The sequence below is a fragment of the Acinetobacter apis genome, from assembly GCF_900197575.1.
Classification (GTDB): Bacteria; Pseudomonadota; Gammaproteobacteria; order Pseudomonadales; family Moraxellaceae; genus Acinetobacter; species Acinetobacter apis.
Genome location: NZ_FZLN01000006.1, coordinates 1 through 45,576 on the forward strand (window position 1 = coordinate 1; position 45,576 = coordinate 45,576).

Here is a 45,576-nt window from a genome sequence, read left to right on the forward strand (position 1 = left end):
CCTTCCCGAACTCAGAAGTGAAACCTCTTTGCGCTGATGGTAGTGTGGGATTACCCATGTGAGAGTAAGTCATCGCCAGCATCTTATTCCTAAAAGCCCCCTCAATCGAGGGGGCTTTTTTTATATGCGTTATTTTATAATGAAAAAAGAGGTCAAATAGACCTCTTTAATTACAATGATCAGTTAACGAATGTTCCACTCTTTCACAAAACCAATGGTTAATTTTGCTGCGTTACGCTGTGCAACACCTGAACCAAAAAAAGCAGCCACATTTGGGTCGTGATCAGCACCGGCTAAATCAGATAAACTACGGAAGGCAATGAATGGAATATCGTTGGCATATGCCACTTGTGCGACCGCTGCTGTTTCCATATCTACATAATCACCTTGCATGGTTGTGTGCAGATAGTCACGGTATTTTGCATTGGCTAAGAATGAACCACTTGAAATACCACGCTGTCCCATGACAATTTTAGGTTGATAACAGTTATTTTTATCGCTACAAATCGCTTCTAATGGAATATTTGAGTGAATTGTATTGGCGATGTTCCACATGTTGGCATCAACAGCAAAACTACTTTTCATTTCGCCATAGGCTACAGGAATATTTTGATCACCAATTTTTGTAGTTAATGCGACATTCTGATAATTTGCAGCATTAATGACATTGGTTTGACGGAAGAACTGTTGTTGATAAGGTGGAATCGACTGATCCAATGCCAAACCTAAACAAGACACATCACCCGCTGAGCCACAAGCTGAAGGGAGGTCTGTGGTATTGGCAAAATAAATTTCATTTGGCGCCATCCAACCTTTTGCAATTACCACATCACCAACATGATAATTCGGGTTTAAGCTGCCTGCAATACCACTAAAAACTAAACCTTTAACTTGGAAATGGTCTGATAAAAGCTGAGTAGTCATGGCTGCATTTGTCATACTAATACCGCTTAAGGTAATGACCACTGCTTTATTTTCTAACTGACCTGTGGTGAATTTTTTACCGCGAATCAAATAGTCTTTTTTATCGGTCATGGATGCAAGTAGCAAGTCTGCTTCTTGTCCAAATGCAGCAATAATACCAAGTCTAGGTGTTGAATCTGTCAGGTATTGTGGGGAAGTAGTTACAGGAACAAATGTTTTTTTTGTGGTGTTCATTGATGAACAAGCCGCAAGGCTTGCCACAATGCCGACAGTACCAAGAACAGTCAGTAATTTTTTAAGCTGCATGGAGATTCTCTACACATAGTGATTTAAGCTTGGATATCATAATATAAAATCATTAGGTGTAGAGTTTAAATCTAAATTACGATGATTTTAACTTGTATTTAACATCGCGAAAGGCGGTTCTTACACCTTCTTCAAGCGTTGGGTGGTAAAAAGGCTGACTCAAAATATCACTGATAGTTGGTTTTTGATTTAAAATCCATGCTAAAAGGTGTGCGAGATGCTCACCATCTGTCACAAAAATTTCTGCACCCAAAAATACTTGGCTGGCTTTATCCACATAAACCTCAATACCTCCTACATTTTTTCCAAGCACAGTTGCACGGCCTTGGCTTTCATAAGATGCAAAACCCACTTCAAAATCAATGTTATTGTCTTTAAGCTGTTGGTATGACTGACCAACAAGGGCTATTTCTGGCGATGAAAACACAATGGATAAAGGTGCTAAATCTTTACCCTGTTTGACTTCAGGGTAACTAAATACATTTTTTACAGCAATTTTACCTTCATTTGATGCTTCATGTTGAACAGGCGTTGTGGTGTGCGCATCACCAACAATGAATATAGGGCGGTCAGCCAATTGTTTGGTATATTCATTAATAGGTAAGCTTTTAATGTCATCATAAGATGGATCAATTTGATCGAGTGCTAAACCATCAAGCAAAGATACTCGACCTGTGGCATTTAATACGTAATCTACAGCAATACTCTTTTTTTCATCACCCTGATTAAAATGAACTTGAACTTGATTGTCTTTCAGTTCAAATGATTCAGGAGTGGTTTCAAATAATACATTAAGCTGAGGCTGTAATGCTGTGTTAATCAATTCTTGAATTTTTGGACTTGTGGCATTGGCAATATTTTTACCGCGTGAAAATACAGTTGTCTCTACACCCAATTGATTTAAAGCCAAAGCAAGCTCAGTTGAAATTGCACCACTACCAATGACAGCAATAGAGGACGGTAGTTGTTCTAATTCAAAAATTGTGTCTGTAGTTAATAAACGATCACCAATCGCTTGCTGCCATTCATCATTTGGACGTGGTGTGGTGCCTACTGCAATAATAAATGCCTTTGCTTGATATTGTTGCCCGTTTACTTCGACAGTATTGTGATTGATAAAACGCGCTTTACCATTTATTTTGTGTTCTGCTTTCCAACCATCAACAGTTTTTTGCATACCACTGGTGAAACGATCACGATATTCTCTGACTCGTGGTAAAACGCCTGATAAATCAGCTTGCAGCTCAGCTTGAATACCGACTTTTGATAAGTTCTTGGCATCATGATATTGGTTTGCACTTGCAATCAACACCTTGCTTGGCATACAGCCCACACGCGCACAGGTGGTGTCCCAAGGACCATCATTAATAATCAGTAAGTTATCTGTTTGTCGTTTTGCAGCAGTATACGCGCTGATGCCTGCAGTACCTGCACCAATAATTATTAGATCGTAGCTCATAGTTGTTATTCATTGTTTGAGAGATGATCAATTCAATATAAACAAGTTTGCTAGGCATAACTTAATCGGTTGCATTTTTTTACACAGATCGAATGTTTCTATACAAGGGTGTCACGTCGTGTCTGAATTCAGCATGAGATTTGAGGAATGCTCTACATGAAATATTCAACAGACATGTCATGTAGAGATGTTTTGAAATGTTAGTCGTCTAATAAATCCATCTGTTTTGCAAGTTGGTACAGGTTATTTGAACGATTTCCTGTTCTACAAAACATTAAAATAGGTTTAGGCAACTCATTATAATGATTGGCAAAATTACGTACATCAAGTTCAGTAATTTGTCCTGCTACAATAGGTTGATAAACATAATCTAACCCTGCATTACGTGCAGCAACTTCTAAATCCGCACTAGTGGGTTGGCTGTCCCCAGCTTCTAAATCAGGACGGTTATTGATTACAGATTTAAAGCCTTTTTCAACCACTTGCACAACTTGTTCAGGTGTGATTTGTCCTGCAAAACCAACATCTTCACTCATAACGGACTCCATTTTAAAAAATTAAATAACAGCTAATGTTTTATCATAAATTATATGAAAAATAGATTTAATGATTGTATCAGCTTTCTTTTTTTTATGGCGATTCATATTGAAAATCAGTTTGATAAAGCGGGAAAGGTTTTTGTTGTTGAAATGAATCAGTTATAGTAGAGAAAAATTTACTTTGATTTAAATATGATAATTGTTTGTGCTTCATGTCTAGCAAAAAACCGTGTACCTGCTGAAAAACTGTCAGAGAAACCGACTTGTGGTCAGTGTCAAACTGCATTAGTGCCAGACCATGCTATTGAGTTAAACGAGCAAAATTTCAGTACATTCATTCAAAATACTGATTTACCTGTGATGATTGACTTGTGGGCTGAGTGGTGCGGACCATGTCGTGCAATGGCGCCACACTTTCAACATGCTGCTGCACAGTTTGATCATGTTATTTTTGCCAAAATTGATACTGAAAAAAATCCACGTTTAAGCCAAGCGTTTAATATTCGAAGCATTCCTACGTTAGTATTAATGAATAAAACAACGGAAGTGTCACGGATTAGTGGCTCGTTAAAAAGCCAAGATATTCAAGCTTGGGTTACGCAACAATTAAAATAATAAGGAGTCATTTTATGTCTAAAACACCCGAAGGTATTTTATCGCTACAAACCATTGCAATGCCTGCAGACACCAATTGGAGTGGTAATGTGTTTGGTGGTTGGATTGTGTCACAAATGGATTTAGCGGGGGCAATTCACGCTGAACGTTTAAGCCAAGGGCGCTGCGCTACCATTGCAATTAATGAAATGTCTTTTCTTGTGCCTGTGAAAGTAGGTGATGTCATCAGTTGCTATACTAAAATTTTAAAAGTGGGTAACACTTCGATTCAAATTCAGATTGAAGTTTGGGACAGTCATGACAGTTCACGCGAAGCAAGACGGGTAACTGCAGGAATTTTTACATTTGTTGCAATTGATGGTGATGGACATAAAAGAATCATCGCCAAATAAATAAAAAAGCCCATCAATTGGGCTTTTTTATGAAGATAATTAATCTTTAAAATTATTAAATTGCAACGGAATACCAAATTGCTGATCACGTAAAAAAGTCATTACTTGTTGTAATGTATCTCTTTTTTTATCAGTTACACGGATTTTATCGCCTTGAATCGATGATTGTGCTTTGATACCGCTTTCTTTAATCGCTTTGTTGATTTTTTTGGCAGTATCACTGTCTAAACCATCTTTCAGCTTAATGATTTGTACAAAATGCTTACCTGATGGTGCTGCTTTTTGCGGATCTAATGCTTGGATATCAATTTTTCTTTTGAAAAAATGTCCTTCGAGCATGGCATAAACTTGTTCACATTGAAAATCACTTTCTGTTGAGAGCTTAATTTCTTTGGCTTTTTCGTTCAACTCAATGGTGACATCTTGCCCACGAAAATCAAAACGAGTTGCGATTTCTTTTTGCGTGTTTTGTACCGCATGGTTTACTTCAAAAGTTTCTAATTCAGATACAATATCAAAAGATGGCATATCTTATACCTTTACAAATGGATGACATATCTGAGATGCTAAGAGGGTTTTCTTGATTTGCCAAGTGTTGTTTATATAAAAGGAGTAAAGAATGATCCGTAAACAAGAAATTACAACATTTGACTTTCCAAATGAGGCCATTATTTGGGATGTTCGTGATGAAAATGCATATGCAGAAAGTCATTTAAAAGCAGCCGTTAATCAGCCGATAGATACTTTGACTAAAGACAGTTTAGCAAATGTTGCAGCGGATCAGCCTATTTATATTTTATGTGGTGGGGGAAGTAAAGCGCCTCGTGCAGCTGAAATATTAGATCATTTAGACAGTAGTCGAGAATATGTGGTTCTCATGGGTGGCATGCGTGCAGTGAAAGCTGCGGGCATTGAAACCCAATCATAAAAAAAGCGCCTCGAGGCGCTTTTTTATTGATGAGCTGATCGATAATACGGTTTTTTAGGTTTAACTTTCTTTTGAAAACGACGTGGAGATAATTTGTTATATAACGTCACAGGCATTGGCATGAGCTCTCCTAAGATCTCTGCAACCAATAATTCAGCACACAATGGGGCAAATAAAAAGCCCTTAGACCCTAAACCTGAAAAGGTATAAATCTGATCGCGATCGCTGATTGAGCCGACCACAGGCAAATAATCGGCTGTTTGTGCACGCAAGCTCGCCCGACCTTGCCATACGCTTAACTCAGGAAGCTTTGCTGCAAAATGAGGGTAAACTGACTGGATTAAACGCAGATTATGTTGATGGTCATCCATAGTAACTGTTTTATCTGTACAGTTGGGCTGAAATGATGCCCCGATAATTAACTGATCTACACTTAAAGGTGCGATATATCCGCCATAGCTATATGCGATGTCAGGTCTATTGTCTTTTTCGAGCTTAAACCAACTGACCTGACCTCGGATGGGTTTTAATGTAGGATGTGTAGGAATGATGTGCTGACTTTGTTCAGCAACACACGAGATGACACGATCCGCATGATAACTTGTTCCTGTCGTACTTTCTAACACCACAGAGTGTTCATGTTCTTTTAAGGAAGCAATTTGAGCTTGATGCAACGTGATTTTTGGATGTTGTAGAATTTGCTCTTTAAGTTGTTCGGGTAGAATGTAACCTGCTTGATTTAATTTACCTGCTTGATAGTCAGACTGAAACATGCCGTGCGTTTGATCGGACACTGTAGTGAGTGTCTGCTTAGGATATTCTTGTTGCCGTACTATAAATTCACCTGTGTGTTTTAAATCACTTTGTTGCACTGAAATCGGGGTAAATGCGTTAAATTGAGAGTAATGCGCTAGAGCATACTGCCAACTGAGCACCATTAAATGTTTATGGGCTTGTGATATTGGACACAGCTTAGGATTGAGTAATGCAAGTGGGTTGCCTGATGCACCCGACAATGGTGTATGTTGTTCAAAAATTTGGATATGGCATCCACGCTGTGCAAATGCCCAAGCTGCAGTTAAGCCTGCAATACCTGCACCAACAATAGCAATATTTAATGGTTGATGTGGATGGGTGGTGCTGACATGCTCAGGAAAGTAAATACCTTTTAGCATTTGACGTTTATGACCAAAACCTTTTGGTCGTGTAATACTGACGCCATAGTCGGTTAAACCACGTTTTAAAATACCTGCAACACTAAATGATGCAAATGTTGTTCCTGTACCTGACAACCGCACCACGTGCTTTAAAATATGTTCTTGCCATAATTCAGGATTACACGACGGTGCAAAACCATCTAAAAACCATGCATTGATAGCCCGTGTTTTATGAATCAATGGAAAGATATCTTCTGCATCGCCTAACCATAAATCTAGACTAAAACGTTCATTTGGGAAATGTAATCGATGGCAACCTGGTGTTAACTGAGGATATTGCTCAAGTAAGCTGTCTGCTAAAGGTTTGAGTTCAGGCCATGCTGCTAAAGCACGGGTTAAATCGTGCTTGGTGAGAGGGTATTTTTCAACACTCATGGCATGTAAATGGCTCTGATTGTCTGGTCGAACACGTTGCCATAGTTGCCAAAGGGCCAAAATATTTAGCCCTGTACCAAAACCTGTTTCAGCTACAGTAAAATAGTCATGGGATGTGAGTTGGCTTAATCGTGTGTCTAAGTCATTTCCTGCTAAAAAGACATGACGTGTTTCTAATAACCCATTGTCTTTAGAAAAATAAACATCACCGAATTGAGTTGATACTGGAATATCAATGCCATCAATATGCTGCCATGTCAGTTCTGCTGTTTCGATACGACCAAACACTAAAGAATCCTTGCAATTACCACTGGCGACGACGTTTGGTATAAATATAGCCTGCCAATAAAAAACCAATTAAGACACCAATGCCAAGTGTTGCTGCACCATACATAAAGAGTTGTGCTGTACGTTCACTTTGCAAAACTTGTACTTGTACACCAAGATTGTCGGTTTTGAGCTGTAAAGCTTGGTTTTCAGCCAATGCAGCTAAGTTGGCTTTTTCAAGTTGCTGCATACGTGACTCTTGATTTTTCACCAAAGCTTTAATTTTTGCATCTTCTTCTGCTTTTTTTTGGGCCAATTGAGCAGGAGAGTTAGGCTCAACGAGTGATGGATTGGCATTCACCACAGGTTTTGCAGGTGCAGTACCTACAGTTTGAGGTATTGGTGTTACTGCACCTGTTGTGGTAACCGGATTGGGCTCTGCCCAAGCAAGAGAAGAGGTCAACAATACAAGACTGCTAAAACTTGCCACAAAAACACGCATATTATGACCCTGTAGGGAAAACTTGGATAAATGGTTTAACATCAATGTCTTTATATACACCTGCTTCCAAGTAAGGCTCTTGTTTTAGCCATTCATCTAAGGCTTCACGGCTTGGAAAATCAACAACTAAGGTGCTGCCATAAAAACCTGCACTTAAGTCGTCTGCATTTTTAGGCATTGGGCCTGCTAAAATTAATCCACCATCTTCTTGTAGCTGTTCTAAGCGTTTGAGATGTGCTGGTCGTGCAGCAAATCGTTTTTCTAGTACATTGTCATGATCTGTGCATGTCACAATAAATAAAGCCATGAGATATCCTTATTGTTCAGGGTTTTTGAAATGTTTTCTTAAAATAATAAATTGAATAATGATAAAAGAGAACATCACAATCATATCGCCAAATGAGGTAAATTCACCCCAATATTTGCCTTGCATAAATAAAAATGCAAAGAAAATATGCAAAGATGACATCACAATAAACATTGCAGCCCATGCATAGTTTAAATTGCGCCATCCTTTCGTTGTTAATTCTAAAAATGGACCAAATAAACGTTGAATCAGTGGGATACCTTGTTTATTAAAGAGTGGAGAAAGTAAAAAAGCGCCTGCAAATAAAATGTTTAATAGCACAGCTTTTAAGCGGATATAGAAGTCATCACTAAGCATGAGCGTAATACCGCCAAAAATGACGGTCATAAATAGAATCAGCCACTGCTGTTTTTCTAGACGGAACTTTTGAAAGACAAAAAGGGCAGTATAAACCACAACCATTGAGATAATCAGTGCTGCTGTTGCCACCAAAATATTGTTATTATCCACCCCACCTGTTGAACCAATCAATTCTAAAATTGGATGATGTGTATTTTTAGGATCAACAGTTTTATAAAAATAGAAAAAAATGATGAGGGGAATAAAGTCCAAAAGTGCTTTCATGTTAAAGTGTTTAATCCTATCTCGCGAGTCGTATAGTATAATATGCAGAGTATCGATTTACATACACATAGCAATATTTCTGATGGTGAGTTAACCCCTGAAGCCTTAGTGCAAAAAGCATTTGCAACTGGGCTGCATACTTTAGCATTAACTGACCATGATTCAATGGATGGCGTTCAGCGGGCCCAAATTGCGGCTGCTGAATGTGGTATACGCATCATTCCTGGGGTAGAAATATCCAGCCAATGGTCAAGACCATCGACCAATAAAGTGTATGGTGTGCATATTGTGGCATTAAATATGGCTGAGCCAGCATCACTAGATCACGTATTAAATCAGCAAAAACATGTTCGGGCCATTCGCGCACAACAGATTTGTGAAAAACTCGAAAAAATATTGAAGCATGACTTTTATCCTGAGATCTTAGCAATGGCAGATGGACATGCAGATCGGATTACCCGAAGTCATATTGCTCAAGCACTTTTAGCAAACCGTGTTGTGAATCGACTGCAACAAGCATTTGATCGCTTTTTGAAAGAAGGCAAGCCTGCATTTGTTGCATTTAATTGGCTCAGTTTAGAAGAAACAATCTGTGCAATTCAAGAGGCGAAAGGTATTTCAGTTTTAGCACATCCGACCAAATATAACTTATCTGCAACCAATGTACGTTATATGGTGGAGCGATTTGCACAGCATGGTGGTCATGCAATTGAACTCCCACCCATGTCTGAACCAGCATCGACACGGCAAATGATTGATCGTTTAGCCGAGCAGTTTAGTTTAAAAGTTTCTATTGGAAGTGATTTTCATGGTTCCCATATGCCTTGGCTAAAGCTTGGACATACGCCTCAGCCAAAGCCACATCAGTTGGGTGTGTGGGAAGCATTTAGTTGATTATAAAAGATTATGATTTTTAACTTCGATGGGCGGTGGTAATGGCTGTCCCAAAGAAGTTAATAATTCACGTTCAATTAATCGCACGATAGAGTCAAGAGGTAAGTCATTATTTTGTACACCAAAAGGTTCTTCTAATTCCGCACCAAGTTTATCTAAACCTAAAAACAAATATGCCAATAAACATACCAATAAAGGCGTAAATAAACCAAGTACAGAGCCAAGGCAAAAAGGCAATAGAAAACAAAAACAATACACAGCACGGTTAAGCAGCACCAAATATGCATAAGGCAATGGGGTACTTGCAATACGATCACAACCTGATTGGACTGCGCCTAGCTCAATAATATGCGTATTGACTTGGGTATAAAAAATATCGCTAATTTCACCCGCTCGGTAAGACGCAAGTAATTCTTCTTGCATTAAGCCCAAAATGTATTGTGGTGCATTAACGTGTTGGTCTAAATACAAGAGTGTTTCTTGATCGAGCTGTAAGGTTTCGATGAATTGTTCAAGGTCAGCAGTTTGTTGACGTAAACGATCACGCAATACATTGGCAAAGGCAATGGTATGATGAATTAAACATTCTCGCCGTGCAGCAGGCAATACTTTGCTGTTACGGTCTAAATGCCTTGAGCTTGCAATGAGCGAGCCCCACAGCTTACGACCTTCCCACCATCTGTCATAGCTTGCATTGTTTCTGAACACTAAAAAAATTGAAATAATGACGCCAAAAATAGTAAAGCCACCGCTAGTTGGAATTTGCGGGACGTGAATGATCTGCAAAAAAGATAAAACCTCAACCACAAGTGAGATGATAAATAACATCATCATTTGCGGGACGACTTGAGGCAATACGGTTCCTTTCCATGCAAACAAGATTTTGAAAATGTTATTTTTATCGCGAATGATCATATTAAAATACGGGTGTTAACCTCATGGTAATGTAAATATTAATGTGTAATTAAACCATGTTCTAAGAAAGAGAATGAACTGGTTGGCGATATTATACAATGATCAATTAAATTAATTTCAAGTAAATGACAAGTCTGCTGAATTTTCTTGGTGAGCTGAAGGTCAGATTGAGATGGCTTGGCAACAGCAAATGGATGCGTATGGCAAATAATAATTTGTGATGCATGAGATTCAATGATGTAGCGAGTAAAGGTATTCATGGAAAAATGGCATTGATTCAGCGATCCAAAAAACAGCTTTTTAAAGTGTAATTGATTTAAATCCGCATCTAAACACAATACAGCAAAGACTTCTTGTTTCTCTCCTTGTAGCTGATAACGTAAAAATTTGATGACGTTTTCTGCACAATCAAAAGACTGTTTACCCGATGAATAATCATTCTCGACATAACGCCGTCCCAATTCTTTCACTGCCATGAGCTGTGCATACTTGGTGCTCCCAATGCCATGAAAAGCCGTGAGGTCAGCCATTGAACAATCAAAAATTGGATTTAAGCCGCCAAAATGCTGAATCAATTGTCGTGAAAGCTCAACTGCTGAGTGTTGTTTTGAGCCAGATCGTAGAAAAATTGCCAATAATTCAGCATCGGATAAACTTTCTGCACCTTGTTTGAGTAAGCGTTCACGTGGACGCTCTTGTACAGGCCATGATTTGATAGAACAGTGAAGAGGATGCATTCGTAGATACCGTTTGCTGTGCTTTACACTTGGGAGAATCTCTATTTAATGCTATTGTTCACCTCACTGCAAGACAAAGAGTAGTCTGTTTGTGAATTATTTAGAAATAAATTCAAGTAAAAACATTATCTTGGCGGTTACAGGTGGCATTGCTGCCTATAAAAGCGCGATATTGGTTCGCCGTTTGAAAGATTATGGTTTTCATGTGCGTGTGGTCATGACCCAAGGGGCGCAGGCCTTTATTACACCGCTCACATTCCAAGCATTGTCTGGAAATTCTGTACATACCGCATTGTTAGATTCAGATGCAGAAGCAGGCATGGGGCACATTGAGCTCGCACGCTGGGCTGACTTGGTTTTAGTTGCACCTGCCAGCTGTAATACCATTGCAAGATGTGCACATGGTCTAGCAGATGACTTGCTGTCGACATTGTATTTGGCCACTAAAGCACCAGTATGGATTGCACCTGCGATGAATCAGCAAATGTGGGCTGCAAAATCTACACAACGGAATTTATCGATTTTAAAAGCAGACGGTGTACATATTATTACCCCTGATTCAGGTGCACAAGCATGTGGCGATGTTGGATTAGGCCGTATGCCTGAGCCTGAAGTCATTGCAGAACAGGTTCATGCTTATTTTCAGCAAACACAAAATACAACATCGCTTGGCATGTTGGCGGGTAAACGTGTGGCAATTACCGCAGGACCAACACGTGAGGCGATTGATCCTGTGCGTTATATTTCAAATCAAAGCACAGGTAAAATGGGATTTGCTTTGGCAGAGGCCTGTTATGCGGCAGGAGCTGAGGTCACTTTAATTGCAGGGCCAGTATGTTTAAGTACACCATATGGGGTCAAGCGAAAGAATGTGGTGTCAGCAGCAGACATGCTCGCGCAAAGCATGGATGCACTCGAGACAGGCTGTGATATCTTCATTGCAACAGCTGCTGTGGCGGATTACCGTGTCGATGACATTGCAACACAAAAAATTAAAAAAATTGGTGATACTTTAGATTTAGAATTGGTGAAAAACCCAGATATTGTTGCAACAATTGCAGAACAAGCCCAGCGTCCATTTATGGTGGGTTTTGCAGCAGAAACACAGCATCTTGAAGATTATGCCAATGGCAAATTGGTCAATAAAAAGTTAGATATGATTGCTTGTAACGATGTCTCGCGTAAAGACATTGGCTTTGCTTCTGATGATAATGCAATGGTGGTGTTTTTTGCTAAGAAGTATGCCATGCCTGCACGCACTTTAGAGAAAGCACCTAAACTTGAGATTGCGCATGCATTGGTTGAGTCAATTGCACAGGCACTTCAAACACAAGCTTAATATAATGATTAAGCAGCCAAGTTATTGGTTGCTTAATCGTGTTTTATTTAAATAATACAGCCGAGCAAGTAATAAAACACAGGCTATAGATAAACCAATAATTAAGCCAATCCAAATAAATTCTGCACCTTGTCCATTAAAGCGAATCCAATAAATACTCAAAGGTAATGTAATGCCCCAATAAGCAAATAATGTGACCCACATCGGTGACTTGGTATCTTGCATACCACGCAAACAACCTGATGCACTCATTTGTAATCCATCGACCAATTGATACATGACACAAAAGCTAAGTAAATAGATGGTAATGGTGGCAACATGGGCATCATCAGTATATAGCGCGGTTAATTCTGATTTAAAGACAATTAAAAATGCCATAATCAAAAATGCCATACTTGCAGCCGTGATTAAACCTAGAATTTGAATTTGTTTTAATGCTGCCCAGTTTTTTTCGCCATAATATGTTCCTACTCGAATGCTCAGTGCAATGCCTAGGGATAAAGGAATAGTAAACAATTGGCTTGTAATAGAAATCGCAATTTGATGTGCTGCAACCACTGTTTCACCAAGCACACTAATGATGATCGCAGCCATTGAAAATACACTGACTTCAAAAAACAGCGCTAATCCGATGGGCAATCCTAAAAAAAAGACTTTTTGAATAAGTGCTTTAGAAAAGGGTTGCCATTGAGAAAAAATGCCATCTTCTTGATAAATTGATGCTTTAGAAATATAAGTTGCTAAGCACAATAGCATTAACCATTGTAAAACAGCAGTTGCAATTCCGCAGCCAGCACTGCCAAGTGCAGGCAATGGACCGATGCCATGCATAAATAAATAATTTAATGGAACCAACACCACAAGTGATGCCAAACTCAAGAAAGTCACAGGGCGAGGGTAACCCAGTGCTTCAGAATAACAGCGCAATACGGTATATATACATACAGCAGGTAAACCAAACGCAATGCTGTGCAAAAATAGGCTTGCTTTAGGATGAAGCGAAGCAGGTACTTTTAACCAAGGAAGTAAGAGTGGCATCAGTTGCAAAATGACAAAGGCAACCAGACCTAAGATGGCGGCTAAACGCATGGCATGTTGTACCAAAGCTGCCAATTGATGTCGTTGCTTTGCACCTGTGGCTTCTGCAACCAAAGGGGTGGTGGCTAAAATGATTCCTGTGAATAACAACATGACAGGCAGCCAAATTCCAACACCAACCGCGATGGCAGCCAAATCGATTGAAGAAAACCGTCCAGCCATAATGGTATCAATAAAACCTAAGCCTGCTTGCGCAAATTGCGTAATTAAAATCGGGATCATCAGCCCAAATAATCGTTTGAGCTCATTCCATGTTGAAGCAATTTGCATGGGGTATCCTTAATTCATAACATGTCATTATTTTAATGATGAAAGTTTTGAAGTACTGCCAATGTCATAGAATGACTTTTATGATGGCAAAATTAATTCTTCTTGAATCATTATGCGGCGAAATTTAATCTGCCATGCAATCATTTTATATAAAAATAAGTACCAATTTGTGGTTCATTTTAAGTTGGTTGCTGCGTAAATGGTTGCATTATAGACCAACCTGCTGTTCAAATAACATGACATGATTCCTTTGAATAAAAACTTCAAAATGATTGAGGGCATGATAATATTTGCGCTGATGAATTTTATGTCGCATAGAGTACTTTTTTGACTTCATTGATCCCGCAAAATATTCCCCTTTCGTTATATATTCACATGCCATGGTGTGTGAAAAAATGCCCATATTGTGACTTTAATTCACATACTGTGCCAGATGGAGCTTTATCAGATTCTCTTGAGCAGTCTTATTTGGCTGCATTAGTGGCTGATTTTGAAACGCAAGTGGCTTATGCTCAAGGCCGAGAAATTGAAAGTGTTTTTATTGGTGGAGGCACGCCATCATTGATCTCAGCTGCAGGATATGAATGGTTATTTCAGCAACTTAAAGCTCGATTAACCTTTACAGCCTCATGTGAAATTACATTAGAAGCAAATCCAGGCACTTTAGAGCATCAACCTTTTGAAGATTATTTGGCTGTTGGCATCAATCGCTTATCACTTGGTGTGCAGACATTTGATGCGGATCATTTACAGCGTTTAGGTCGAATTCATTCTGCAGCTCATGCAGTCAGTGCCATTGAGAATGCCAAACTTGCGGGTTTTGAACGTTTAAATGTTGACTTGATGCATGGCTTACCTGAACAAACGCTTGACCAAGCATTATTTGATTTAAAGCAAGCTGTTGAAGCCGGTGCAACACATATTTCATGGTATCAACTAACCATTGAGCCCAATACGGTATTCTTCCGTACGCAGCCTACTTTACCGGATGAATCAACTTTATTTGATATTCAATCTAGCGGAGAAGCTTATTTACGTGCACAGGGTTTTATTCAATATGAAGTATCTGCATGGCGTAAAGAAGCACCATCTCAGCATAATGTAAATTATTGGCAGTTTGGTGACTATTTAGCCATTGGGGCAGGGGCGCATGGCAAGGTCACACAAGCAGATGGGGTTTATCGATTTCAAAAAACACGTATGCCAAAAGATTATTTGTCACAAACCCCCGCTGCCATGGTGCAGTTTCAACAAGTTCAAGCTGATGATTTGCCTTTTGAATTTATGATGAATGCATTACGTTTAAATACAGGTGTACCACAATCATTTTATGCTGCACGTACAGGCATCCATTTCGACACCATTGCTACACAAGTGCATCATTTACAGCAAAAAGGCTTGATGTTAGATCAAGCTGATACTTTGGCTTGTACAAGCCATGGGCATCAGTTTTTAAATACCGTGCTTGAGTCTTTTTTATAATTGAGGTTTGATTGATCAAACCTCAAATTAAATATTATTTGGTTAAATAAAATCTTTTAATGCAGGCTTAACGCCATTCCAAATATAAAATGACTCGATGGCTTGTCCAACTAACATTCCAAAGCCATCACTTGTTGGAACAGCTCGCGCTTTTGCCTGATCTAAAAAAGTCGATGGCTTACCATATGCCATTTCATAGGCATATGAAAATTCAAGTGTAGCAGGTAAATTTAGGGCATCACCTGTGAGTGATGCTGAGGTCGCATTGATCACAATGTCAAATGAACCTTGTAATTGATCAAGCGCAATGGCCTCAAGCGATGTTGTGGTGGGTAATGCAGGTGCAACATCTTGAATGAGTTGTTCTGCACGTGCAAGGGTTCGGTTTGCAATGACAATCTGTTTTGCGCCAGCCATCGCAAGAGGATATACCACCCCACGTGTTGCGCCACCTGCACCTAAAATTAAAATTCGACTGTCTTTTAATGGCCATTTTAACGTCAATATAGCATCAACCAAACCTTGTCCATCTGTGTTGTCACCATATAACTTTTGGTTTTCCATCCATAAGGTGTTCACCGCTTTTGCAATGGTTGCACGTGGTGTGAGTACATCACAGCGCTGAAAAGCATGTTCTTTAAATGGTACAGTGACATTTAAGCCTTGACCACCTGTATGAAAAAAATGCTCGATGGTTTGCTCAAAAGCATCAATTTCTGCGAATAGTTTATCGTATGTTATATTTAAGTGGGTGCTCTTGGCAAAAGATGTGTGTAGTTCAGGTGAGCGTGAGTGTTGAATAGGGTTTCCAATTACCGCAAACTTTTTAGGTGTTGATGTCATGATCTTATGGCCTAGAATGAGTCAATTAAATAGTTGAATAAAAAAGAAAATTATTGTGAATTTATAGGCAATCAAATGATTTGTAAATAAATAATGTAAGTGATGTTGTGCAAAAAGTAACATTATATTTTTGTATTTTCTAGCATTCAGCATATAATCAACCTCATGTACATCATGAAGTTTTCATAAAAAAATAGCCCAATAATTAGAACGATCAATAAATATTTGAGTGCTATATGACATAACAATAAGTTGGGACGCCAAAGGAGCATGATCATGTCTATCAATCCCATTGAACTTTTACAACAAAAGGTGACGCCTCAAGTTGTGAATCAACATCAGCTTGAAATTGATGCCGATAAAAAATCTTCTTTATTATCACAATTCTATCCAATTTTACTCTCTGTTTTGCATAAACATCCTAATCGATTAAAATCGACGACTCATGCTGAACCGAATGTAAATAACCTTGAATTATTATTTGTTTCAGAACAAGAAACTGTTAAAAAATTAGTTCAAAGCTTTGCTAAGCATCATAGCTTGCCAGTGCCTACTATTGAGTCACTCTTTAATCAAGCCATTCCACTGAGTGTGCAAGCATTAAAACAAGAAGCCGGTGGTGAAGATAAAGTTGTTCCTTATTTATCTAGTCATATTGACGCCATTGCAAGTAAGTTTCCAGCATGGGCATCAGGCTTATTGCCTATTTTAGGTTTAGACACCTTATTTGCTAAAAACAATACATCGCAACATGTTTATACCCGTAAAAATGATGAACCAGGCATTTTAAGAAAAGTATTGCCTTTGGCTGCCATTGCTGTACTTGCCATTATTGTCTTCTTTCTTTTACGGTCATGTGAAAAAGTTGCGCCAGTGACAACAGATGTACCAAAACCAATGGGTGCTTCAGAGCCGACTTTGGGTACATCAGATGTTGATCAGCATAAAGAACCATCAAGCTTATCTTTGGTGTCAGGCACAGGCAATGAAGTTCAAGCGTGTCATGCCAATGTGGGTAATAATGCTGTACCTGCAGCAATTCAGGCAGTGGTTGCAAAAGTATTTAATCCAAAAGCAAAATGTGAAGTGACGACAGATCAGGTCTATGCAGAAACATTACCAGGCTTTGATAAATTAGAAGCTATTTTAACTGAAATTAAAAATGTACCAAACGCAAGTATTGATTGGAAAGGCGATCAAATTAGCATTAATGCACCAGACAAAAATGTTGTACAAGGTTTGGTTGATAAAATTAAAGCACATGTTCCTGAATTGAAAGTGAATGCAGCAGAGCCATTGAATGTTGAACAATCTGTTTCAAACAGTATCACTGAAAGTAAACAAGCGTTGGCATTATTGGGTGAAGATGCAACACCACAGGCTATTGCACGTGCATTAAATATTCAAATTATCAATTTCCCAACGGCTTCACGTGAAATTCCACCACGTAATAAAGAAATTTTAGATGCAGCAGCAACTTTAATTAAAAATGTCCCTAACGTGAAATTGATTGCAGAAGGGTATACGGATTCGAGTGGTAATGCTGAAGCGAATAAAAAATTATCACAACGCCGTGCACAATCTGTAGTAGATTATTTAGTGACTCAAGGTGTAAATCCTGAGAAATTAGAGGCGGTAGGTTATGGTGCAGAAAACCCAATTGCAGATAATGTGACTGACCAAGGCAAGTTTAGAAATCGTCGCATTGAGTTTAAAGTGATTGACACAAGAAGTGGTCAAACTGCAGTGGTGAACGAAGAGCATGCTCAAACAACAACAGCACATGAAAGCTCTTAAATAAAAAATAGATATTTGAAGAAAAAAATAAAAGCGGTCTAATTAGGCTGCTTTTATGTATGTGAAAACGATGTTTATGGGTTACAAATATCGTTAATTTTTTCGATGACGCAGTAAGCCAAAGTAAAGAACAAAGTGGTGCCAAGTAAAACGCTTGTACTGATCAGTAGACTGTCAGATAGGGCATCTGTATAGGCGAGTGTGGCAGTGATAGAGCTAAGCATCATCATGCATAATGCACTGATCATAATTAACCATTTGTATTGGTTGAGCTTTTTAGGCATGCTCGATATTCTCCATAATATTTTAACGATTGGATCGTTTTTCAGCACTTGCTATTCTATAGCAATCGTATGAAATTAATATGAACTGCGCCTTAAACCAATCAAAATATCATGTATTCAGATACAAAATATGTCACTGTAAAGAGAGATGAAGATTAATCTCCATCTCTTATGCTGCTATTTAAAGGATATTTAACCAATCTTTTGGTTTGAGGTAATAGCTTGTGAGTTTTGACTCGATGGAATCTGCATCCCATGACGGGCGATAGGTCCAACTCACCAAATTAGGTAAGCTCACCAAAATAGATTCGATACGCCCACCTGTTTGTAAACCAAATAACGTTCCACGGTCATAAACCAAATTAAACTCTACATAGCGACCGCGTCGGTATAACTGAAACTCACGTTGCTCATCGCTATACGCTAAATCTTTATTTTTCTTAACCAAAGGCAATAAGGCATTTAAATAGCCATTACCAACAGCTTGCATATAGTCGAAACATTTAGCAAAGCCCCATTGATTTAAGTCATCAAAAAACAAACCGCCAATACCACGCTGTTCATCACGGTGTTTAAGATAGAAGTAATCATCACACCATTTTTTATGTTTGGCATAGACCTCATCTCCAAATGGTAGACATAGATCAAAAGCATTTTGATGCCAAAATTTAATATCTTCATCTTTTGGATAATAAGGGGTGAGGTCAAAACCACCGCCAAACCACCAAATGGGATCTTTTCCTTCAGGTTCTGCAACAAATAATCGGATGTTGGCATGTGATGTTGGGACATGCGGGTTTTTTGGATGAATAACCACAGATACGCCTAAAGCTTGTGCAGTTGCCCCAACCAATTCAGGGTGGCGTGTGGTGGCAGTAACAGGTAAATTATTGATGTGAATATGTGAAAACATCACACCACCTTTTTCAATGACTTGCCCCCCTTGCAAGACACGAGACTTACCACCGCCACCTTCAGCACGTGTCCAGTCATCAGTTATAAATGTTGCTGTGCCACCACCTTCTATTTCTTGTTCTTCGAGTGAACGACAAATACGTTCTTGTAAGCCCAATAAAAATGTACGTACATGTTGAATGTCTAAAGATGATGGATTTTGCATATTAACCCCACAAAACAGAGTAATTTAAATTATATTTATCAAAGCATAAAACCATAAAAAAAGTAAGGGATTTATGGGTAATGTTAGAATTAATATTTTGTGAAGTCTTCTTGTTTGTATAGGTGAGCCATACGGCTAACTTTGGTTTTTAAATATGATTCATTAAATGGGTTTAATCCAACAGTTAATGCAATGCGTTCAACTACATTAATGCCTAAATCTGTTAGTGCATTTACTTTTAACGGGTTATTTGTAATTAATTTCACCTGACTGACCTGTAAATGGTCTAACATGATTTTACACATATCATATTCTCTTGCATCCGCCGGTAGGTTCAGAATTAAATTGGCATCTACCGTGTCATGTCCTTGGTCTTGCAGGGCATAGGCACGAATTTTGTTGGTTAAGCCAATACCTCGACCTTCTTGGCGTAAATATAAAATAATGCCGCGACCTGCATCATTGATAAGTTGCAAAGTAGATTGCAGTTGTGGACCACAGTCACATTTTAACGATGAAAACGCATCGCCTGTAAGACATTCTGAGTGAAGACGGATTAACACAGGCTCATCAGATGGGGTATCAAGCCCTTTTGATAATGCCACATGTTCTTCTTTGGTTTCAGGGTCTTGAAAGACGCTGATATTAAACTCGCCATAAGCTGTGGGTAGTTTAGATGTTGCAACAAATTTTATTGGCACAATACGTACTCTTTTGTAATCGGAAATTGAAAAAGTATATCTGAACAAAAATCTTTTAGTTGATTAAATATACAAAACTTCAGTCAAACATTTCATTTTTGTTTAAAGAAGACGATAATAGTTGAACATTGATATCATTTTTTTAGATAATCTGAATCCATGTTGAAGATAAATAATACCTAAGAATATATCTGTATCAATATTCAGATTGAAAATAAGTGTCGATAAGTTAAAATTATCGGTTTACACATTACCCCAAGCTTTGGATTTACCAGGCTCTAGAAGGCTCTGCTACATTATGTTGTATACAGAAATACCGACTCAACGTCCTGTTACGCCATTGTTAGATGAAATTGACCATCCACAACAACTACGTAAGCTTGATCAATCGCAACTTTTAGCGGTCGCAGACGAATTGCGTCAATACATTTTGTATGCTGCAGGCAAAAGCGGTGGGCATTTCGGTGCTAACTTAGGCGTTGTAGAGCTGACCATTGCTCTACATTATTGTTTTAATACCCCAACAGATCGTTTAATTTGGGATGTCGGTCATCAAGCCTATCCACATAAAGTGTTAACAGGCCGCCGTGATTTAATGCCAACCATTCGTGCTAAGAATGGATTAGCTGCCTTTCCAACACGTGAAGAATCTTTATTTGATACCTTTGGTGTTGGTCACTCATCGACGGCAATTTCTGCAGGTCTTGGTATGGCATTGGCACGCCGTTATAAAAAGCAGCCTTGTGACGTCGTTGCTGTCGTTGGTGATGGTGCAATGACCGCAGGCATGGCATTTGAAGCCATGAACGACGCTGTTGCACATCAAGCAGATATGATGGTGGTTTTAAATGACAATGATATGTCAATCTCATGCAGCACAGGTGGCTTTGCAAAACATTTAGCTGCCATTTGGAATAAAGGCCAATCGGTGATCTTAAACGAAGATGGCCAAGCTGTAATCGAGCCACATCCTGTTTGGGAATATACCTCGCGCTTGCATACGCCTGCGACAGAGGAAGCAGATAATTTATTTAAAGCAATTGGTTTTGAATATTATGGTCCATTTGATGGTCATAATTTAGACCAGCTTATACGTGCTTTTCATGCCATTAAGCAGCGAAAAGGTCCACGTCTTATTCATGTGTATACCAAAAAAGGCAAGGGTTTTTCACCGGCTGAAAGTGATCCAATTAAATACCATGCTATTTCAAAAGTTGTACCCACGGTTACTCGCGGATTACCGCCACTGAAAAAGCCTATTCCAAAATATACTGATATTTTTGGGCAGTGGTTATGTGATGAGGCAGACAAAGATTCACGGTTGCTTGCGATCACCCCAGCCATGTGTGAAGGTTCAGGTATGGTGAGTTTTGCTAAGCAGTATCCTGAACGTTTTTTTGATGTCGCGATTGCTGAACAACATGCAGTAACGTTAGCAGCAGGGATGGCATGTGAAGGCTTAAAACCTGTAGTTGCTATTTATTCGACTTTTTTACAACGCGGTTATGATCAATTGATTCATGATGTGGCATTGCAAAATTTAGATGTGACTTTTGGTATCGATCGTGCAGGTTTGGTGGGTGAGGATGGCCCGACCCATGCAGGTGCATATGATTATGCATTTATGCGTACTGTGCCGAATTTAGTACTGATGGCGCCTAAAGATGAAAATGAATGTCGTCATATGTTACATACAGCATATCATTACCAAGGTCCTGCGGCTGTGCGTTATCCACGTGGTGCAGGTTTAGGCGTTGATGTGGCTGAAGATATGACGTTGCTTGAGATTGGTCGTGCCGAAGTCGTTTTAGATTTAAATACAGATTTATATGATGAGCAAATTACGATTTTGGCGTTTGGCAGTCGTGTTGCACCTGCTGTAGAAGCTGCAGAACGTCTTTCACACCAGTTGAATGTGGCAGTTTGTGTGGTGAATATGCGCTTTATTAAGCCACTTGACCACGAGCTAATTTTAGCAAAAAGTGATCAAACAACACTCTTTGTAACTGTTGAAGAACATGCAGTCATGGCAGGAGCAGGCAGTGCTGTAAATGAGTACTTAGCAGCTGAGGCCATATTAAAACCTGTGGTGAATCTTGGATTGCCTGATCGTTTCTTAGAACATGCAGATCATCGTCAAATGTTACATGATTGCGGTTTAGATGCTGAGGGGATTGCTCATTCAGTGGTTAAAGCATGGTCTAAAGTCATGCAGCATATTTAATCAAGCATAATTTTTTGCGAATATTATCTACCTAAAATGCGCGGTTTTTGCTATAATCGCTGCGCTTTTATGCATTATTCTTTATCAAAATCTTCAATCTGAATATGGTGTTTTCTCATGGAACCTATGGTGGTTATGGCTGCGAGAGCGGCTCAATTAGTTGGTCAAGAGCTTCTGAAAGCGCACAAAAATCGTCATAAGTTAGACCTTGAGGTTGAAGAAAAAGGTATTGATGGTCCTGTTACACGTGTAGATCGTTATCTTGAAGAGTTAACCATTAACACATTATCTAAGAGCTATAAGAACCACAGCTTTTTAGGTGAAGAGTTTGGCTTACAAGAAGGCAAAGGACATGATGCAGATTGGTGCTGGGTGATTGATCCTTTAGATGGCACATTAAACTTTGTGCATGGTTTACCGCATTTTTGTATTTCTATTGCTGTTCAGCATAAAGGTGTCACACAGCATGGTGTGATTTATGATCCAGTCCGTGATGAGCTGTTTTCAGCAAGCCGTGGTCGTGGCGCAATGATGAATCAACGCCGTATTCGTGTAAATGTAAAAGACAGTCTAGCCAATACATTTATCTCTGTGGGTCATGCTTATCGTGCAAAGCGTGATGGCGAAATTATCTCTTACGCAAAACAACATTTTGATGCCATGCTTGCTGTAACCGAAGCTGGTGCACAATTTCGCCGTGGTGGTTCAGCAGCATTAGATTTAGCATATGTAGCCGCTGGTCGCTTTGATGGTTTCTTTGAGCTTGGTTTAAAGCCATGGGATATTGCTGCAGGTGAATTGTTAGTAAAAGAGGCAGGCGGTATTGTGGTCGATGCACGTGGTGGATCAGACTGTATGCAAAATGGCCAAGTGATTGCTTCTTCTATGAAAATGTTAAAACCATTTATGCAAGCTGTTGTTCCGGCTTGGGGCGGCGCAATTAAATAAGCGATATTGATTTAAAATCAGGCAACGCATGGTTGCCTGATCGTATTTTCTGAGCTGCTTAGAAAAAAGATTAAAAAGAAGGGTGACTTTTTCAAAAAACCTGCTACAATTTGTCTCAACGCACTTCATTTCCGTTCATTGCCTGAACATTTCTCTTCTTATTATTGTGTATGCGCGTATAGTCCACAGAGGACACACTCTCGCGCCCCAATCGCTAAAAGCGATTCTTCAGGTCACCACTGTTATCAAGCGTGCGTAATATCCACATCGTCTTATCTCGGATCGCCGCTGAAACTCATTTTTCAGCTTATGTTGCTGTACCGCTGTTGCCGATGTTTATTTTTAATTATTAGATGGAGCACCCCGCGTTGGGTGAAATTCTCTATGAGCAAAACTTTTGCCGATTTCTCTTTACATGAATCCCTCCAACAGGCACTTGAGGCGTTAAATTTTACAAGCCCGACCCCTGTTCAAGAGCAAGCGATTCCAGCTGCTTTAGCAGGTAAAGATCTACTCGTATCAAGCCAAACAGGTTCTGGTAAAACAGCTGCGTTTTTATTACCAACACTGAATCAATTGGCAGAAAGCGATTCATTATCGTCTTTTAAAGACCGCATGCGTGCAGTAACACAGCCGAATATTTTAGTTTTATGTCCTACACGTGAATTGGCACAACAAGTAAGCCAAGATGCAATTGGTTTCGTTCGCCATATGAAAGGCGTTCGTATTGCAGCAGTGATGGGCGGTATGCCTTTTGGTAAGCAAATCCAACAATTAAAAGGTGCGCAAGTTGTTGTTGCTACACCTGGTCGTTTGTTAGATTTAGCGAACCGTCGTCAAATTAAACTTGACCAAGTTGATGCATTAATCGTTGATGAAGCAGACCGTATGCTTGATCTAGGTTTCTCTGAAGACTTAGAAGCAATTAGCGAACTTGCAGGCAACCGTAAGCAAACATTAATGTTCTCTGCGACATTTGCAGGCCGTATTATTAGCCTTGCTGAACGTATGATGAATAAGCCTGAGCGTATTGCAATTGAAACAGGTCATTCAACAAATACTGATGTAACACAAACATTGCATTGGACTGATGGCTTTGAACACAAGAAAAAACTACTTTCTCATTGGTTAAACGATGAAAAATTAGATCAAGCTGTTGTGTTTGCAAGCACTCAAGAAGACACTGATATGTTGGCTGAAGAGCTTGCAGAAGCAGGTCACTCAGTTGTTGCACTTCATGGTGCAATGCCACAAACTGTACGTAACCGTCGTTTACGTAGCATTCGTGAAGGCCGTGCACGTATTTTGGTTGCAACAGATGTTGCAGCGCGTGGTCTAGACGTTCCAACAATTTCTCATGTAATTAACTTCGGTTTACCAATGAAAAACGAAGACTATGTACACCGTGTAGGCCGTACAGGTCGTGCTGGTCGTACAGGTCAAGCGATTACATTGGCAACTTACCGTGAGCGTGGCAAAATCCGTGCGCTTGAAGATTACTTAGAAACCAATTTGAAAGTATCTGAAATTGAAGGTTTAGAGCCATCTCCACCTCCTGCGCGTTCACGTCGTGATAGCAATGGCGGCGGCAAGCGTGATGGACGTCGTGGTAATGGTGGCGGTGGCCGTCGTTTCGAAGGCGAAAGCAAATTCAAACGTGATGGCGATCGTCCACGTCGTGACTTTGGTTCAGATCGTTCAGCACGTGATGGTGGTTCAGATCGTCCTAAGCGTGAGTTTGGTGCATCTGATCGCCCACGTCGTGAGTTTAACTCAGACCGTCCTAACCGTGATTTTGGTTCAGACCGTCCTAAACGCGAGTTCAATTCTGATCGTCCACGTCGTGAATTCGGTTCAGACCGTCCAGCACGTGATGGTGGTTCAGATCGTCCACGTCGCGAGTTTAATTCAGACCGTCCTAACCGTGATTTTGGTTCGGATCGTCCTAAGCGCGAATTTGGTGGTTCAGACCGTCCTAAGCGTGAGTTCAATTCAGACCGTCCTAACCGCGATTTTGGTTCGGATCGTCCTAAGCGCGAATTTGGTGGTTCAGACCGTCCTAAGCGTGAGTTTAACTCAGATCGTCCTAAACGCGAGTTTGGTGGTTCAGATCGTCCACAACGTGACAACAGTCGTTTTAACGATAAGCCACGTTTTAATAACGATGATAACCGTGGTAACCGTTCAGACAAGCCAGTACGTAAAGAACGTAGTTTTGATGATCGTCCACCACGTCGTAAATTCAACGACTAATGGTCAATTATTAATAAAAAAAGCCAGTATTTATACTGGCTTTTTTATGACTAAAGAAAATTTATTCAACAATTTTTAAGCTTGAGCGTTTTTTTGGTGCTTCTTCAGCTTTTGGTGTTGGTTGTTCTTCAGCTTGGTAATTATCATATTCAGTTGGGTCGAAAAATAGACCTTGCCCATTTTCTTTGGCGTAGATGCCAAGCAATGATGCAAACGGCACAAAAATATCTTTAGATACACCACCAAAACGAGCAGAGAAAGTTATAGCATCATTACTCATGTGTAATTGATGCACTGCATGAGGCGCAGCATTTAAAACAATTTGACCATCTTTCACAAATTGTAATGGGACATCGGTATTGGGTTGAGTGGCATCAACCAACAAATAAGGCGTGAGTTGGTTATCACAAATCCATTCATAAATGCCACGAGCAAGATAAGGACGTGTTGGTGAAAATATAGCTTCTTGTTCAGACATATCATGAGACTCTATTGTTTCTTAATGAGTTTACTATACCTATTTTTCTCTTGTAATGTCATTGCTTTGACAAAGCTTGTACGATTAAAAATACGTTGTTGATATAAAAATATTGCTTTGCACTGTGGTTGTGGTAGTTCAATTCCCATGTCATGTAATCGCAGGAGCATAGGTGCAATCATACAATCTAAAATTGAAAAATGATCAGACATAAAAAATGGGAAGTGTTGAAAAAGTGGGGTTAAAGAAACAAGGGTATCTTTTAATTTGATTTGAGCTGCTTTTTTTTGAGCTGCATTCATGCTGTCAGGGTGTAATAAAATTTGATCAGCCAACAAAAACCAATCTTTTTCAAAACGCCAAATATATTGTCGTTGTTCAGCACGTTCTAAAGGACTGTCTGTAAATAGCTTATTTTGTCGGTAGCGGTCATCAATATATTCCGCAATAATTGTGGTATTAAAGAGTTTGATCCCTTGATCAAGTAACACAGGCAACGTGTTATAAGGATTCAAGCTTGCTAAGTCTTCATCTTCATAATCGGTCAGAATGAGCTGATATTTGATTTCTTTTTCAGTCAGCATAAAACGAACCCAATGCGATCTGAAGTCATCAGAGTGACTGAGCAGTGTAATACCTTGGTGTTCAGATAGTTCTAATGCCATGAAGAAGAAATTACCTTAAATAAATGATCTAGCATACTAAAAATCGTTTTTAATTGCACGATGTGCGCCTAAAAATCATGAAGTGGAGGGAGAGAGTACGCGTTGTTGTTATAAATATAAAAAAACCCCGGATAAATCCGAGGTTTTGTCCAATTCGATAAACGAATTAACGCTTAGAGAACTGTGGACGTTTACGTGCTTTACGTAAACCAAGTTTTTTACGTTCAACTTCACGCGCATCACGTGTAACAAAACCAGCTTGACGAAGCGTTGGCTTCAATGTTTCGTCAGATGCAATTAGAGCACGTGTAATACCGTGACGAATCGCGCCAGCTTGACCACCAATACCACCGCCTTTTACAGTGATATATAAGTCAAACTTTTCAGAAACTTCAAGAAGTTCTAATGGTTGACGAACGACCATACGAGCTGTTTCGCGACCGAAATATTGCTCAATTGTACGGTTGTTAATAACGAGTTTACCAGTACCTGCTGATAGGAAAACACGTGCAGTTGCGGTCTTACGGCGACCTGTACCATAATTCGTAGCCATGTGCTGTATCCCTTAGATGTCCAAAACTTGTGGCTGTTGAGCAGTATGTGGATGCTCGCTACCAGCGTACACTTTCATCTTCTTGATCATTGCATAACCAAGAGGACCTTTTGGCAACATGCCTTTTACAGCGCGTTGGAAGATTTCTTCTGGCTTATGAGCAATTAACTTTTCAAAGTTAGTTTCTTTTAAGCCGCCTGGGAATTCAGTGTGGCGATAGTATTTTTTATCAAGTGATTTTTTACCAGTCACTTGAACTTGTTCAGCATTAATAATGACGATGTAATCACCAGTATCAACGTGAGGTGTATACGACGTTTTATGCTTACCGCGTAAACGGCGAGCGATTTCAGTCGCTAAACGACCAAGAGTTTTACCAGAAGCATCAACAACGAACCAATCGTGTTGTACTTCAGCTGGCTTCGCGCTGAGAGTTTTCATCTACTTACATTACCTATTATAGTTGGTTTGAATTAAAAGCATCCAAACAAAAAACAGTTGAAAATTGATCGTCAAGTTAAGCTATCCGTCAAGTCACAACATCATCAATATAAAATTGAGGGCGCATTCTAACCGATTTTGCTTCATATAGAAAGATGTTTCAGCTGCCTTTTATGCAATTTATACAAAAATTCTAAAGCCCAAGTAAGGTGTAATTGCAAGGCTCAGCGTATAATACTAGCGTACTCATCTTCTTTTTCATTAACTACCGAGGTGTATGTGAAACCATTGTATGTGACAAGTGGAGAACCTGCAGGCATTGGCCCTGATATCTGTTTGGCGCTTGGTCAAGCGACTTATCCGTGTCCTTTAGTGGTTTTAGCAGATTATGAATTGCTAGCTGAACGAAAGCGTTTGTTGAATTTAGATATCGAGTTAATTCCATATCAAAATCAAACTAAACCTGCTGCCATTCACCAACTGTATGTAGAGCATGTTGCACTTGCTGAACCGGTGCAGGCTGGGGTATTAAACTCTGCCAATGCAGCCTATGTTTTAGAGCAGTTAAAGCGTTCTGCAACTTATGCATTAGATCAACGCAGTTTAGGCGTTGCCACAGCACCTGTCCAAAAATCGGTGATTAATGATGCAGGCATTGCTTTTAGCGGACACACAGAGTTTTATCAAGCATGTGCAGGGGTTAATCAAGTGGTGATGATGCTTGCAACCCGTGCATTACGTGTTGCCTTAGTCACAACACATTTGCCACTCAGTCAAGTGCCTGCTGCAATTACTCCTGAGCGATTAAAACAGGTGATTGATATTTTACTACATGACTTAAAAGAAAAATTTCAACTTAAACAACCTAGAATTTTAGTATGTGGTTTAAATCCCCATGCTGGAGAAGATGGTTATTTAGGCCGCGAAGAAATTGAAGTGATTAATCCTGTACTTTTACAGTATCAGCAACAGGGCGAGCAGATCAGTTTGGCGATGCCAGCAGATACCTTATTTACAGCTCATCATCTCGAAAATGCAGATGCCGTTTTAGCAATGTATCATGATCAAGGCTTACCTGTGCTAAAATCTCAGGGCTTTGGTGATGCAGTCAACATCACTTTAGGGCTGCCTTTTATCCGTACCTCTGTCGATCACGGTACCGCATTATCTCTTGCAGGAACAGGTCAGGCCAAAGCATCAAGTTTATTTGTTGCTGTAGATTTAGCATTACAGTTGGCGCAGTTAAAATAATTGTTGGAATTTAAATATGTATCAGATTAATGCCCTCAACCCAAAAGATGAAGGGCATCAAGCACGTAAGCGCTTTGGCCAAAACTTTTTGCATGACCAACGTGTGATTGAAAAAATTGTACGTTCAGTGAATCCACGTGCAGGAGAGAATATTGTAGAAATTGGCCCTGGACTTGCCGCACTGACCGCACCTTTAATTAGCGAATGCGATGCCTTAACTGTGGTTGAATTAGACCGTGACTTGGCTGCTGGCCTGCCACGCCGCGTGCCGCATCCTGAGCGTCTAACAATTATTGAGGCTGATGCTTTAAAGTATGATTTTACCCAGTTGTTTCAGGTAGATAAGCCGCTTCGTATTGTTGGTAATTTACCGTATAACATTTCAACCCCGTTGTTATTTCATTTGTTGACCTTTGATGGACAAGTCAAAGATATGCATTTTATGCTGCAAAAAGAAGTGGTTGACCGTATCACAGCACAGCCCAATACCAAAGAATATGGGCGTTTATCGGTCATGATTCAATATTACAGTCAAGTCACCTTTTTATTTGAAGTACCGGCTGGTGCATTTAACCCACCGCCGAAAGTCACGAGTGCTGTATTTCGTCTAGAACCTCATGCCAATAAACCGATTGTGGCACAAGATGAGAAAGCATTGGCGCGATTGGTTGCACATGTATTTACTCAGCGTCGTAAAACCTTAAGAAACAGCTTAAAAGGCATGTTGCCAGAAGGTGGTTTTGAAAGAGCAGGGGTTGACCCTATGGCAAGACCTGAAACATTATCACTAGGTCAATTTGTTGCACTTGCTGACCAAATGGTGGCTTAAATGCAAAACAGTGCGAAGCGTTTTAATTATGTGATTGGTGACTTGCAAGGGTGCTATCGGGCATTTTGTCAGTTGCTTGAACACATTAAATTTGATCCAAGCCAAGATGTAATTTGGTTTACTGGTGACTTGGTTGCTCGTGGAGAAGATTCGTTATCCACGCTTCGTGCTGTGAAAGAGTTAGTAGACAACAAACATGCCTATACCGTTCTTGGAAATCATGATTTGACGTTATTGGCATATGCACGCGGTTTTAAAAAGATCAATAAAAAAGATCAGATTGCAGATATTTTGGCTGCCCAAGATTGCGACATATTATTAGAATGGCTAAGGAAGCAGCCTTTGCTATTAACCTTACCAAACCAATCTATGATGACGCATGCAGGTATACCGCATATTTGGTCCATTGATGCCGCAAAAGCGTATGCAAAAGAAGTTGAACAGCTTTTATCAGCTGACTGGCAAGTGGTTGATGAATTTTTAGCTCAAATGTATGACAGTCGTATAGATACTTGGTCTGAGGACTTGAGCGGTTTAACGCGATTACGTGTGATCGTAAATTACTTCACTCGCATGCGTTTGATTAATATAGACGGCCAGCTTGAATTTGGTTTTAAAGCAGGTTTAGATGCAGAAATGCCTGAACATTTTACACCATGGTTTTCATTGTATCCGTTTACAGCACCCCAGCAATTTTTTGGGCATTGGGCATCATTACAAGGCCAAAGTAAACATCCATCTTTAATTAATGTCGATGGAGGCTGTGTTTGGGGCGCAGACTTGATTGCATACCGTTTAGAAGATCAACACGTATTTAAAGTGAAAAATCCAATACAATAAATAATTTAACGAATAATATATAGCACAATGGGCAGCCAAATTGCTGTAATTACGCCATTCATTGCCATTCCAAAAGCGGCATAACGACCTGCAACTGGGCTACGTTGCCATGCTTGTACAGTACCAATAGCATGAGCAGCTAAACCTAAAGCCAAACCAACTGCACGGTCATCATCAATTTTTCGTAATACTAATGATGATAAGCCTCCGCCAATGAGTCCAGATAAAACCACCACCAAACTTACAGTCGATACTGGTGCATGGATTAAATTGGCAATATTAAGGGCGATTGGGGTGGTGACTGAGCGTGTTGAAAAAGACAATATTGTTGATTCTGACAGTTGAAACAAATAAGCCAATAACATTGGCAAAGTGACTGCAGTAAAGCTGGCAAAAGCCAAAATTGCCGTGAGTGGTTTTAACGCCAAATCATCATAGCGCATGGTGGCTAAAGGTACGGCCAATGCCACAGTAACATAGCCAAGTAAATGTCCAAATAAGTCTTCTGTATTGGCAGCATAAGTGTCATAAGGGAGTTTTAACAGCCAAAGCAATATGAGGACAAACACCATGCTCAAAATAATGACAGGAATTTTTGGAAAGCGTTTATTAACCAATGTTGCAACCCAATAGGCAATGCATGTGATGGTAAAGCTATAGAGAATCATCATGCGACATTCCTTTCCTTTTTATTATAAGTATCGTTTTGAAATTTTAGCGTATACCCAAAGAGGGCCTAGTGTACTGATTAAAAGAATGGTTAAAAAGATTGGAATTTCATGTCCCATATTGGCAAGTGTAAGTAATGCACCTGCACAAATGGGTAAAAATGCAAAGGCACTTTGTTTCATGACCACACTATTGGTACTCATGATTCGTTCTGGCAAAGATTTTTTCACCACACGCCATATAACTAAGCAAATGAGTAATGAAATTAAACCCACTAAATTGCCAAGCTCTGGATGGCCAAGTTGTTTCATTAACCATACAGAGACTTCGCGAAAGACAACAATTAAAGCAATGTTAGAGATCCATGCTGGCCAATCAACCTGACTTATTTTTATCATTGTTTTATCATCAGTGGGTAAATTGAAATTATGGCGAAGGGGCTTCAAACTCCTCTAAACGCCGTTCAAATTGTGTCGCATGCTGCCCTAAAATATCATGTAGGGGCAGGTGAAGCTGTCGAATAATTTGCTCAAGTTGATGTGGTGCAATTAAAACATCTAACAGTAAGTTACCTTCATCATCATAATCTTCATGTTGTACAACATGTAATTGATAAAGCTGCGTTTTAAGTTTGCCATAAGCTGGTTTTAATAACAATTGATATGGCTGTAATTGTCCAACGAGGCTTTCTTGCACAGCACGTTTTAATTCATCTAAGCCTTCGCCTGTATGTGCTGAAACATAAACACGGTCTGGCACATTTTCTTTAGCATAAATAATTTTAGCTGCTTCACCGCTTTGATCAATTTTGTTATAAACGCGAAGTGTTGGAATATCTGCACCAATTTCTTTAAGTACATATTCAACTGCATCTATTTGCTCCATAATCTCTGGGCTGTTGCTGTCAATTACATGTAAAAGCAAAGTGGCTTCTAATGTTTCTTCAAGCGTCGCTTTAAATGATTCAACCAAAGAATGGGGGAGATCACGTACAAAGCCGACCGTATCTGCAAGTACCAATGGTCCAACGCCTTCCCAATCAAGACGTCTTAGAGTTGGGTCAAGTGTGGCGAACAGTTGATCTGCAGCATACACTTCACTGTTGGCAAGTAAGTTAAATAATGTTGACTTGCCCGCATTGGTATAACCAACCAATGACACAGTTGGAATGGCTGCCTTTTGGCGTGATGCACGGCCTTGAATTCGAGTTTGACGAACCTTTTCAAGTTTGTCTTTTAACTGTCCCATACGAATACGCAGTAAGCGTCGGTCAGTTTCTAGTTGTGACTCACCTGGGCCACGTAAACCAATACCACCTTTTTGACGTTCTAAGTGAGTCCAGCCACGGACAAGGCGGGTAGACAGATGCTCAAGCTGAGCCAACTCAACTTGGAGTTTACCTTCATGTGTTCGTGCACGTTGGGCGAAGATGTCTAAAATGAGACCTGTGCGGTCAATCACACGACACTTCATAATTTTTTCTAAATTACGCTCTTGGGCTGGAGATAAAGCATGATCAAAAATGACCAAATCTGCTTCAAGCAATTGTACCGCTTGAGCAATTTCCTCGGCTTTACCTGAACCGATAAAAAGTTTCGGATCAGGCCTCTGGCGTTGCGCGGTTAAATTTTCTAAGATATCTGCACCCGCAGACTTAGCAAGTAATTGGAACTCTTCGACATCGAGGTCTTGTAACATGTTGACATGAACATTAACGAGTATGGCGCGTTCTCCGCCTTGATGCCGATCAAAATATTCCACTATTAAATGTACCTACCTGAAAAAATAAAATGTATGAACTAAAAATTGTAGCACTCAGTCTAGGTAAAATATAGACCTTTAACTTATAAAACGCTTGAGAAGAATTTGCACACCAATAAGAATGATCCTAGGTATAAAATTGAACAACCTACAATAATTTTTAATTGGTACATTGCTTGTTTTGGGATAACTTTTTGTATGCTGTGATTAATAGTATTCATATTTCTTTGCTCTCTTGAAATTTATTTAATAAGTATAGTTTTATCGAGTAAATAAATAAAATTGAAAAAATTAATAGTTTTGTTCGATTGTTTAAATAATTAATAATTGTAGAGAATGCGATATAACGTTATGATCATAATGAATGTTTTTCACTCAAACAATATGATTACGTTGATGCTATGTTACATAAAACAAGTTCTTTGATTAATTCAGGTAAACGCACAGGCTTTCGTGCATTTCATTACACTAAAAAGCTAGTACACTGTGCTGCCGTGATTGGAGAGGGTTTTTTTGTTGTTTATAAAAATCAGCTCTATAAGACCCCAAATGACCCAAAGAATACAGAATATGTGCAATGGTTTTGTCAAAAACTCTGCAAAGTATTTAACATTGACGTACAAGTTCATGGTCATGCTGACCAACAATCGATTGCGCTTTGGGCCAGTAATCATGTGTCATGGCTTGATATTCCTGTATTAGGGTCAGGTGCACGTGTATTTTTTTTAGCAAAAGCTGAAATTGAACAATGGCCTGTCATTGGCACATTGGCAAAAAGTGGTGGTACTTTATTTATTAAACGTGGTTCAGGCGACTCATCTAAAATCCGTGAGCAAATTACGGATTTTTTAAAGCATAATATTCCTGTACTGTTTTTCCCTGAGGCAACCACATCAGATGGCACTCACATTTTAAAAATTCACGGTAAATTATTTGGTTCAGCCATAGAAGCCAACCAACCTGTTCAAGTGGCTTTATTGTGTTATGTGAATCAACAAGGTGAGCTTGATACAGTTGCGCCGTTTGTTGGCAATATCGCGATGTCTGATCATTTATTTCGAGTGCTTGAAATGCCAAAAGTCACAGCTCATGTGATGTTGATGCCAGCTATTTCTGTTGCAGGGCATAGCATGGAATCTTTAACACATGAAGTGCATGAAGTCATGAAAAAAGGCTTGGTTGACTTGCATCAAAAGGTACTAAAACATCCAACTCAATTTGAGTCTATGTAAGTTACATTAACCCTTCAATCGGCAGCAGAGAGATGAGTTTTAAGCCGCCATTTTGCCACCACAATACTTTTGGCTCATGATTATAAATGACGGGGCCAAGAGGGGTTTCTTTGGTCCAAGTAATTTTCTGATAAGGGGTAAGTTTGAGCTGATAACTATATGAGTTGATATTACGGGTAATGGCATGATGGATATTTTGCGCTAAATCCGAGCTATAGAGTAAGACACCAATTTCTGAATTTAACTTGGCTGAACGTGGGTCAAGATTAAATGAACCAATAAATACTTGATCATCTACAGCCATCATTTTGGCATGTAAACTTGAGCGGCTTAAGCTTTTTAAACTGACTTTCGTGCGATAAGATAAGCTTTTGGTATATTTATTGAGTGCTTTATCATCTAAAACAGGCAAAAACTCATACAGTTCAACATTGTTTTTAAGTAGCTGTTGTCGGTATTTTGAATAAAAAGCATGCACTAACCAAACATCATTGGCTTTAAATGAGTTGGTTAATACGCGCACTTTTACGCCATTTTGAGCCATTTTACTTAAAATATTTGTCCCTAAAGTTTCAGGTACAAAATACGCAGACACAATATCAATATTATGTTTTGGTTTATCCAAATATTGACTCAATTGTGCTTGTAAATAGTCATTAGGTTGTGCTGTGCCATGAATTTTTTCTGGCTTGTCATGTACAACTTTGGCTTTGACCCAATCAAGCTTCAAATCGTGGTATAGCCAATCATTGAATTCATTGGCTCGATTAGCAAGGTTTAAATAATTTTGTACTACAATTCGCTGCTGATGTTCTGTGAGCTGCTGTTTTAAATTGTCATAACGCAGTTGATGCTGGCGTGGATTGACAATTTGTTTGACAGGATAGGCATAGCTATCATTCCAATATTCATCAAAAGAGCGTCCAATATCTTGTACAGATTGCCCAACAAGCATGACATCTAAATCAGAAAACTGGTAATTGTCACTGGTATAAAAGTATTGGTTACTCATGTTACGACCACCAATCAATGCAATTTCATGGTCGACAATAAAGCTTTTAATATGCATTCTACGATTAACACGTTTTAAATCGAGCACAATGTCTAAAGGACGAAAATTTCTAAATTTATAAGGATTATAAAGTTTGACTTCAATATTGGTGTGCTGGCTCAAAGCCAAAAACACACCTTCCATTTTTTTTGCATTGTTATCATCAATTAACAAGCGGATCTTCACACCGCGGTCAGCAGCTTGAATAATATGATATAACGCAAGAGCACCAATTTTGTCGTTATCCCAAATGTAATACTGAATATCTAATGTTTTTTGTGCTTTATCCATTAAACTTAAGCGTGCTGCAATGGCCTCTAATGGGTCAAATAGCAAATGGTAGCCGGTTAAACCGGGGTTTTGTGTTTGTAAGGGCACAATCATTTGTGCAAGTTGTGTGTTAGAGGTATCAATATCTGTAATATAGCTTGGTGTTTGTTGGACTTGTTTTGGTAAAGTACTGCATGCATTGAGTGTCATTAGACAAGCAGTATAGATTGTTCCACGACAAATCAATCGTTGAATCAGTTGGAGATTGAAACATGGCTTTAAAAATCTGTTTTTCTGCATAATGCCTTAAACGTGCAAACTTGAAGTGAGAAATGGGTCAGCGTGAACTGACAGTGTAATGTGAACTGGCCTGAGAGAATTTATGTGGAATTCTAATACATTTTTTTTTACCTTTTATATAATTTTTATCGCAGTTGCCATTTGGGCTGCGATACAGTCTTGGCGTGTACAAGCAAAAACAGAAACAATTCATCCTGTTAAGGCATTTATTCATTTGACGATGCGTTATCAACCTTATCTATTATTTCCACTGTTTGCTATGGCATTGCTTGGCGGTATATACGGGTTTATTTCAGTGTGGGTCAGTGTGATCTTAATTGTGCTGTCAGGTGTATTAATTTACGCGCGTTTTATTGAACCACATTGCTTACAGGTTAAATTGACTCAATACACGTTGCCATTATCAGATGACCATCAAACTCGTGCGCCATTTAAAATAGCATTAATCGCAGATTTACATGTGGGTTTATTTTCAGGATCAGCCAAACAATTAAAAAAAATTGTAGATCAATTAAATGAAGCCAAACCTGATATTGTGGTGGTAGCCGGTGATTGGACATATGAGCCCGAACATACCTTGGCTGATCAACTGAGTATTTTAAAAGACATTCAAGCACCTGTGTATTCAGTCAATGGCAACCATGATGAAGAATTTCCAGGACCACCTATTCAGGCACTGTTAAAAACCGCCCTTGAGCGTAACCACATTGTTGATATAGAAGGTCAAATGATTGAATTTGATCATTTTCGTATGCTTGGCGTGGGGGATTTATGGGCAGGTAAATCTGATATGAGCTTTATGCCAAATTTACCCCAAGACAAACCGTGGGTTATTGTATCTCATAATCCTGATACCATTGATTTGGTTCCTCAACTTCCAACAAGACCATTGATGTTGTCAGGTCATACACATGGTGGACAAGTGGAGTTGCCATGGTTTACTGATCATATGATGCGTAAAATTTCGATCCTCGGGCATAAACGAGGTTTATATGTGCATGAAAATGCAGACGTGTATGTCACTGTTGGAACAGGAATGGTTGGAATACCATTTCGGTTTCGTGTGAAACCAACGATTGACTTAATTGAGTTAAGATAAAAAAAGCCCCTAAACAAATGTCGTAAAGGGGCTACCAATAGCTTTATATTGTTGAACGGAGGTTTCAACAAACCACTAGGATGAAGGCTGAGCATATAATCTTGACGAACAAGCGTTATATGAGATTCATATTAGCATAGAAATCTCACGATCAATCTTTGTGCAATGTTTTGTTGCATTATATTTGGAAATGAGCACTTAATGTGCTTCATCCCAATTTTTGCCAACGCCAATATCAACTTCGAGTGGCACAGCAAGGGTCAATACAGAAGACATAATCTCAGCAATTTGAGGTGAAAGTGATTCAATCGCATCATGATCGACTTCAAATACCAATTCATCGTGTACTTGGAGTAACAAACGAATCGAATCTTTAGGCAGTTGTCGATCAACTTCAATCATGGCCAATTTAATAATATCGGCAGCACTACCTTGTAACGGTGCATTGATTGCAGCACGTTCAGCGGCTTTTCTGACCATCATGTTGCGTGCATTAATATCAGGAGTATATAACCTACGTCCTGATACTGTTTCAACAAAACCTTGTTGAACAGCCACTTGGCGTGTGCTTTGCATATATTCATAAATGCCAGGATAGCGATTAAAATACTGCTTAATATAGTCTCGTGATTCATCACGGGTAAACCCTAACTGACGTACTAAGCCAAATTCAGACATGCCATATAACAATCCGAAATTTACAGCTTTGGCTTGACGGCGTTGGTCAGACGTTACATCGTCAAGTGGAATTCTTAACACTTCAGATGCTGTACGGCGATGAATATCTTGTCCATTTTGGAATGCATCAATCAATGCTTCATCTTGAGAAAAATGAGCCATTAAGCGTAATTCAATTTGTGAATAATCGGCAGCTAAAATACTGCGTCCTTCTGGTGCAATAAAGGCTTTACGGATTTGACGCCCAATGGTATTTCTGATGGGAATGTTTTGTAAGTTGGGATCAGATGATGATAAACGCCCAGTGGTTGTAATTGCCTGATGATAACTGGTTTGTACTCGAAAAGTCTCTGGATTGGCTTGCTCAACCAAGCGATCAGTATATGTGCTACGTAGTTTTGCCAAGCCACGGTGCTCAAGAATAATTTCAGCAATTGGATGCTCAAGTTTTTCAAGCACGCTTTCACTGGTACTGTATTGCCCTGAGGCTGTTTTCTTGCCACCTTTAATTGCAAGTTTATCAAATAGAATATCACCCACTTGTTTTGGAGAGGCAATATTAAATTGTTCGCCCACAATTTCCATGGCTTGGCTTTCAAGTCCATGCATCGCTTGAGCAAATTCCTCGCTTAACTGTCCTAAAAACTCAGGATTCAACTGAATACCAATTTCTTCCATTTGGGTCAGTACAGCAGCAACAGGCATTTCAATACGATGTAATACATCTAAAAGTAATGGCTCAGCTTGTAGCTTTTCATTTAATACTTCATACAAGCGATAAGTGACATGTGCATCTTCAGCAGCATAATGACCTGCAGTTTCAAGCTCAATTTGATTGAACGTTTTTTGCTTGGCGCCTTTGCCTGCAATTTGCTCAAAGGTTGTACTTAAATGACTTAAATACAAACGTGCAACATCATCCATACCGTGTCGTGTTGCAGTCGCATTTAAAACATACGAGGCAAGCATAGTGTCAAAATACCAACCTTGTAAATGAATACCATGGTTCGCAAAAATATGGGCATCGTATTTTAAATGATGACCAATTTTTTTAACTTCTGGATTTTCAATAAAGGGTTGAATCTGTTTTAAGATACGATCTCGATCAAGTTGAGCAGGTGCACCTTCATAATCATGTGTAAAAGGGATGTAATACGCATCTTTTGCATCAAATGCGATTGAGAAGCCCACCATGCTTGCAAAGCGGAAGTCTAGATGTGTTGTTTCCGTATCAATGGCAAAATGATCTGCTGTTTGAAGACGTTGATACACAGCATCCCAATCTTGCTCGGTTAAAACAATATGATAGGTCGCCTCACCAATTTGGTCATCTTGACTGGTAAGTTGTGCTTGATCTGTTGCTGTTTCAACAACAGGTTGGCTTGCAGCTGCTTGCTTATATGCAGCATTGTCTGGATTGTTGGGGTGATCAAGTGATTGTAATTGGTTACGAAATTCAAGCTCTGTATATAAGCGGCGCAGTTCATTGGTGTTTGGGTGCTGAAGTTTTAAATCATCCCATTCCAGCCCTAAATCTAAATCACACACGATACTTGCCAATTGGTGATCAATTGCAATGTTATCGGCGTGCTCTTTTAAATTGTTGCCAACTCGGCCTTTAATTTGTTCGACATTCTCTAAAATGCCACCAATGGAACCATATTCTGCCAATAGTTTGGCTGCTGTTTTAGCACCCACACCAGGCACACCCATAATGCCGTCTGATGCATCGCCCATTAAGGTTAAATAGTCGATAATTTGATGTGGCCAAACGCCAAACTTTTCAAATACACCATCTACATCAAGGACACGTTCCTTAAAGCTATCTTCAAGTTTAACTTTTTCATTGACCAATTGGGCCATGTCTTTATCCCCTGTGGAGATTAAAACATGTTGGTTTTCACGTTCAGCGTGTTTGGTCAGTGTTCCAATCACATCGTCTGCTTCTGCACCAGGCAAAGTGTATAAAGGAATACCAAGTGCACGAATTAATGCGTGTAAATATGGAATTTGTTCAGCCAAATCTTCTGGCATAGATGGACGATTGCCTTTATAAATAGGAGACAATTTATGACGAAAAGTGGGTTCAGGTGTGTCAAAAATCACAGCCATATGCGTTGGCTGAGTACGACGCATTAACTTTTGAATCGCAGATAAAGCACCACGAATGGCATTGGTATGCAAGCCTGTCGAAGTCGTTAATGGAGGAAGGGCATGATACGCCCTAAATAAAAAATAAGACCCATCAACCAAAACAAATGGTGTCATAATTGCGTTCCTCAATAAAATCTTGAGCGACTGTTCAGCGCATCAAGAGATAGATTTATATGTACTGTGAATGCACAGCAAGTCATTCGTGCAGCTATCGTTGTTTTAATTGTGCTTCATCGAATCGTGTTATAGACAGTATACCACTTAGCGGTAATCATCTTGCTGTACAGGTAAACGATTCATCGATTGCGTATCATTCACAAAGCCAATTTTAGGTACAGGGATTTCAATTTGGTGCTGAATAAAACTATTACGAATTCGTTCTAATATTTCATCTTTGACTTGTCCATAATTGGCTTGATGACACCATACTGTAAACGTCAATTCAATGGATGATTCAGCAAATTCTGTGACGGCCAAATGTGGCTTAGGATCATCTAACACCAACGGATGGTCATATGCAGTTTTGGTCAGAACACGCCGTACTTTCGATAAATCTTCATGAAACGTGACTGGTAAAGTGACAGGAATACGCCGTATGGGATATTTAGATAAATTATAAACAGGCGTTCGTATTAATTGTTCATTGGGTACACGAATATAGGTGTTATCAATGGTCAGTAATTTTACAGACAATAAGTCAATTGAAATCACTTCACCTTCAATAATTTGTCCACGTAATAATGACATTTGAATCACGTCACCAACTTCAAATGACCCTTCACCAATCAAGAACAAACCACTAATTAAGTTGGTCGCAGAGGTTTGTGAGGCAAAACCCAAGGCAACCGATAAAATCCCTGCCGCACCTAAGAATACACTGACTTTAAAGCCTGCTTCTTTTAAAGCAGCAATGATGAAGAATAGAAAAATGGTATAGAAAATACCACGTCGCCAAACCATTCTTTGGTGTGCGTTAAAGCGTAAACCCACTGTACGAATGAATGTATTCGAAACCAGTCGCGCAATGAGAAAGCCAATAAAGCACAATAAAGCAGCAATAAAAATTTCGCTGATGCGGTTGAAATTTATTGTCGTGAAAATTGCTTTTAAACTAGAAACAAGGTCTTGTGGTATTTGTGTTTTATCCATGACTGTTCCTAAAAAAATGAATCAAACATATTAAATAGTACACCGCCTGGCGAGCGTGGTGCGTGAACATAGACCACTTCTCCTGCACGTGGTGGAGTCCTATTTTCAATTTTTACCCGTGATGGACGATCAGAAGAGTCATGAATCACTTTAATATGAGATGTCCACAATCGATTCGTTTCTTCGCTAAAAAATAAAGGTAAAGCAACAATTGGAACGTTCATTCGGTCAAAACGTAATTGTTCATGACTTGTGTTGTGAAAAACAATTGGTGTGACTGCACGAAACGCTTTTGGTTCTAATTTTTCTAATTCTGTGCGTCCATTAACTTTGGTTGAATAACATAATTCACCTTTTTTGGTGTCTGGACCAAACCAAGTTTCTTTTGGCTGAATCACAGGAATATCAAATAAAGGATCTTCATGTCCTTCAGCAAAACCGACTACCCACAGCGGGGTACTGATATAAAGTAAGCCTTTTTGACCTGCAGGAATATAAATAGGTTCAATGGGGTGAATTACAACCGAATGATCTGCTAAGCGGGGCATCAACTGAAATTGATTTTGAGTTTTTCTAAACATGTAGCGTTCAACATGTTTAGGCTCGGGCAGTACATAATCTGGATCTAAAATTTCACGCCAACTTTGTTCATAATCATGCTGAACCAATGGACGATGAAATTCCACTCTCCATTCTTGTGCATGACGAGTAATCTGTAAAATTAAAGAGCCGAATTTCCATGTACGCGATTGGTCTAATTCAAATAAATATTCGCCCCACCATTTAATATTGGGTGAGGTCTCTTTATTGTCATTTACGCTGTCAGCACTCACAAGCGCTCCATTTGATATCATTTTATGTGGTTTATATCCTGAAAATTATATGAAAAAACCATCATATGCTAATTATGTATTTTGTTGGCTTTTAATGATAAATCGTTATGATAAACGACGATGTTGCATTAATGGCATCATTGTTCGGTGCTGTTCTTGATCATGTTGATCAAAATGTGCAGTGATGAGTTGTAAACCATCACGATGAGCATGGTTCAACACGGTACCACGGCTATTTACAATGCTTGCATGTCCCCATGTTTGACGATCACCACCATGCCAACCTTGCTGAGCTGCACCTAAAACATGACATTGTGTATCAATGGCACGTGCGCGTAGCAGAAGTTCCCAATGCGCTTGTCCTGTTTGATAGGTAAAAGCGGCAGGGGCAGTTAACAAATCAGCACCTTGGCTGCGTAGTTTTACTGCCAGTTCAGGAAACCGCAAGTCATAACATACCATGAGACCGATCTGACCAAAAGGCGTACTTGCAACCACAAGGTCATCTCCAGGTTCAAAATTCAATGACTCTTGATAGGTTCCAATATTGTCGCCAACAGCCACATCAAACAAATGAATTTTATCATAACGTGCCACAGTACCTTCAGGTGAAATACATAAGCTCGTGGTTCTAACTCGTAAATCAGGTACTCGATCGCCATTTGGTCTAAATGGGCAAGGCAATGTTCCTGCAATCAGCCAAATTTGATGATCAGCAGCCCATTGTTCTAGTTGCTGTTGAATCTCTTCAAAGCGTTCAGCGGTATCACGCTGTTTGCCAGGTGCAAAACAAGCAAAGTTTTCAGGCAGAACCAACAATTGAGCATCTTGCTGTTTAGCATCAATAATTAATTGCTTCACATCAGCTAAATTCTGCTCAATATTGTCTTGGGAGTTCATTTGTGCAATAGAAATGAGGGACATAGATCAACGACCTCAGCAGGAGAGATTTAATCAGCACATTTTAACGCTTTTTTTTCTTTTTCTAATTGTTTAACTAAAGGTTTAAACACATTTTGATTACTTTCATTTAACTTAGATAATGTTTTATGTGCATCTAATACGGTATTTAGCATGGCTTTTTGTGTTAAGTCATCATCTTTTAAAACCTGTGTACAGCAGATATTATTTGCTTCATTACAAGTTAAAATAGAAAATACCTGACCCAAACCCATGCTATTTGCAAGCGTTGTGATATCGGGATTGGTCGATAACATAATACTTTGAATGTGATGCGTTTGTTTTAGGCGAATGCCTAATTTTGCTAAAATGCCTAGAACGGTACTATCGATAAATGTGGTTTGGGTAAGATCTACAACAGCACTTGCAATGTTTGTTGATTGTTTCTCAATTTTACCCAATAACTTATCTAAGCTGATACAAGATTGCGCACGAACTTCACCAATAATTTTGAAAAAGTGAGTGCCATTTAAGCTTGCATACTCAACATGACCAGTTGACATACATATGCCGTTTTTTAAAAAGGATTGATAAATTATCCCATAGCATGTGCACATACTCAATAGGGGATAATGTGAAAGTCATATCCTTTTAGCTATATATTTGATAAACAGTTACTTTTGTCGCCAGATGGTCAAGATGGCAATATCATCGACAGTGTGATCTGGTGCTTTAAAAGACTGGTTTTTTAACTGATCAATCAATAGATTGAGTTGATCACTTAAGCAGCCATCAAATGCTTCTAAGGCGCCGTCTGAGCAAACCACAAAGCGTGCATTTTTAGCCAAAACACATTCAAACTCTTCGATTTCAATGTCCTCAGTTAAACCTAACGCAAAACTACTGGTGTTCAAAATCATTGGCTCTTCATGGCCATTAAACAAAATGGCTGGTGGGTAATGCCCAGCACTAGACCAGCGCAGCTCATGTGTTTCAAAGTTTAAAATACCTGTAATCATGGTAATGTGCTTTTCAATATCTTCTTGAATCAACATTCCATTGAGCTTTTTAATTAGCTCTCTAGGTCGTTTGGAGCTGCCATGAAATGCAGCCATCCATGATGTTAATAAGCTACTGGCAACACCGTGACCCGAAACATCGGCCAAATAAAACATGACTTCTTTATCGCTGATTTTCCAGTAGTCATACCAATCGCCAGATAAATAGGCCGATGGCTTAAAAAAAGACTCGAATGAATAATTTGGAATATCAATGTCATCAGGCAATAATTTTTTCTGTAATAACGCAGCTGACGGTAAATCGCGACTGTCTTGATTTCGCTTATACTGTGCATCAATACTGTGTAATTGCTCAATAGGGTTGGTTGGAATTTTATCCCAAATCCAACCAGCCAAAGCACCTGATTGCCATGCTTCGGCCAATGTAGAGCCCTCATCTTCAAATGCCAACACAACCGTTGGAAAATCCCACAAATGTTTTAAAAAGTCTTTCACATCTGCAATCACAATCACGCTATGGTCATATTGGTCAAGATCAGCAAGCTGAATGACTTCTAAATCAGGCAAAATACTTAATACAGTATCAAGATGCGAGATTGAACGTGAAGGTTGGATAAAATACATATATAAGATGAATACCTAATATATAACCAAATAAAAAAACATTAATGCTCATTTATTTGGTTAGATCACAAAATTATTTTGATGGTGGAGCAGAATCTGCTACATCATCACTCACAAAAGATACATCTTGATCTGCTCTACCTTGTTTTTCTGCAATGATGAACTTTTTGCGTTGTAAATATACATCACGAATTGCTGCATATTTATCACCTTGTAAAGTATCTTCTACATCAAGCAAAGAACTTCTCAAATCAACTGCACCTAGTGCATTGTCAAGCCAAAACAACTGGTCTGAATCATCAAAAATATAACGCTGAGGGCGTGCTTGTCTATCAACAATTAATGCTAAACCATCTCGTAAGGTACTTGGACCAAAAACCGGCAGCATAATATAAGGACCAGACGGTACATGATAATAACCAAGGGTTGTACCTAAGCTTTCATCTTCATAATCTAAATGTAGACGCTGTGCTGGGTCAGCTAAACCTAAGGTGGTGAGTGTATTAATAGCAAAGCGCCCTAAAGTTTTTAAAGCACGCATAGGTTTCCATTGAATGACTTGGTTTGTTGCATTCCATGGTTCGCCTAAGTTATTACGAAATTGGCGATATGAGCCGCGTACTTCACCAGGTACTTTGGCTTTATATTGCACAGCAACAGGACGAAGTATATAGGTATCTAACGTATCATTAAATGCAAAGACTTTACGGTTGACCGATTGAAACGGATCTTTTACTTGTTCAGGCTGTGCAGCATTTGCATCGACTTTTAATTCAGTCTTTAATGTTTTTAATTGATGTTTTAAATAACGTCGAACAGTGACTGTTGTTGTAGTCGATGGTGTTCTTTCAGTGGATACTTCAGTTGTATAGTCACTAGAATTTGGCGCGGCTTGATCAAAAGTTTCTGCATTTACAGTTGTTGATATACAAATAGCCGCAGCTAAGGTCAGCGACGATGTCCACAATATTTTATAAGATTTATCACACATGTGAATTCCAAAGAGCGCAAAAGAATTAATTTATTATCTTAGTGTATAGCATGAACAATAAAATGGGGCAAAAAGATTGTTTGCTGAACAATCTTCTTATGATAATGCTAAAAAAGGTGAATAACTGATCAAGCGGAAGGAATAGTTAAAAAAAGGGGTTGCGTTGGATTTGGAATGGTCTATAATGCGAATCCATCGGCGGTGCTGTTAAATAAAACTTGTTGATAAACAATAGCTTGGGTTGTTGAGTTGGTTTTAGAGACGAACTTTATAGTTTAAGAATAAGTTTAGAGATGAGAAAAAATAAATAGCACGACTGCTTGACTTCTGTGAGGAAGAGAGTAATATAGCCGACCTAGCTTACTGATGACGAGTCACTAAGTAAATCATTAAAAGCAATGAAGAACAACTTGTGTGGATTTTTGTTGA

General features: G+C 39.2%; 45 protein-coding genes and 1 rRNA gene. 16 read left to right on the plus strand and 30 right to left on the minus strand.

The window, feature by feature from the left end:
• Positions 1 to 81 (plus strand): 5S ribosomal RNA (gene rrf, locus CFY84_RS11410); the annotation flags it as partial.
• 102 nt (positions 82 to 183) lie between these two features.
• Here rrf and CFY84_RS10465 read toward each other — a convergent pair.
• The 3 genes from CFY84_RS10465 to CFY84_RS10475 form a co-directional block, all read right to left on the minus strand.
• Positions 184 to 1,230 (minus strand): 5'-methylthioadenosine/S-adenosylhomocysteine nucleosidase, encoded by a 1,047-nt coding sequence (locus CFY84_RS10465; RefSeq protein ID WP_088824298.1) that lies wholly within the window; start codon positions 1,228 to 1,230, stop codon positions 184 to 186.
• A 76-nt stretch (positions 1,231 to 1,306) separates the two neighbouring features.
• A complete protein-coding gene (locus tag CFY84_RS10470) occupies positions 1,307 to 2,689 on the minus strand; it encodes a dihydrolipoyl dehydrogenase (protein ID WP_088824299.1) in 1,383 nt (460 codons plus the stop codon).
• Positions 2,690 to 2,889: 200 nt separating this feature from the next.
• Positions 2,890 to 3,225, minus strand: coding sequence for a TIGR01244 family sulfur transferase (locus CFY84_RS10475; protein WP_088824300.1), 336 nt, complete (start codon positions 3,223 to 3,225; stop codon positions 2,890 to 2,892).
• A 195-nt stretch (positions 3,226 to 3,420) separates the two neighbouring features.
• Between CFY84_RS10475 and trxC the strand changes: the two genes are divergently transcribed.
• Together trxC and CFY84_RS10485 are read left to right on the plus strand one after the other, a co-directional pair.
• The gene (trxC, locus tag CFY84_RS10480; protein WP_088824301.1) at positions 3,421 to 3,843 is read left to right on the plus strand and encodes a thioredoxin TrxC; all 423 of its coding nucleotides are present in this window, start codon (positions 3,421 to 3,423) and stop codon (positions 3,841 to 3,843) included.
• A gap of 14 nt (positions 3,844 to 3,857) precedes the next feature.
• Positions 3,858 to 4,235, plus strand: coding sequence for an acyl-CoA thioesterase (locus tag CFY84_RS10485; RefSeq protein ID WP_088824302.1), 378 nt, complete (start codon positions 3,858 to 3,860; stop codon positions 4,233 to 4,235).
• Between the two features lie 39 nt (positions 4,236 to 4,274).
• Here the strand turns inward: CFY84_RS10485 and CFY84_RS10490 are convergent, their stop codons facing one another.
• Positions 4,275 to 4,763: a YajQ family cyclic di-GMP-binding protein gene (locus tag CFY84_RS10490; RefSeq protein WP_088824303.1), complete on the minus strand. Its 489-nt coding sequence runs from the start codon at positions 4,761 to 4,763 to the stop codon at positions 4,275 to 4,277.
• 91 nt (positions 4,764 to 4,854) lie between these two features.
• Here CFY84_RS10490 and CFY84_RS10495 point away from each other — a divergent pair, with 91 nt between their 5' ends.
• Complete coding sequence (locus tag CFY84_RS10495) at positions 4,855 to 5,163, plus strand: rhodanese-like domain-containing protein (protein ID WP_088824304.1); 309 nt, start codon at positions 4,855 to 4,857, stop codon at positions 5,161 to 5,163.
• Between the two features lie 23 nt (positions 5,164 to 5,186).
• On the opposite strand, the gene mnmC is transcribed toward CFY84_RS10495, so the two are convergent.
• Genes mnmC through CFY84_RS10515 form a run of 4 tightly spaced genes read right to left on the minus strand, consistent with a single transcriptional unit; the run spans position 5,187 to position 8,455 of the window.
• Positions 5,187 to 7,043 (minus strand): FAD-dependent 5-carboxymethylaminomethyl-2-thiouridine(34) oxidoreductase MnmC, encoded by a 1,857-nt coding sequence (gene mnmC, locus CFY84_RS10500; protein ID WP_088824305.1) that lies wholly within the window; start codon positions 7,041 to 7,043, stop codon positions 5,187 to 5,189.
• Positions 7,044 to 7,059: 16 nt separating this feature from the next.
• On the minus strand, positions 7,060 to 7,524 hold the full coding sequence (locus CFY84_RS10505) for a hypothetical protein (RefSeq protein WP_088824306.1): 465 nt from the start codon (positions 7,522 to 7,524) through the stop codon (positions 7,060 to 7,062).
• Position 7,525: 1 nt separating this feature from the next.
• The gene (locus CFY84_RS10510; protein ID WP_088824307.1) at positions 7,526 to 7,831 is read right to left on the minus strand and encodes a YciI family protein; all 306 of its coding nucleotides are present in this window, start codon (positions 7,829 to 7,831) and stop codon (positions 7,526 to 7,528) included.
• Positions 7,832 to 7,840: 9 nt separating this feature from the next.
• Positions 7,841 to 8,455: a septation protein IspZ gene (locus tag CFY84_RS10515; RefSeq protein WP_088824308.1), complete on the minus strand. Its 615-nt coding sequence runs from the start codon at positions 8,453 to 8,455 to the stop codon at positions 7,841 to 7,843.
• Positions 8,456 to 8,497: 42 nt separating this feature from the next.
• On the opposite strand from CFY84_RS10515, the gene CFY84_RS10520 reads away from it, so the two are divergent.
• Positions 8,498 to 9,349 (plus strand): PHP domain-containing protein, encoded by an 852-nt coding sequence (locus tag CFY84_RS10520; protein WP_088824309.1) that lies wholly within the window; start codon positions 8,498 to 8,500, stop codon positions 9,347 to 9,349.
• Here the strand turns inward: CFY84_RS10520 and CFY84_RS10525 are convergent, their stop codons facing one another.
• Both CFY84_RS10525 and radC read right to left on the minus strand, forming a co-directional pair.
• Positions 9,350 to 10,264 (minus strand): bestrophin family protein, encoded by a 915-nt coding sequence (locus CFY84_RS10525; RefSeq protein ID WP_088824310.1) that lies wholly within the window; start codon positions 10,262 to 10,264, stop codon positions 9,350 to 9,352.
• A gap of 38 nt (positions 10,265 to 10,302) precedes the next feature.
• Complete coding sequence (gene radC, locus CFY84_RS10530; protein WP_088824311.1) at positions 10,303 to 11,001, minus strand: RadC family protein; 699 nt, start codon at positions 10,999 to 11,001, stop codon at positions 10,303 to 10,305.
• Between the two features lie 91 nt (positions 11,002 to 11,092).
• Here radC and coaBC point away from each other — a divergent pair, with 91 nt between their 5' ends.
• Positions 11,093 to 12,340 (plus strand): bifunctional phosphopantothenoylcysteine decarboxylase/phosphopantothenate--cysteine ligase CoaBC, encoded by a 1,248-nt coding sequence (gene coaBC / locus CFY84_RS10535; protein WP_088824312.1) that lies wholly within the window; start codon positions 11,093 to 11,095, stop codon positions 12,338 to 12,340.
• A 21-nt stretch (positions 12,341 to 12,361) separates the two neighbouring features.
• Here the strand turns inward: coaBC and CFY84_RS10540 are convergent, their stop codons facing one another.
• Entirely contained in the window at positions 12,362 to 13,708 is a 1,347-nt protein-coding gene (locus tag CFY84_RS10540; RefSeq protein WP_088824313.1) for an MATE family efflux transporter, read from the minus strand.
• 327 nt (positions 13,709 to 14,035) lie between these two features.
• Here CFY84_RS10540 and hemW point away from each other — a divergent pair, with 327 nt between their 5' ends.
• On the plus strand, positions 14,036 to 15,190 hold the full coding sequence (gene hemW / locus CFY84_RS10545) for a radical SAM family heme chaperone HemW (protein ID WP_088824314.1): 1,155 nt from the start codon (positions 14,036 to 14,038) through the stop codon (positions 15,188 to 15,190).
• Between the two features lie 42 nt (positions 15,191 to 15,232).
• On the opposite strand, the gene aroE is transcribed toward hemW, so the two are convergent.
• The gene (aroE, locus tag CFY84_RS10550) at positions 15,233 to 16,033 is read right to left on the minus strand and encodes a shikimate dehydrogenase (RefSeq protein ID WP_088824315.1); all 801 of its coding nucleotides are present in this window, start codon (positions 16,031 to 16,033) and stop codon (positions 15,233 to 15,235) included.
• 276 nt (positions 16,034 to 16,309) lie between these two features.
• On the opposite strand from aroE, the gene CFY84_RS10555 reads away from it, so the two are divergent.
• Positions 16,310 to 17,830 (plus strand): OmpA family protein, encoded by a 1,521-nt coding sequence (locus CFY84_RS10555; protein WP_228149640.1) that lies wholly within the window; start codon positions 16,310 to 16,312, stop codon positions 17,828 to 17,830.
• Positions 17,831 to 17,904: 74 nt separating this feature from the next.
• On the opposite strand, the gene CFY84_RS11235 is transcribed toward CFY84_RS10555, so the two are convergent.
• The 3 genes from CFY84_RS11235 to ribA form a co-directional block, all read right to left on the minus strand.
• Complete coding sequence (locus CFY84_RS11235; protein ID WP_143218786.1) at positions 17,905 to 18,114, minus strand: hypothetical protein; 210 nt, start codon at positions 18,112 to 18,114, stop codon at positions 17,905 to 17,907.
• A 181-nt stretch (positions 18,115 to 18,295) separates the two neighbouring features.
• Positions 18,296 to 19,234 carry an oxygen-dependent coproporphyrinogen oxidase gene (gene hemF / locus CFY84_RS10560; RefSeq protein ID WP_088824317.1) on the minus strand — a complete coding sequence of 313 codons (939 nt, stop codon included), beginning with the start codon at positions 19,232 to 19,234 and terminating at the stop codon, positions 18,296 to 18,298.
• Between the two features lie 89 nt (positions 19,235 to 19,323).
• A complete protein-coding gene (gene ribA / locus CFY84_RS10565; RefSeq protein WP_088824318.1) occupies positions 19,324 to 19,935 on the minus strand; it encodes a GTP cyclohydrolase II in 612 nt (203 codons plus the stop codon).
• A gap of 298 nt (positions 19,936 to 20,233) precedes the next feature.
• On the opposite strand from ribA, the gene dxs reads away from it, so the two are divergent.
• From dxs to CFY84_RS10580, 3 genes are all read left to right on the plus strand, one after another.
• Complete coding sequence (dxs, locus tag CFY84_RS10570) at positions 20,234 to 22,159, plus strand: 1-deoxy-D-xylulose-5-phosphate synthase (RefSeq protein ID WP_088824319.1); 1,926 nt, start codon at positions 20,234 to 20,236, stop codon at positions 22,157 to 22,159.
• Between the two features lie 117 nt (positions 22,160 to 22,276).
• A complete protein-coding gene (locus CFY84_RS10575) occupies positions 22,277 to 23,107 on the plus strand; it encodes an inositol monophosphatase family protein (protein ID WP_088824320.1) in 831 nt (276 codons plus the stop codon).
• A gap of 384 nt (positions 23,108 to 23,491) precedes the next feature.
• Positions 23,492 to 25,360, plus strand: coding sequence for a DEAD/DEAH box helicase (locus tag CFY84_RS10580; RefSeq protein ID WP_088824321.1), 1,869 nt, complete (start codon positions 23,492 to 23,494; stop codon positions 25,358 to 25,360).
• 61 nt (positions 25,361 to 25,421) lie between these two features.
• Here the strand turns inward: CFY84_RS10580 and CFY84_RS10585 are convergent, their stop codons facing one another.
• From CFY84_RS10585 to rplM, 4 genes are all read right to left on the minus strand, one after another.
• Positions 25,422 to 25,838 (minus strand): ClpXP protease specificity-enhancing factor, encoded by a 417-nt coding sequence (locus tag CFY84_RS10585; protein ID WP_088824322.1) that lies wholly within the window; start codon positions 25,836 to 25,838, stop codon positions 25,422 to 25,424.
• An 11-nt stretch (positions 25,839 to 25,849) separates the two neighbouring features.
• Positions 25,850 to 26,503 (minus strand): glutathione S-transferase N-terminal domain-containing protein, encoded by a 654-nt coding sequence (locus tag CFY84_RS10590; protein WP_088824323.1) that lies wholly within the window; start codon positions 26,501 to 26,503, stop codon positions 25,850 to 25,852.
• A 166-nt stretch (positions 26,504 to 26,669) separates the two neighbouring features.
• The gene (gene rpsI / locus CFY84_RS10595) at positions 26,670 to 27,056 is read right to left on the minus strand and encodes a 30S ribosomal protein S9 (RefSeq protein ID WP_088824324.1); all 387 of its coding nucleotides are present in this window, start codon (positions 27,054 to 27,056) and stop codon (positions 26,670 to 26,672) included.
• A gap of 12 nt (positions 27,057 to 27,068) precedes the next feature.
• Positions 27,069 to 27,497, minus strand: coding sequence for a 50S ribosomal protein L13 (gene rplM / locus CFY84_RS10600; RefSeq protein WP_088824325.1), 429 nt, complete (start codon positions 27,495 to 27,497; stop codon positions 27,069 to 27,071).
• A 279-nt stretch (positions 27,498 to 27,776) separates the two neighbouring features.
• Between rplM and pdxA the strand changes: the two genes are divergently transcribed.
• Genes pdxA through CFY84_RS10615 form a run of 3 tightly spaced genes read left to right on the plus strand, consistent with a single transcriptional unit; the run spans position 27,777 to position 30,417 of the window.
• Positions 27,777 to 28,748 (plus strand): 4-hydroxythreonine-4-phosphate dehydrogenase PdxA, encoded by a 972-nt coding sequence (gene pdxA, locus CFY84_RS10605; RefSeq protein WP_088824326.1) that lies wholly within the window; start codon positions 27,777 to 27,779, stop codon positions 28,746 to 28,748.
• A gap of 16 nt (positions 28,749 to 28,764) precedes the next feature.
• The gene (gene rsmA / locus CFY84_RS10610) at positions 28,765 to 29,577 is read left to right on the plus strand and encodes a 16S rRNA (adenine(1518)-N(6)/adenine(1519)-N(6))-dimethyltransferase RsmA (protein WP_088824327.1); all 813 of its coding nucleotides are present in this window, start codon (positions 28,765 to 28,767) and stop codon (positions 29,575 to 29,577) included.
• A complete protein-coding gene (locus CFY84_RS10615; protein WP_088824328.1) occupies positions 29,578 to 30,417 on the plus strand; it encodes a symmetrical bis(5'-nucleosyl)-tetraphosphatase in 840 nt (279 codons plus the stop codon). It abuts the gene before it with no gap.
• Positions 30,418 to 30,422: 5 nt separating this feature from the next.
• Here the strand turns inward: CFY84_RS10615 and CFY84_RS10620 are convergent, their stop codons facing one another.
• From CFY84_RS10620 to hflX, 3 genes are read right to left on the minus strand one after another with little or no spacing between them, the layout of a single operon-like run.
• Positions 30,423 to 31,085 (minus strand): LrgB family protein, encoded by a 663-nt coding sequence (locus CFY84_RS10620; protein WP_088824341.1) that lies wholly within the window; start codon positions 31,083 to 31,085, stop codon positions 30,423 to 30,425.
• 24 nt (positions 31,086 to 31,109) lie between these two features.
• Entirely contained in the window at positions 31,110 to 31,484 is a 375-nt protein-coding gene (locus CFY84_RS10625; protein WP_088824329.1) for a hypothetical protein, read from the minus strand.
• A gap of 28 nt (positions 31,485 to 31,512) precedes the next feature.
• Positions 31,513 to 32,847: a ribosome rescue GTPase HflX gene (gene hflX, locus CFY84_RS10630; protein WP_088824330.1), complete on the minus strand. Its 1,335-nt coding sequence runs from the start codon at positions 32,845 to 32,847 to the stop codon at positions 31,513 to 31,515.
• A gap of 401 nt (positions 32,848 to 33,248) precedes the next feature.
• On the opposite strand from hflX, the gene CFY84_RS10635 reads away from it, so the two are divergent.
• On the plus strand, positions 33,249 to 34,079 hold the full coding sequence (locus CFY84_RS10635) for a lysophospholipid acyltransferase family protein (protein WP_088824331.1): 831 nt from the start codon (positions 33,249 to 33,251) through the stop codon (positions 34,077 to 34,079).
• Position 34,080: 1 nt separating this feature from the next.
• Here CFY84_RS10635 and CFY84_RS10640 read toward each other — a convergent pair whose 3' ends face one another.
• On the minus strand, positions 34,081 to 35,700 hold the full coding sequence (locus CFY84_RS10640) for a phospholipase D-like domain-containing protein (RefSeq protein ID WP_088824332.1): 1,620 nt from the start codon (positions 35,698 to 35,700) through the stop codon (positions 34,081 to 34,083).
• A gap of 82 nt (positions 35,701 to 35,782) precedes the next feature.
• Here CFY84_RS10640 and CFY84_RS10645 point away from each other — a divergent pair, with 82 nt between their 5' ends.
• Positions 35,783 to 36,799 (plus strand): metallophosphoesterase, encoded by a 1,017-nt coding sequence (locus CFY84_RS10645; protein ID WP_088824333.1) that lies wholly within the window; start codon positions 35,783 to 35,785, stop codon positions 36,797 to 36,799.
• 198 nt (positions 36,800 to 36,997) lie between these two features.
• Here CFY84_RS10645 and polA read toward each other — a convergent pair whose 3' ends face one another.
• From polA to CFY84_RS10680, 7 genes are all read right to left on the minus strand, one after another.
• On the minus strand, positions 36,998 to 39,745 hold the full coding sequence (polA, locus tag CFY84_RS10650; protein WP_088824334.1) for a DNA polymerase I: 2,748 nt from the start codon (positions 39,743 to 39,745) through the stop codon (positions 36,998 to 37,000).
• 147 nt (positions 39,746 to 39,892) lie between these two features.
• Entirely contained in the window at positions 39,893 to 40,780 is an 888-nt protein-coding gene (locus CFY84_RS10655; RefSeq protein WP_088824335.1) for a mechanosensitive ion channel family protein, read from the minus strand.
• Between the two features lie 8 nt (positions 40,781 to 40,788).
• The gene (locus tag CFY84_RS10660) at positions 40,789 to 41,613 is read right to left on the minus strand and encodes a hypothetical protein (protein WP_171289081.1); all 825 of its coding nucleotides are present in this window, start codon (positions 41,611 to 41,613) and stop codon (positions 40,789 to 40,791) included.
• A 105-nt stretch (positions 41,614 to 41,718) separates the two neighbouring features.
• The gene (locus CFY84_RS10665) at positions 41,719 to 42,537 is read right to left on the minus strand and encodes a carbon-nitrogen hydrolase family protein (protein WP_088824337.1); all 819 of its coding nucleotides are present in this window, start codon (positions 42,535 to 42,537) and stop codon (positions 41,719 to 41,721) included.
• Positions 42,538 to 42,563: 26 nt separating this feature from the next.
• Positions 42,564 to 43,076: an STAS domain-containing protein gene (locus CFY84_RS10670; RefSeq protein ID WP_088824338.1), complete on the minus strand. Its 513-nt coding sequence runs from the start codon at positions 43,074 to 43,076 to the stop codon at positions 42,564 to 42,566.
• A 111-nt stretch (positions 43,077 to 43,187) separates the two neighbouring features.
• Positions 43,188 to 44,156, minus strand: coding sequence for a PP2C family protein-serine/threonine phosphatase (locus CFY84_RS10675; RefSeq protein WP_088824339.1), 969 nt, complete (start codon positions 44,154 to 44,156; stop codon positions 43,188 to 43,190).
• A gap of 73 nt (positions 44,157 to 44,229) precedes the next feature.
• Positions 44,230 to 45,147: an MlaA family lipoprotein gene (locus CFY84_RS10680; protein ID WP_088824340.1), complete on the minus strand. Its 918-nt coding sequence runs from the start codon at positions 45,145 to 45,147 to the stop codon at positions 44,230 to 44,232.
• Positions 45,148 to 45,576: the final 429 nt, after the last annotated feature.

What these genes read in the sequence shown, in the direction of transcription:
- rpsI (WP_088824324.1), bottom strand. Translation starts at nt 27,056, where the DNA reads ATGGCTACGAATTATGGTACAGGTCGCCGTAAGACCGCAACTGCACGT.
- CFY84_RS10645 (WP_088824333.1), top strand. Translation starts at nt 35,783, where the DNA reads ATGTGGAATTCTAATACATTTTTTTTTACCTTTTATATAATTTTTATC.
- polA (WP_088824334.1), bottom strand. Translation starts at nt 39,745, where the DNA reads ATGACACCATTTGTTTTGGTTGATGGGTCTTATTTTTTATTTAGGGCG.
- aroE (WP_088824315.1), bottom strand. Translation starts at nt 16,033, where the DNA reads ATGACATCAACACCTAAAAAGTTTGCGGTAATTGGAAACCCTATTCAA.
- CFY84_RS10580 (WP_088824321.1), top strand. Translation starts at nt 23,492, where the DNA reads ATGAGCAAAACTTTTGCCGATTTCTCTTTACATGAATCCCTCCAACAG.
- CFY84_RS10505 (WP_088824306.1), bottom strand. Translation starts at nt 7,524, where the DNA reads ATGCGTGTTTTTGTGGCAAGTTTTAGCAGTCTTGTATTGTTGACCTCT.
- dxs (WP_088824319.1), top strand. Translation starts at nt 20,234, where the DNA reads ATGTTGTATACAGAAATACCGACTCAACGTCCTGTTACGCCATTGTTA.
- CFY84_RS10495 (WP_088824304.1), top strand. Translation starts at nt 4,855, where the DNA reads ATGATCCGTAAACAAGAAATTACAACATTTGACTTTCCAAATGAGGCC.
- CFY84_RS10510 (WP_088824307.1), bottom strand. Translation starts at nt 7,831, where the DNA reads ATGGCTTTATTTATTGTGACATGCACAGATCATGACAATGTACTAGAA.
- CFY84_RS10515 (WP_088824308.1), bottom strand. Translation starts at nt 8,455, where the DNA reads ATGAAAGCACTTTTGGACTTTATTCCCCTCATCATTTTTTTCTATTTT.
- CFY84_RS10635 (WP_088824331.1), top strand. Translation starts at nt 33,249, where the DNA reads ATGTTACATAAAACAAGTTCTTTGATTAATTCAGGTAAACGCACAGGC.
- CFY84_RS10520 (WP_088824309.1), top strand. Translation starts at nt 8,498, where the DNA reads ATGCAGAGTATCGATTTACATACACATAGCAATATTTCTGATGGTGAG.
- CFY84_RS10465 (WP_088824298.1), bottom strand. Translation starts at nt 1,230, where the DNA reads ATGCAGCTTAAAAAATTACTGACTGTTCTTGGTACTGTCGGCATTGTG.
- CFY84_RS11235 (WP_143218786.1), bottom strand. Translation starts at nt 18,114, where the DNA reads ATGCCTAAAAAGCTCAACCAATACAAATGGTTAATTATGATCAGTGCA.
- CFY84_RS10470 (WP_088824299.1), bottom strand. Translation starts at nt 2,689, where the DNA reads ATGAGCTACGATCTAATAATTATTGGTGCAGGTACTGCAGGCATCAGC.
- CFY84_RS10640 (WP_088824332.1), bottom strand. Translation starts at nt 35,700, where the DNA reads ATGCAGAAAAACAGATTTTTAAAGCCATGTTTCAATCTCCAACTGATT.
- rplM (WP_088824325.1), bottom strand. Translation starts at nt 27,497, where the DNA reads ATGAAAACTCTCAGCGCGAAGCCAGCTGAAGTACAACACGATTGGTTC.
- CFY84_RS10555 (WP_228149640.1), top strand. Translation starts at nt 16,310, where the DNA reads ATGTCTATCAATCCCATTGAACTTTTACAACAAAAGGTGACGCCTCAA.
- CFY84_RS10540 (WP_088824313.1), bottom strand. Translation starts at nt 13,708, where the DNA reads ATGCAAATTGCTTCAACATGGAATGAGCTCAAACGATTATTTGGGCTG.
- CFY84_RS10575 (WP_088824320.1), top strand. Translation starts at nt 22,277, where the DNA reads ATGGAACCTATGGTGGTTATGGCTGCGAGAGCGGCTCAATTAGTTGGT.
- radC (WP_088824311.1), bottom strand. Translation starts at nt 11,001, where the DNA reads ATGCATCCTCTTCACTGTTCTATCAAATCATGGCCTGTACAAGAGCGT.
- CFY84_RS10680 (WP_088824340.1), bottom strand. Translation starts at nt 45,147, where the DNA reads ATGTGTGATAAATCTTATAAAATATTGTGGACATCGTCGCTGACCTTA.
- CFY84_RS10525 (WP_088824310.1), bottom strand. Translation starts at nt 10,264, where the DNA reads ATGATCATTCGCGATAAAAATAACATTTTCAAAATCTTGTTTGCATGG.
- CFY84_RS10665 (WP_088824337.1), bottom strand. Translation starts at nt 42,537, where the DNA reads ATGTCCCTCATTTCTATTGCACAAATGAACTCCCAAGACAATATTGAG.
- CFY84_RS10675 (WP_088824339.1), bottom strand. Translation starts at nt 44,156, where the DNA reads ATGTATTTTATCCAACCTTCACGTTCAATCTCGCATCTTGATACTGTA.
- hemF (WP_088824317.1), bottom strand. Translation starts at nt 19,234, where the DNA reads ATGCAAAATCCATCATCTTTAGACATTCAACATGTACGTACATTTTTA.
- CFY84_RS10490 (WP_088824303.1), bottom strand. Translation starts at nt 4,763, where the DNA reads ATGCCATCTTTTGATATTGTATCTGAATTAGAAACTTTTGAAGTAAAC.
- trxC (WP_088824301.1), top strand. Translation starts at nt 3,421, where the DNA reads ATGATAATTGTTTGTGCTTCATGTCTAGCAAAAAACCGTGTACCTGCT.
- CFY84_RS10625 (WP_088824329.1), bottom strand. Translation starts at nt 31,484, where the DNA reads ATGATAAAAATAAGTCAGGTTGATTGGCCAGCATGGATCTCTAACATT.
- CFY84_RS10590 (WP_088824323.1), bottom strand. Translation starts at nt 26,503, where the DNA reads ATGGCATTAGAACTATCTGAACACCAAGGTATTACACTGCTCAGTCAC.
- rsmA (WP_088824327.1), top strand. Translation starts at nt 28,765, where the DNA reads ATGTATCAGATTAATGCCCTCAACCCAAAAGATGAAGGGCATCAAGCA.
- CFY84_RS10475 (WP_088824300.1), bottom strand. Translation starts at nt 3,225, where the DNA reads ATGAGTGAAGATGTTGGTTTTGCAGGACAAATCACACCTGAACAAGTT.
- CFY84_RS10620 (WP_088824341.1), bottom strand. Translation starts at nt 31,085, where the DNA reads ATGATTCTCTATAGCTTTACCATCACATGCATTGCCTATTGGGTTGCA.
- CFY84_RS10615 (WP_088824328.1), top strand. Translation starts at nt 29,578, where the DNA reads ATGCAAAACAGTGCGAAGCGTTTTAATTATGTGATTGGTGACTTGCAA.
- CFY84_RS10655 (WP_088824335.1), bottom strand. Translation starts at nt 40,780, where the DNA reads ATGGATAAAACACAAATACCACAAGACCTTGTTTCTAGTTTAAAAGCA.
- CFY84_RS10670 (WP_088824338.1), bottom strand. Translation starts at nt 43,076, where the DNA reads ATGTCAACTGGTCATGTTGAGTATGCAAGCTTAAATGGCACTCACTTT.
- CFY84_RS10485 (WP_088824302.1), top strand. Translation starts at nt 3,858, where the DNA reads ATGTCTAAAACACCCGAAGGTATTTTATCGCTACAAACCATTGCAATG.
- CFY84_RS10585 (WP_088824322.1), bottom strand. Translation starts at nt 25,838, where the DNA reads ATGTCTGAACAAGAAGCTATATTTTCACCAACACGTCCTTATCTTGCT.